This window comes from Kocuria rosea (assembly GCF_023715525.1).
In the GTDB taxonomy this organism is placed as follows: Bacteria; Actinomycetota; Actinomycetes; order Actinomycetales; family Micrococcaceae; genus Kocuria; species Kocuria rosea_A.
Window position 1 is genome coordinate 1 of record NZ_JAMBOG010000025.1, and the last position, 42,928, is coordinate 42,928.

Consider the following 42,928-nt stretch of genomic DNA (forward strand, 5'->3'; position numbering starts at 1 on the left):
CCGCCGCTGGGGCAGGTCCTGGCCCGCTCCAGCTTCCTGCTCGACGGGGTGGCCTGCCCCGACCCGGACACCCGCGTCCCGGCCGCCGCGACCCTCGACGTCCTGCCCCCCTTCTCCGGCGGCTGAGCCCGTGAGCACGCCGAGCTTCCACGCCGTGATCCTCGCGGGCGGGCGCTCCGCCCGGCTCGGCGGACACCCCAAGGCCGCGCTGCGGCACGAGGGCCGGACCCTCGTGGAGCTCACCGTGGAGGCGGTCCGGGAGGCGGCGGGCGTCGTGGTCGTGGGCCCCCCGGAGTTCGTGCTCCCGGAAGGGGTGCTGCGCACCCGGGAGGACCCGCCGTTCGCGGGTCCCGCCGCCGGCATCGCCGCGGGCCTGCGCGCCCTCGAGGCGCTCCCGGCGGCGGCCTGGACGATGACGCTGGCGTGCGACATGCCCGGGGTGCAGGCCGCCGTCGCCCGCCTGCGCGAGGCCGCGCGGGCGCAGCCGGGGGCGGCGGGGTTCCTCGCCGTCTCCCCCGACGGGCGCCGCCAGCCCTTGGCCGCACTCTACCGCAGCGAGGTGCTGCGGGGCGCCTGCGCGGGCCGGGACCTGACCGGCCGGTCGGTGTTCTCCGTGGTCGGCGACCTGCCCCTGGTCGACGTCACCGTGCCGGGGGACGCCACCGCGGACGTCGACACGTGGGACGATGTGCGGAGGCACCACCTGACCTGACCACGAACGGGCGGTCCCGACCGCCCGGGAGGAGCACGGCATGCCCAAGGACCTGAGCCCGGCCGAGAACGAGACCCTGGAGCAGTGGATTGCGGCAGTGCGCGCGGCCCTGGACGTCCCGGACGCCGAGTTCCCGATGGACCAGATGCTGGGCCTCACGGGGAGGGTCGCGCACCGCACCGTGCGCCCGGCCGTCCCGCCCACCGCCTACCTCATGGGTTTCCACGTCGGCCGCGCCGTCGCCGCCGGCGAGGACCAGCAGGGCGCCCTGCGCCGAGCCCTGCGCACCGTGGCCGGACTCGTGCCCACGGACCGCGCCACCACCGAGCGCCACGACACCGAGGAGAACTGATGCCCGGACTGCCCCCGCCCCCCGACTCCAACAGCCCGTACACCCACGCGCTGCCCGTCGTGGTGGACGACCGCGACACCCCCGCCCCCGAGCCCGAGCCGGTCGAGGCCCTGCACGACGCCGAGTGGCACCGGGCGCGGCAGTTCGCCTACGACGCCGCGGAACCGCTGCCCAGCCACTGGCTGCCGCTGCGGGAGGCCCTGGGCGAGGTCCTGGCCGAGGACGTTACCTCGCCGATCCCGGTGCCGCACTACGCCTCCTCCGCCATGGACGGCTACGCCGTGGCCGGGCCCCAGCCGTGGACCGTGGTGTTCCCCCAGCCCGTGGAGACCGACCCCCGCAAGATGCTGACCATCCCGCCCAAGGAGCTCTACCGGCCGGTGCTCAACCTGGAGCCGGGGCAGGCCACCCGCATCGTCACCGGAGGGCTGGTGCCCGCGGGCGCCCGGGCGGTGCTGCGGGACGAGTACGCGGACCTGTCCGCGGAGGGGACCGTGCTCACCATCGCCGCCCACGCCCCCTCGGCCGAGGACATCCCGTACGGCCAGAACATCCGGCGCACCGGCGAGGAGGTCGCCGCCGGGGACGTCATCCTGCACGCCCCGGCCGTGCTCAACCCCGCGCACATCGCCTTCGCGGCGGTCTGCGGCCACGACATGCTCCCGGTCCGCCGCCGGCCCCGCGTGACCCTGCTGCTCACCGGCAGCGAGGTCGTCGAGGACGGGATCCCCGAGCCCGGCCAGGTCCGTGACGCGTTCGGCCCCCAGCTGCCCACGTTCGTGGAGATGCTCGGCGGGTCCGTGGACCAGGTCCGCCGCGTCGAGGACACGGCCAAGGCCATGCTCGCGGCCCTCACCGAGGCCCCCTCGGGCATGGGATCGGTGCTCGACGCCCGCTGCGAGGTCGTGATCACCACCGGCGGCACCGGGCACTCGCACGCCGACCACGTCCGGGCCGCCCTCGTGGAGCTCGGCGCCGTGTTCCTGCTGGACGGGCTCGCCCAGCGCCCCGGCCATCCCACGTTCCTGGCGCGGCTGCCGGAGGACGGGCCGTTCGTCGTCGGGCTGCCCGGCAATCCGCTGGCCGCGATGGTCAGCACGTTCACGGTCGCCGAGCCGCTGCTCGCCCGGCTGCACGGCAACCCGGTGCCGCCCACGCACACCGTCCCCGCTGCCGAGGACCTCCCCGGGCAGAAGGTCACCGCCCTGGTGCCCGGCTACCTGCACGACGGCACGGTCTCCCCGCGGGACCGGGTGGGCTCGAACATGCTCCGCGGCCTGGCGCACGCCGACGTGATCCTCGTGGTCCCGCCCGGCGGCGCGGCGGCGGGCCAGGACGTCGAGGTGGTCCCGCTGCCCTGGCGCTGAGCCGCACCAACCACCCGCGGCGCCGAGGGGCCCGGACGCGGTGCGTCCGGGCCCCTCGGGCGCAGCGGGCGGCGGCCGGGCGGCGCCGGGCGGGGCAGGCCCCGCCGGACGCCGGGGCCGCTGCCCGGGCCGCCCGTTCAGGCCGTGCTGAACAGGACGAGGGCGCCCACGACGAAGACGGTGGAGGCGGCCAGGGCGCACGCGAACTCCACCACGATCCCCAGGCCCGCGGCTCTGAGCGCCGCCCAGCTGGAGTCGAACGCGCTGCGCAGGTCCCGCTGGCGCGCGGTCTCGCTCAGCAGCAGCCCCACGAAGAAGCCCACGAAGACGCCCACCACGGGGATCACGAACAGCCCCACCACGGCGCCGGCCGCGGCGAGGACCAGGGACCTGTTGGGGATCTGCCGCCGCTTGAGCCGGGTGCCCGTGAGCACCGCGCTCGCGGCCATGCCGGCGAGGGCCAGGGCGGAGCCGAGGCCGAGCACCACCCAGCCCTCGACCGCCCGGACGGTGAACGCCCAGACGAGCAGGCCCACGATCACGAGGACCGACCCGGGCAGCACCGGCACGATCACGCCGAAGCACCCGACGGCGAGCAGGACGGCGGCGACGACGGTCGCGAGGATCTCCTCAGTCACGTCCTCATCGTAGGGGCACCGGCCCGGACGGACGGGCCCTGGTAGAGTAGCCGGGCTTTTGCCCGGATCCCCGGCGCACGAGCGTGCCCCCGAACCACATCGCACCGTTGCAGACTCCCACCAGTTGATCCCCCACCCATGCACCCTGACGAGGTCTCCCTTTATGACCAGATCCACCGACACGAAACAACGGCTCCTCGCCTCGATGCGCGCCCAGCGCATCCGGCAGCGCCTCCGACGGCCGCAGGGCCTTGACAAGACCGTGTTCGCCGCGAGCGGGCTGATCGCCCTGGCCTTCGTGGCCTGGGGCTTCGCGAGCCCCTCCTCCCTGGGCGCCGTGGCCGCGGGCGCCCTCGAGTGGGTGATGACCAGCACCGGCTGGCTGTTCGTGGTCGCCGCCACCGTCTTCACCGTCTACATCATCTGGATCGCCCTGAGCCGGTTCGGCCGCATCCCCCTGGGCCGCGACGGCGAACGCCCTCAGTTCCGCACCACCTCCTGGGTCGCCATGATGTTCGCGACCGGCATGGGCATCGGCCTGATGTTCTACGGGGTGGGCGAGCCCCTGTTCTTCTACATGTCCCCGCCGCCGGGCACGGTCGAGGGCCGGACACCCGAGGCCATGCAGACGGCCATGGGCACCACCCTGTTTCACTGGACCCTGTACCCGTGGGCGATGTACGCGCTCGTGGGCCTGGCCATGGCCTACGGGACGTACCGGCTGGGCCGCAGCCAGCTGTTCTCCTCCATGTTCACCTCGCTGTTCGGCCCGCGCGTGGTCAACGGGATCGGGGGCAAGGTCATCAACGTGCTCGCGATCCTGGCCACCCTGTTCGGCTCGGCGGCGTCCCTGGGCCTGGGGGCGCTGCAGATCGGCGGCGGCCTCGAGTCCACCGGCCTGGTGGGGACCGCCGGCCGCTGGACGCTCGTGCTCGTCATCGCCGTCCTGACCGCCTGCTTTGTGGCCTCGGCGATCTCGGGGATCGAGCGCGGCATCCAGGCGCTGTCCAACATCAACATGGTCCTGGCCGTGGTCCTCGCCGTCGTCGTGTTCGTCGGCGGCCCCACCCTGTTCATCCTCGACGTCATCCCCTCCGCGGTCGGCAACTTCGTGGGCGAGCTGCCCGTCATGGCCTCCCGCACCGCGGCCTCCGGTGACGAGTCGGTCGCCGCGTGGATGTCCTCGTGGACCGTCTTCTACTGGGCCTGGTGGATCTCCTGGACGCCGTTCGTCGGCCTGTTCATCGCCCGCATCTCCCGCGGCCGGACCATCCGCGAGTTCGTGGGCGGGGTCCTGCTGGTCCCCTCGGTCGTCTCGCTGATCTGGTTCTCCGTCTTCGGCGGCGGCGCGATCGGTCTGCAGGAGCGCGCCGAGGCAGCCGGGGACGAGGCCGGGATGCTGACGCGCATGGTCGACGGCGCCCCGGACCTCGACTTCGACCTGGCCCTGTTCGGGCTCCTCGGCGCCCTTCCGGTGCCGGCCCTGGTCGGCGGCGCGCTGGTCGTGCTCGCGATCGTGCTCGTGGCCATCTTCTTCGTCACCGGCGCCGACTCGGCCTCGATCGTGATGGGCAGCCTCTCCGAGAACGGCGCCGAGGAGCCCTCCAAGAAGTCCGTCGTGTTCTGGGGAGTGCTCACGGGCGGCGTGGCCGCCGCGATGCTGCTGGCCGGCGGGGAGGACGGCGCCGAGGCCCTGACGGGCCTGAAGAACATCACCATCGTCTCGGCCCTGCCGTTCGTCGTGGTCATGCTCGTGCTGTGCGTGGCGCTGTACAAGGACCTCGCGGCCGACCCGCTGGTCCTGCGCGGTGAGCTCGCCGCCTCGCTGCTGGAGGACTCGGTGGAGGCGGCCGTGGAGCGGCACGAGGGCGAGGACTTCGCGCTCGTGACGACCCCCGCCGCGGTGGATCCCGGCGAGGCACCTGACGCGGGGCCGGGGCTGCGCGCGGGGAGGTCCTCGCCCGCCTGACGGCCGCCACGACCGCCCGGCGCGCCGTGCCCGTCCTCCGGGCACGGCGCGTCTGTCCCCCCAAGAGACGGCAGACCGGCAGCCCCTGTCGTCCCTAGCCTGGGCGGGATGGCCACCATCCATGTCCCCCCGGCGTGCCCGGAGGCCGAGGAGCGCCCCGCCACGGGCCCCTCGTGGCTGCTCCTGGCGTCCGTCGTGCTGCTGCTCGTGGGCACGGTCGGGCTGGTGCTCTCGAACGCGCCCCGGTGCTGCGGGAGTCCCTCCGGCGGGGAGGGGACGCCCTGGACCGCGCCCGTGCCCGAGCCGTGGGCCGACGACGTCCTGGCGGCCGCGGAGCTGTGCGGCCTGCCGCCCGCGGTCGTGGCGGCCCAGCTCGACGTCGAGAGCCGGTGGAACCCGCGGGCCGTCAGTCCGGCCGGGGCGCAGGGGCTCGCGCAGTTCATGCCGGACACGTGGCGGGAGTACGGCCGCGGCGACCCCTTCGACCCGCACGACGCCATCCGCGCCCAGGGGCTGTACCTCAAGGACCTGCGGCGGATGGTGGCCTCCCTGGATCCCGCCTCCCCCCGCGAGGAGATCGACCTCGTGCTCGCCGCCTACAACGCCGGGCCCACCGTGGTGCTGCGGCACGGCGGCATCCCTCCGATCGCCGAGACCCGCCTCTACGTGGCGCAGATCCGGGAGCTGGCCGCCACCACGTACGCCACGACGCCCGCTGGCCAGGGCGCGGGCTGAGGGTCAGCCGGCGCCGGGGCTCCGCCGCCGCCGGGCCAGGTCCCGCAGGGCGCTGCGCGCCGCGTGGCAGCCCGCCATGCCGTGCACCCCGCCCCCCGGGGGCGTCGAGGACGAGCACAGGTACACCCCCGGCGCCCCGGTGGCGTAGGGGTCCGGCTGCACGGCCGGGCGGAACACCTGCTGCAGCCCGTCCAGGGCCCCGCCGCCGATGTCCCCGCCCACGAGGTTCGCGTTCCAGGCCTCGAGCCGGCCCGGCGGGGTGTCCACCCGCGCCACGATCCGGTCGCGCACGCCCGGGGCGAAGCGCTCGAGCTGGTCGAGCACCCGCTCCCCCGCCGCCGGGTCGTCGCACCCGTGGGGCACGTGGGCGTAGGCCCACAGCACCTCCTGACCCTCCGGGGCCCGCGAGCGGTCGGCGGCCCCCTGCTGCGCGACGAGCACGAACGGGCGCTCCGGGAGGCGGCCGGCCCGCGCCTCGGTCTCCGCGGCGTCGATCTCGGCGAGCGTCCCGCCCACGTGCACCGTCCCCGCCCGAGCGATCCGGGCGTCGCGCCACGGCACGGGCCCGTCCAGCAGGAGGTCCACCTTGTAGGAGGCGGTCCCGTAGCGCCAGCGCGCCAGCGCCCGCCGGTACCGGGGCGGCAGCTCCAGGCCCCCGAGCCGCAGCACCTGGCGGGGCGTGAGGTCCAGGAGGACGACGTCGGCCGGGCGCACCTGCGCGAGGTCCGTCACCGGGGACCCGAGCAGGACCCGCCCGCCGTGCTCCTCGAGGTCGGCCACGAGGGCGTCGACGATCGCCTGCGACCCGCCGCGGGCCACCGGCCAGCCCGTGGCGTGGGCCGCGGCGCCGAACAGGGTCCCGAAGGCGGAGGTCAGCACGTGGCGCGCGGGCAGCACGGCGTGCACCGCCGAGCCCGCGAAGAGCCCGCGGGCCTGCTCCGTGCGGAACAGCGCCCGCGCCGTGGCCGCGGCCGGCCACGGCGCGCGCAGCCCGAAGGACGCCAGGGCCAGCGGGTGCGCGGGCGCGCGCACGAGCGGGCCCAGCACCGCCTCCACGGTGTCCTCCCACCGGTCCACCACGCCGCGGTGCAGCGCGGTCCACGCCGCGCCGTCCCGGCCGAGGCCCTCCGCGGTGCGCTCGAGGGAGCGGTGCAGCAGCCCGGGCGGCCCGTCGTCGAGGGGGTGCGCCGCCGCGATCGGCGGGTGCAGCCACTCGAGCCCGTGCCGGTGCAGGCCCAGGGTCGTGAACAGGGGGCTGGCGGCCCCGAACGGGTGGACGGCCGAGCCGAGGTCCGTCACCGTGCCCGGGCCCAGCACGGCCGCGGAGCGCGCCGCGCCCCCGGCCGTGGCCGCCGCCTCGTGCACCGTGACGTCCAGGCCCGCGCGCGCCAGCACCACGGCGGCGCCCAGCCCGTTGGGGCCGGAGCCGACCACCGCCGCGGTGCCCTGCACGGCCGGCGCCCTACTCCGCGAGCGCGCTGCGCATGGTGCGCAGCGCCACGGACAGGGACGCGAGCTCGGCGGCGGGCTCGCCGGTGGACGCGGCCTCGATCTCCGCAAGCACGTCCCGCAGCCGGCGCAGCCGCGCCTCGTTCGCCGCCTCCCAGGCGTCGACCTTGTCCTCGGCCGTCCCGCCCGGGGACGCGAGGGCCTGGTCGGCGAGCGCCACGAGGGTGGCGTAGACGTCCTCGCGCATCGCCATGCGGGCCAGGACCTGCCAGTGGGTCTCCTGCGGGAGCTGCGTGATCCGGTTGAGCAGGCTCTCGATGCGGTAGCGGTCGTAGAGCTGGAAGTAGACCTTCGCGATGGTCTTGATCTGCTCCTCGTCGATGTTGCCGTCCTCGCCGAGCCCGGTCCCGGAGGCGTGGGCGAGGCGGGCGACGTCGAGCAGGGCGAAGGCGTCGAGCAGCTGCGACCACACGCGGGCCAGGTCCGTGGGCACGCCCTGGCGCTCGGCCGTCTCCGCGAGGGTGTCGACGCGGTGGCGGGAGTCCATCCCGAGCAGCCGCTCCTCGATGTAGCGGACGTCCACGGTGGGCTTGAAGCGCTCCACGATCTCCTCGATGGGCCGCTGGGTCTCCCCGCGGTTGATCAGCCACCGCACCACCCGGTCCAGGACCCGGCGCATGTCGAGGAACATCCGGGTCCACAGCTCCGTGGGCACCCCCGCGGGGAGCTCGCGGTGGCGGTGGACGTAGTCCTCGAGGTCGTAGATCTGCACCGCGGCGACGAAGGCCCGGGCGATCTCCGCGGGCCCGGCCCCCGTCTCCTCGATGACCCGCTGGACGAACGGGACGCCGCCGTAGTTGATCACCTGGTTGGCCACGACGGTGCAGATGATCTCGGCCCGCAGGGGGTGGGTGTCCAGCAGGGGCCCGAACCGCTCGGTGATCTGCTCCGGGAAGTACTCCTGGAGCACCTGCCCGAACCACGGGTCGGCGGCGAGGTCGGAGTCGATGAGCGCCTGCGAGAGCTGGATCTTCGCGTAGGCCGCGAGCACCGACAGCTCCGGGGACGTGAGGCCCGTCCCGCGCTCGGCCACCCGGTCCCGCAGCTGCTCGTCCGTGGGCAGCGCCTCGATCCGCCGGTCCAGCTCCGCGTTCTCCTCGAGCCAGTGCACGAACCGGACGTAGGACTCGTTGTAGTGCGCCGTGCGCCCGCGCTCGGCGGAGAGCAGCACGTTCTGGGCGACGTTCGTCTCGAGCACGAGACCGGCCACCTCGTCGGTCATGGCCTCGATGAACCCGGCGCGCTCCTCCCGGGACAGCTCCCCGGCCACGACCATGCGGTCCACGAGGATCTTGATGTTGACCTCGCGGTCGGAGGACTCCACGCCGCCGGAGTTGTCGATCGCGTCCGTGTTGAGCAGCACCCCGTTGAGGGCCGCCTCGACGCGGCCGTGCTGGGTGCAGCCGAGGTTCCCGCCCTCGCCGACGACCTTCACGCGCAGGTCGCCGCCGTCGACGCGGATGGCGTCGTTGGCCTTGTCCCCCACGTCGGTGTTCGACTCCTGCGCGGACTTCACGTAGGTGCCGATGCCGCCGTTGTAGAGCAGGTCGGCGGGGGCCCTGAGCACCGCCTGCATCAGCTCGATCGGGGTCAGCTCCGCCACGCCGTCGGGCAGGCCCAGGGCCTCCCGGACCTGCGGGGAGATCGGCACGGACTTCGCGGTGCGGGGGTGGACGCCGCCGCCCTCCGAGATCTTTTCCGGGTCGTAGTCCTTCCAGGAGGAGCGGGGCAGGTTGAACAGCCGCTCCCGCTCGGCGTAGGAGACCGCCGGGTCGGGGTCCGGGTCCAGGAAGATGTCCCGGTGGTCGAACGCCGCGATCAGCCGGATGTGCTCGGACAGCAGCATGCCGTTGCCGAACACGTCGCCGGACATGTCGCCCACCCCGACCACGGTGAAGTCCTCGGCCTGGGTGTCCGTGCCGAGCTCGAAGAAGTGGCGCTTGACGGACTCCCACGCGCCCCGGGCGGTGATGCCCATGGCCTTGTGGTCGTAGCCGACGGACCCGCCGGAGGCGAAGGCGTCCCCGAGCCAGAACCCGTACTCGGCGGAGATCGCGTTGGCGGTGTCCGAGAAGGACGCCGTGCCCTTGTCGGCGGCCACCACGAGGTAGGAGTCCTGGCCGTCGCGGCGCACCACCCGCTCGGGGTGCACGACGACGTCGTGGCCGGCCTCGTCGCGGACCAGGTTGTCGGTGATGTCCAGCAGGGAGGCGATGAACAGCTTGTAGGCCTCCCGGCCCTCGGTCATCCACGCGTCGCGGTCCACGGCCGGGTCCGGCAGGTGCTTCGGGTAGAACCCGCCCTTCGCGCCGTTGGGGACGATCACCGCGTTCTTGACCATCTGCGCCTTGACGAGGCCCAGGACCTCGGTGCGGAAGTCCTCGCGGCGGTCCGACCAGCGCAGCCCGCCGCGGGCCACGGGCCCGAACCGCAGGTGCGTGCCCTCGACCCGCGGGGACCACACCCAGATCTCGTACAGGGGGTGCGGCAGCGGGGCGCTGCTGATCCGCCGCGGGCTGAGCTTGAACGCCATGGTGGGGCGCTCCTGGTACACGTTCGTGCGCAGCGTCGCGACCATCACCTCGACCAGGGCGCGCAGCAGCTTGTCGGCGTCCAGGGTGGGGACGGCGTCGAGCGCCCGCGTCAGCCGGTCGTGGGCGGCGTCCCGGAGGCCCTCCCGCACCGCGTCGTCGTGGGCGGGGTTGAAGCTGGTGTCGAAGAACCCGGTCAGGGCGCGGGTCACGGCGGGGAACGCCAGGAGGGTGTCGGCGATGTAGTCGAACGAGTTCGGGTGGCCCAGCTGGAGCAGGTAGCGGACGTAGGAGCGCAGCACGGCCACGGTCCGCCACGTCATCCGCTCGGCGAGGACGAGCCGGTCGAGCCCGTCGGACTCGGAGCGGTGGGACAGCGCCGCGCACAGGGCGTTCTCGATGAGGTCCTCGGTCCGGGCGTCCTGGGGGCCGATCGCGTCGACGCCCTCGGGCAGCCGCACGCCGAAGTCGTAGAGCTGGAACTTCCGCCCGTCGGCCGGCTGCACCGCGTACGGCTTCTGGTCCAGCACCGTCAGCCCCAGGTTCTGCAGCAGCGGCAGCAGCTCCGTGAGGGACAGGGACCGGGTGAGGTAGATGTTCAGCCGCACGCCCTCGGGCCCCGCGACGACGCGCACCTCCGCGGGCATGTCCGGGTCCCGGCCCCACAGCAGCTCGCAGCGCTGCAGGTCCTGGACCGCCTCCTCGATCTCGTAGTCCGCCCGGTAGGCGTCGGGGAACGCCTCCGCCCAGTTCTCGGCGTGGGTGCGGGCGAGCTCCTCGGGGAAGGAGCGGTGGATCGCGCGGACCAGCGCCTCCGGCCAGGACCGCACGGCGGCCCGCAGCCGGGCCTCGAGGGCGTCGTGGTCGAAGGTGCGGACCTCCCCGGTGTAGGGCAGGCGGATGCGGAAGAACAGGCGGGCGAGGGTCGAGGACGTGAGCCGGGCGTCGAAGTCGATGGCCTCGGCGTCGAACGTCTTGCGCAGCTCCGCCTCGATCCGCCCGCGCACCGAGGTGTTGTACCGGTCGCGGGGCAGGAAGACGACGGCGGACATGAACCGCCCGAAGTGGTCCTGGCGCAGGAACAGCCGGGTCTGGCGGCGCTCGTCCAGGCCCATGACCCCGCGCATGATGTGGTAGAGCTCGTCGGCGGTCATGTGGAACAGCTCGTCGCGCGGGTAGTCCTCGATGTTGCCCATGAGGTCGCGGGCGGAGTGGGAGTCCTCGAGGAAGCCGAACCGGGCGGCGACCTGCGTCATCTTCTCCTTGAGCAGCGGCGTCTCGCGGACCGGGGTGTTGTAGGCGCGGCGGGTGAACAGGCCGAGGACCAGGTACTCGCCCACGATCCGCCCGCTCTGGTCGTACTTCGCGACGCCGATGTAGTCGAGGTACTCGCGGCGGTGGATCGAGGACCGGCGGTTGGCCTTGGTGACGAACAGGGTCCCGGCCTCGCGGGCGTGCTCACGGCCCAGGCCGGTGAGGACCTGGCGGTGCGGGCGGTCGTCGCGCTCCTGGAGCAGCCCGAGGCCGGTGCCGGGGACGCTGACCAGGGACAGGCCCTCCCCGGACTCCTCGAGGTCGTACTCCTTGAAGCCCATGAGGATGAAGTTGCCCTGCAGCAGCCAGTTCAGGAACTCCTGGGAGGGCCGCACCAGGGGCGGGTGGCCGCCCTCCGGCAGCTCCAGGTCCTCCAGCTCCTCGAGGTCGAGGGCCAGCAGCTTCACCCGGTGCCGCAGCTTCGGCTGGTCCCGGCTGATCCGGTGGACGTCCTCCAGCAGGTCGTTGAGCCGGTCCACGAGCTGCCGGGCCCGTTCGTCGGAGAGCGGCTGCAGCAGCTCCACGGAGATCCACGACTCCACGGTGCGCGTCGTGCCGGCCTCCGCGCGCAGCCCGGCGAGGCTGGGCAGGGCGGTGGTGTCACCGCTGGAGCTCGCCGACAGGTCGGGCACCGGCTGCAGGTCGCGCAGCTCGTGGTCCTCCCGGCCGCGCCCGGCCACCAGCACGGGGTGGATGACGAGCCGGGCGCCTCCCCACTTCGCGGCGATCTCCGCGGTCACGGTGCTCACCAGGTAGGGGACGTCCTCCGTGACCACGAACACCACGGAGGCGGAGCCCTCCTGGCGCACGCCCACGGCGATCCCGCCGGGCGCCCGCACCCGGCCCACCTCCCGGTGGTGCTCGGCGCGCTCGCGCAGCTGCTCCTCGGTGCGCCGGAGCAGGTCCTCCCGGGGCACGTGGCGGTAGTACTCGTTGATCCACGACCGCTCCCCGCCCCACTGCGGGGTCTTCTCGAGCACCGGCAGGGCCGCGGTGCGGTCCTCCTCGGGAATCGCGTACAGGTCAGGGGCCACAGCCGCATCACGCCTTCGTCACCGGAGGCGGCGCACCGACGCGTTCTGTGCGCCGTCGTCGCCGCCTCAGAGGGTGGACGGTCCCTCGTGGGGCCGTCCCTGGTCGCTTCAGCTTATTGAACCAGCGCGTGGCTGTCAGGGGGCGGTGGACTCCGTGGCGTCCACGTCGACCGCGTCCAGGGTCTCGAGGCGGACGGGGACGACCTCGCAGTTGCCCACCCGCGGGTGGGCCTCCCCGTCGAGCTCGGAGACCGTGAGCCGGATGAGCGAGCCGTGCGCCACGACCAGGACGTTGCGCCCGGGGTGCTCGTCCCGGATCCGGCGCAGGGCCTCGCGCCCGCGCCGGGCCACCGCGTCGGCGGGCTCGCCCGCGGACAGGATCCGGTCCCGCTCGTCGACGGGCAGCCCCGCGAAGCTCCTCCCCTCGTGCGGGCCGAAGCTGCGCTCGATCAGCTCGGGGTAGGTCGCGGTGAGCTCCAGACCCACGGCCTCGCCGATGATCCGCGCGGTCTCCACCGCCCGCCCCAGGGGCGAGGACACCAGGACGTCCCAGATGAGGGCCTCGGCGCGCAGGTGCCGGCCGGCGGCGCGGGCCTGCTCCCGGCCGGTCTCGTTGAGGGGCACGTCCGTGGCTCCCTGGAGCCGTTCGGCGAGGTTCCAGTCGGTCTGGCCGTGGCGGATGAGCACGATGCGTCCGGAGGTCGTCACGTGCTCCACTGTGGGCGAGACCCGCCCGGAGGGCAAACGGGGCCCCGGTCCTCCTGCTCGGAGGACCGGGGCCCCGTTCCTGCGCAGCGGCCTACTGGCCGCCCTCGTCGGCGTCGTCGGGACGGGGCGCGCGCTCGCGCTCCTCGACGGCGGAGCGGACCTCGGGGCTGTCGGTGTCGTCGACCCACGGCTCGCTCTGCCGGTGCTCCTCGACGTGGTTGGGCTGCCGGGCCTGGAGCGCGTCCTCGACCTCGTGCTTCATCTGGTCGTCGAGCTCCGACCCGTGCTTGGTGTTGCCTCTCTCGGCCATCGTGGTCCTCCTCGTCCGGTTCGGTTCCTGCAGTGGTCCCGCCCGGGAGCTCCCGCGGCGGGCGGGGGCGGGTCAGTCGGTGTCGGAGGCGTCCTCGAGCAGCCCGCGCTGCGCGCGGTCGGCGGCCTCGGAGGAGCCCTCGGGCAGCGGATCGGTGGCCGGGGGCACCTGGCTGGGGGCGTAGTCGGCCAGTCCGGCGGCCACGCGCTCCTGCTCGGTGGCGGCGGCCAGGGCGTCGTCGTCGAGGTGGTCGGGCATGCCCGCGTGCCCCTTGGCGATGGGCTGGGGCAGGGCGTCCTCCTCGGGCACGATCACGTCGTCGAGACTCGGCGCATCCTCGTTGTCGGCAGTGGTCACAGCAACCTCCTTCGCTTGAACGTGCACTCCACCCTAGTGACCGGGACCACCCAGGGGAACCACCCGCGGCCGGCCGGCCGTCCGGCGGCGCCCGGGAGGGGCCCGGGGGGGGACACGGCGCGGCCCGGGGCCGGGGTCCTGGACGAAGCGGGGCAATGGGAGTTGAGTGACTGCCATGACCACCTTCACGAACACCACCCGTGTGCCCCACCCGGTCGAGGACGTCTTCGGGTGGCACGCCCGGCCCGGCGCCCTCACGCGGCTCACCCCCGCGTGGGCGGGCTCCGTGGTGGAGGAGTCCTCGCCCCCGCTGCGGGACGGCACGCGCTCGCGGCTGCGGATCGCGGTGCCCGGCTCGTACGGGCTCGCCTCGGTGCCCTGGACCGCGGAGCACCACGGCTACGTGCCGGACCGGGAGTTCCGCGACCGCATGGTCAGGGGGCCCCTCGCCTCGTGGGAGCACCGGCACCGGTTCGACGACGACGGGAACGGCGGGACCGTCGTCACCGACACGGTCCAGTACGCGGCCCTGCCCGGCCGCCGGCAGTTCGGGGACCGGTTCATGGCCTCCACCCTGGCCCGGCAGTTCGAGGCCCGCTCCCGCCGCCTGCTCACGGACCTGGAGTTCCACGCGCGCTACTCCTCCCGCCCGCTGACCGTGGCGGTGACGGGGGCCTCCGGCACGATCGGCAGCCAGCTCGCCGCGCTGCTGAGCACCGGCGGGCACACCGTACTGCGCCTCGTGCGCCGCCCAGCCCGCACACCGGGGGAGATCTCGTGGGACCCCCGGACCGGGGAGCTGGACGCGGCGGCGCTGCGGGGCGTCGACGTCGTCGTCAACCTGGCGGGGCGCAGCATCGGCGGGCGGCTCACCGACCGCGCCAAGGAGGAGATCCACGACTCGCGGGTGCGCGGCACCCGCCTGCTCGTGCGCGCGATCGCCGAACTGGGCGAGGACGCCCCGGCCGCTCTGGTCAGCGCCTCCGCGATCGGCTACTACGGTGCCGACACCCACGGGGAGACCGTCACGGAGAAGTCCTCCCCGGGGGACGACTTCCTCGCCCGGGTCTGCGTGGCCTGGGAGGAGGCCGCGCAGGAGGCGCAGGCGTCGGGCACCCGGGTGGTGGCCGTGCGCACCGGGATCGTCCAGACCCCCGCCGGCGGCGCGCTGAAGGCCCAGCTGCCCCTGTTCCTCGCGGGGCTGGGCGGCCGGCTGGGCTCCGGGACGCAGTGGCTGAGCTGGATCTCCCTGGACGACGTCGTGGGGCTGTTCGCCCACGCCGTCCTCTCCCCCGCCCTGCACGGGCCGGTCAACGCCGTGGCCCCCATGCCCGTGACGGGCGGGGACTACGCCCGGACCCTCGGCAAGGTCCTGGGCCGGCCCGCCCTGCTGCCGACCCCGGGGTTCGGCCCGAAGCTCGTGCTCGGGTCCGAGGGCGCGCAGCTCATGGCCCTGGCGGACCAGAAGGTCTCGGCGGACCGGGCCATCGACCGCGGCTACCGCTTCCGCCACCCGGACCTCGGCTCGGCGCTGCGGGAGGAGCTGGGCCGCTTCTGAGATCCGCGCCGTCCGGGCCGCGACGGCACGGACCCCCGCCGGCACGGGGCCGGCAGGGGTCCGGAGAGCGGGAGGAGAGGCTCAGACCTCCTCGACGTCGACGCGCTCCTGACGCACGGTGTCCTCGACGACCTCCGTGCGCTCGGTGCGGCGCACGACGAGGCGGACGCGCTCGTAGGGCACGCGGACGGTCTGCACCACGGGCACGTCCCGGTAGAGGATGACCTCGTCCTCGCCGAGGGGCAGTTCCTGCCCGTCGAGGAAGGCCTGGCGCTCCTCGTCGGTGATGGGGGTGCGGACCTCCTCGACGTCCTCGGACACGAGGGTCTGCTCGGCGCGGGCCGGCTCCTCGACCACGTACTTGCGCAGCCGGACCCGCCCGGACTCCACCTGCTCGGTGCCCACGCGCAGCCGCTCCTCGTGGCGCACCACGGAGGCGCCCCCGTCATCGCGTGCGAGGCCGGCTCCGGCGTCCGCCCCGCCCGGGGCGGACGGCTCGCCGACCGGTCCGTCGGCCGAGTGCCGGCCGGTGACCGGCTCCTGCTCGACGGCCCGCTCCCCGGTGCCGGTCGTGGTCGCCGCGGCGGGCCCGTCGGCCGCGTGCCGGCCCCGCTCCTCGCCGACGCTCTCGTGGCGGTCGCCGGCCGTGGCGTCGGCGCCCGTGAGCGACTCGCCGGTGGCGCGCACGCCGGGGCCGGCGTTGCGGCCGGCGTCGTCGCCGTGGCGGTCGGCGTCGTCGTCCCCGGCGTCGATGTTGTAGGCGGGAGCGCCACCGCGCGGGTCGCGGGTGTCGGTGGCGCCGGTGGTCGCAGAGCCGCCGATGTCGCCGTTCTCGCGACCGTAGGCGTTGTGGTCCCAGAGCTCGGTGGAGGAGCTGGGCGGGTGGAGCTCCACGCCGGAGTCGTCCTGAGCGGACCGGCCCGGACGCCCCGCGGGGGAATCCGGGGCGAACGTGCGCTCGTCGGAGGTGGACATCGTTGGCACTCCTCGGGTCGACGCTGGTGGTCACTACATTATCAGCAGGGTGATCGCCCCCGGCCAGCCCCTCTCCGGGGGACGGCCGTGCGCGCCCCCCGGCGGGTCCGCCCTTGTCCGGTCGCCCCCGCGGTGCCAGTATCGATGCATGAGCACGTGGACCGTCCTCGCGGCCGCCGGGACGAACCCGCTGGTTCCCCAGGCGGGGGAGAACGCGGTGACAGCAGCCGGCGCGGTCGTGGTCGCGCTGATGGCGTCCGCGACCGTCTCGCTGCTGCGCACGCCCGGCCAGGACCAGGTCCTGCGCCTGCTCTGGCTGCTCGTGATCCTCGCGTTCCCCGTGGCCGGCGCGGCCCTGTGGTTCGCCCTCGGCCGCCGCGCCCCCCGCCCCCGGGACTCGCACCCGGCGTAGCCCCACCGTCCGCCCCGGTGGAGGACCCGGCACAGAAAGGAATCCGCATGAGCCATTCCCAGGACGGGCACGGGTTCTTCACCCGGGCCCTCGACGCCGAGGACCGCGGACGGCTCGACGAGGCCGAGACCGCCTACCAGCAGGCCATCGTCCTGTTCGAGGAGGAGGGCGACGCCCTGCAGGAACAGGCCGCGTGCCACTACAACCTGGGTCACCTCTACCTGGGGATGAACCGGCCCGGCCGCGCGGTGACCGCCTACGAGAACGCCCTCGGGCTCTTCGGGAGGATCTCCGGCAGCGGACGGCACAAGGCCCGCACGCACCTGATCCTGGGGAGCCTGCTGCTGGAACTGGACCGCCCGCGCGACGCCGAGGGACACCTGCTCGACGCGCTCGGCCAGTACCTCGACACCCCGCACGAGCCGCAGGACCAGGCGCAGTGCCACGTCAACCTCGCCCGGGTCTACGAGCTCGGCGACCGCTCCTCCCAGGCGCTGGCCGCCTACAACCGGGCGCTGGACTTCTACCAGGAGACCGAGGGCACGGCCGGCGACCAGGCCGAATGCTTCACCGCCCTCGGGCGCCTGTACGAGCGGGCCGGCCGGATGAAGGAGTCCGGCTCGGCCTACACGGCCGCCGCCCGCCTGCGCTGGGCCGCCGAGCAGCAGCGCCGGGAGCAGGAGGACCCCACGCGGGACGCCGGGGTGCCGGAGGGCGAGGAGCGCCCTTGAGCTCCCGACTGATCTACGGCTGCATGACGCTCGGCGGGTCGTGGGACGACGGCCCGCTGGACGCCGCGACGGTGGACCGGGCCCGGGCGGCGGTGCGCGCGGCGAGAGCGGCCGGCATCACGGAGTTCGACCACGCGGACATCTACGCCCACGGCAAGTCGGAGGAGGTCTTCGGGCAGCTCCTCGCGGAGGATCCGGAGCTGGGCCGCGGGATCACCGTCCAGACGAAGTGCGGGGTGCGCCTGCCGGGCAACACCACCGCCCCGGGCGCCCCCGCGCACTACCGGCTGGACCGGGACACCATCCGCCGCAGCCTCGAGGGCTCGCTGCAGCGGCTCGGGCTCGACTCCGTGGAGCGGCTGATGCTCCACCGCCCGGACCCCCTGGCCGACCCGCGCGAGGTCGCGGCCGCGCTGGACGAGCTGCGCAAGGAGGGGCTGATCCACTCGGTGGGTCTGTCCAACATGTCCGTGCGCCAGGTGTCCCACTACCAGCAGCTGTTGGCCACGCCCGTCACGGCCCTGCAGCTGGAGCTCAGCCTCCGGCACCGGGGCTTCGTGGAGCACCAGATCCTCGCCAACCAGACGGAGGCCGCCACCCAGCCCTTCTCGGAGGGGACCCTGGAGTACTGCGCGGCCAACGGCGTGGAGGTGCAGGCGTGGGGCGCCCTGGCCCGGGGCCTGTACACCGGCGCCCCGATCCCGCCCGAGGACCGGCACGCCGCCGCCACCGCGCAGACCGTCCACGGGATCGCCCGCGCGCACGGGGTCTCCGGGGAGGCCGTGGTCCTCGCGTGGCTGATGAGGCACCCGGGCGGGATCCGCCCGGTCGTCGGGACGACGGAGCCCGAGCGGATCGCCGGGTGCGCCCAGGCCGAGGCCCTCTCCGCCCGGCTGGGCCACGAGGAGTGGTACGCCCTGCTCACCGCGGCCCGCGGCGAACCCATGCCCTGACCGGGACCGTCCGCCCGACCGCGCCCGGGAGCTCCCGCCCCCTCCGGGCGCGGCGCGCTCGTGCCCGCAAGCTTCATGGGTCCGCACCGGCCCGGCGGCGCGGGCGCCCCCGCGCGCCGGCGCCCTCGCCCGCCCCTGCCGTGGCGCTCGTTCCCGCGCCGCTCGGCGAGGCCGCCCCGCCCCGGCGCACCGAGCAGCGGACACGTGCCGCCGACCGGCTGACCGGAGAGCCCGGAAGCCTTCCCCGCCGGACCGCCGGGACGTCGCACCGCGCGTTCACGGGGCGGCCCACGGTTCGCGGCGCAGTTGACATGTGTGGTGCACCACAGAGACCATGATCACATAACAAAAACTGTTGCCACAATGTGGAAACCGATGCCCGCGGGCTCCCGCATGTTGTGGACCGAGAGAAGGACACCTCATGAGCGCAGCCGCGACGACCGGTGCGGCCCCGGCCGCCCGCGTCAAGACGCCGAGGAGGGCGGCCCTGGCCAGCTGGATCGGCTCGGCCCTGGAGTACTACGACTTCGCCGTCTACGGCACCGCCGCCGCGCTGGTGCTCAACCACCTGTTCTTCCCCGCCGAGACCTCCCCGGCAGTGGCGATCCTGCTGTCCATGGGCACGGTGTGGGTGGCCTACGTCGTCCGGCCCCTGGGGGCCCTGGTCATGGGCCCGCTGGGAGACCGGCTGGGGCGGAAGTTCGTGCTCATGCTCACCCTGTTCCTGATGGGAGCCGGCACCTTCGCCGTCGGCTGCCTGCCCACCTACGACCAGGCCGGGCTGCTGGCCCCGGCCCTGCTCGTGACCTGTCGAATCATCCAAGGGCTGTCGGCCTCCGGGGAGCAGGCCAGCGCGATCTCCGTCTCCCTCGAGCACGCCCCGGAGCGCCGCCGGGCCTTCATCACGAGCTGGACCCTGCAGGGCACCCAGTTCGGCACCCTGCTGGCCACGGCCGTGTTCATCCCCTTCACCCTGGTCCTCACCGAGGAGCAGCTGTTCAGCTGGGGCTGGCGGGTCCCGTTCTGGCTCTCGGCCGTCGTGGTGGTCGTGGCCTACCTGATCCGCCGCCACCTGGAGGAGCCGCCCGCCTTCGAGCTGACCAGGGCTGAGCTGCCCAGCGAGAAGCCGGCCACCCCGCTGTCGCTGATGTTCAAGTACCACAAGAGCGCCGTGGCCCGGATCGCGTGCGCGGCGATGATCAACACCGTCAACGTGGTGTTCCTGGTGTGGTCGCTGTCCTTCGCCACCTCCGTGGTGGGCCTGGAGCGCTCGAGCATGCTCTGGGTCTCCGTCATCGCCAACGCCGTGGCCCTGCTCGCGATCCCCGCGGCGGCCGTGGTCGCCGACCGGGTCGGGCGCAAGCCGGTGTTCCTCACCGGGGCGGCCGGCGCGGCAGCCATGATGTACCCCTACCTGGCCGCCGTCCACGCCGGGAACTGGACGTTGATCTTCCTCCTCGGGGCCGTCATGTCCGGGTTCTTCTACTCGATGGCCAACGGCATCTGGCCCTCCTTCTACGCCGAGATGTTCCCCACCCGGGTGCGCGTGACCGGCCTGGCCCTGGGCAGCCAGATCGGCTTCGCGGTCTCCGGCGGCTTCGCCCCCGTGCTGGCCAGCTCCCTCGCCGGAGCCGAGGGGGACAACTGGCTGGGCGTCGCGGGCTTCGTCACCGGCGCCTGCCTGATCGCTGTGGTCGCCGCCCTGACGGCCAAGGAGACCAGGGACAAGACCCTGGAGCAGATCGACGCCCTGCACACCTCCCGCACCGAGGCCGGCGAGCTGCCCGCGCCCGTCGTCCGGGGCGAGGCGCAGGCCGAGGCTGCGACGCCGGCGGGAGCCGTCCGCTGATGCGCACCTCGATCGCGACCGTCTGCCTCTCGGGCACCCTCGAGGAGAAGATGCACGCCGCCGCGGCGGCCGGCTTCGACGGGATCGAGGTCTTCGAGCAGGACCTCGTCGTCTCCCCCTCCTCGCCCGAGCAGATCCGCTCCCTGGCGGAGCGGCTGGGCCTGACCCTGGACCTCTACCAGCCGTTCCGCGACGCCGACGCCGTGGGTCCCGAGCAGTTCGCCGCGAACCTGCGGCGCGCCGAGGCCAAGTTCCGGCTGATGAACCGGCTGGGCACGGACACGATGCTCGTGTGCTCCAACGTGGCCACCGCCGAGTTCGACGACGACGCGCTCATGGCGTCCCAGCTGCGCGAGCTCGGGGAGCTCGCAGCCCGCTACGACGTGCGGCTCGCCTACGAGGCGCTCGCGTGGGGGAGGTTCGTCAACGACTTCGAGCACGCCCAGCGGATCGTGGACCTCGCCGACCACCCCAGCGTGGGCACCTGCCTGGACAGCTTCCACATCCTCTCCCGCGGCTGGGACCCCGCGCCGATCGAGGGCATCGCGGCGGAGAAGATCTTCTTCGTCCAGCTCGCCGACGCGCCGCTGCTGAGCATGGACGTGCTGTCGTGGTCCCGCCACCACCGCGTGTTCCCGGGCGAGGGCGACTTCGACATGGTCGGCTTCATGACCCACCTCGTGCGCGCCGGCTACGACGGGCCCGTGTCCCTGGAGATCTTCAACGACGCCTTCCGCCAGGCGGACGTCAACCGCACCGCCGTGGACGGGCTGCGCTCGCTGCGCTGGCTCGAGGACCAGACGCGGCGCGCCCTCGAGGGGGAACCCGTCCGGGACCCCCTCGCCCTCCAGGCGCTGCCCGCGGTCGAGGAGCCCAGCGGCTACGACTTCGTGGAGATCCGCACGGGCCGCCTCGGGGAGACCACCCGCCTGCTGCACCAGCTGGGCTTCGCCCTGGGCGGGCACCACCAGTCCAAGGAGAACGTGCAGCTGTGGGTCCAGGGCCCGGTGCGGATCGTCGTCAACGACGCCGTGCCCGAGGGGTCGCCCACCGGGATCGCGGCGCTCGGCTTCGACGTCGCGGACCCGGACGCCGCCCTCGAGCGGGCCACGCGCCTGAAGGCCCTGCCCGTGCCGCGCTCCCAGCGCGCCGACGAGCAGGTGCTGCGGGGGGTCTTCGCCCCGGACGGCACGGAGGTCTTCTTCTGCGCGGGCGGGGGCAGCGGCGTCCCGGCGTGGCTGGGCGAGTTCGGCGCGGACGAGGAGCCCGACGCCGGGGGCGTCGTCACCGGGGTGGACCACATCAACATGGCCCAGCCGTGGCAGCACTACGACGAGGCCGTGCTGTTCTACACCTCGGTGCTCGCCCTGGAGGCGCAGCCCGCCCAGGACGTCCCCGGCCCGTCGGGGCTGGTGCGCAGCCAGGTGATGCGCTCGGCCAGCGGCGCCGTGCGGATGCCGCTCAACGTCGCCCCGGCCGCCGCGGAGCAGGGCTCCTTCGTGGGCGCTGCCTATCCGGAGCACGTGGCCGTGGCCTGCACGGACGTCTTCGCGGTGGCCCGGCGGGCCCGCCGCCGGGGGCTCGAGTTCCTGCCGGTGCCGCAGAACTACTACGAGGACCTCGACGCCCGCTTCGACCTGGACGACGCGTTCCTGGCGTCCCTGCAGGAGCTGAACCTGCTCTACGACCGGGACGCCGACGGCGAGTTCCTGCACTTCTACACGGGCACCCTCGGCACGGTGTTCTTCGAGGTGGTCGAGCGCCGGGGCGGCTACGCCGGCTACGGGGCGCCCAACGCCCCGGTCCGCCTGGCCGCGCAGTACCGGCGCTCGCAGGCCGCGCAGCGCCCGCGGTCGCAGTCCTGAGCCGGTCCCGCCCCCCGGTCGCCGAGTTCCCATCCCGGTCGCCGAGTCCCCGAGGTGCTCGCATTCCCCCACGAACGATCATGGGGAAATGCCAGTGCCTCGGGGACTCGGCGCATCGCACAGGACCGGGTCGGGAGGGGCGGCGCAACGTCCGGCGGATCGAGCCGGCGGGGTCAGCGGAAGACGGGCGCTCCGGCGTAGGGCGCCAGGATCTCCTGCTGCCCGGGCGTGATCCGCAGGACCGTGCCGGTGGCGGGGACGAAGAACGCGAGCTGCGTCTCGGCGCGCACGCAGGTGCGGCGCGTGACGACGTCGATGATCTCGAAGCCCAGCACGAGGGCCCCGCCGCGGGCCGAGACCACCCACACCCGGACCTCGACCGGCGCGTTGCGGTACTCGAGGGCCCGCAGGTACTTGATCCGGTGCTCGCTGATCAGCGCCTGGGTGCCCTCCGGCAGCTCCGAGAAGAACGGGATGAGCGGGGGCTCCACCTGGTCACCAGTGCCCACGGGGACGCCGAGCGCGGCGATCCGGGCCTCCTCCAGGAGCCGGACGACCTCGACGTTGTTGACGTGACCGTACGGGTCCATGTCGCCCCAGCGCATCGGGATCCGGCACAGCACGCCCTGCTCGGTGCCCGTCGTCGTCATGCGATTCCCTCCTGCGCGTCCCGTGCTGTCCCGGCGTCCCGGTGCCCCGGCCGCCCCTCAGCCTAGTCGGCGCGCCGTCACGAAGTGACCGCACCGGGCGGGCGGTGCGAGGATCGGGGCAGCCGCCGCCCGCCCGGGCCGGCCACGGAAGGACCACCATGAGCACTGCCACGACCCACCGGCCACGGCACCGCACCGCCCGCCGGGCCCGCCGCGTCGCCGCGGTCGTCCTCGGCGCCGCCCTCGTGTGGCTGCTGGCGTGCTGGGCCGTGCTCCAGCACCCCCGGGTGGACCCTCCCGTGCCGTCGGACGCCCTGGTGGTGCTGGGTCCCCACGACCCGATCCGCATGGCGGAGGCGTTCCGGCTCATGGAGGCGGGGACGGCGCCGGTCCTGGTGGTGGCCACGCCCGATCCCCGCTCGGTACGGCCCCCGGAGCACCGGCGCTTCATGGAGCAGAAGCGGTTCTGCGCCGAGGACCGCGGCTACGAGGTGATCTGCTTCCCGCCGGACCCGTCCACGACCCAGGGCGAGGCCCTCGAGCTGCGGGAGCTCGCCGCGGCGCGCGGGTGGGACCACGTCAGCGCGCTGACGTTCCGCCAGCACGTGCCCCGGGCTCGCCTGCTCCTGGAGCGCTGCTATCCCGGGCGCCTGGACGTGCTCTCCTTCGACTACCCGCTCGGGCCCCTCGGCGTCCTGCACCAGTTCCTCTACCAGCCCGGCGGGTTCGTGAAGGCCTGGCTCACGCCCGGCTGCGACCAGCAGCTGCCCGGGGAGCCCAAGTCCCTGGACTGAGCACCGGCCGGCCTCAGCCGCCGCGGTCGGCGAGGTCCCGAACCCAGTCGACGGCACGCCGGTCGCTCTCGGTGGAGGTCGCGTGCGCGTCGTCGCGCCCGGAGAGGACGTCCGCGGCGGAGGGCCGGGGCGAGCCAGGGCGATGGGCCCGCGGCGTCTGCGCGAGCTCGGTGATCCACGTCTCGGTCTCCACGCCGCGGTGGGCGTCGGCCGCCAGGCGCGCCCGGGCGGCTGCGGCGGTGAGCGGGTCCACGGGGTCGGTCATACTCCCAGTCTTCCCCCGGCGGCCCGCCGGGGGAAGACTGGGGCGGTGAGCGATCTCCAGTGCCCGGCTACGGCCGTCCTGCTCAACGACGCCGCCCCCTCCCCCGCGTGGCTCGCCCGGCTGCCCGTGGCGGAGCGTCTCACGGCCCGCGGGGCGCGGGAGGTGGTCCGGCTCGTCGAGGACACGGCCGACCTGTTCCGCGGCGAGACGTTCGTGGTGGCCGCCCCCGCCGAGGACGTCGCGGCGGCGCTGCGGGATCGGGGCGTGGGCGGGAGGGCCCCCGTCGTCGTCGAGGTGGACTCCGCGGGCTGGCGGCGGGTCCCCGCGCCCTGACCCCACCCCGGGCGGCGCCGGGCGGGACGACGGCGCTCAGTCCCGGGCGTCGCGCTCGATCTCGTCGGCGATCCAGCCGTGGACGATCCCGGCGAAGGTGTGCGGGTCGGTGAGCACCCCCATGTGGGCGGTGTCGGTGACGATCCGGGTGACGTGCCGCTCCTGCGGGTCGAGGGCGTCGACGGCGGGGTCGTCGTCCCCCTGGACGAGCAGCACCGGCAGCTCGGTGTGCTCCAGGAGCAGCCGGGTGCGGTCGGGGCGGTCCCGCATGGCCGCGAGCGTGCGGACCACGGCGGCGGCCGGCCAGTCGCCGGCCTGCCGGAGCGCCGCCCCGACGTCCTGCGCCCGGGCGTCCCCGCGGAACGTCTTCGGCATCTGCCGGCGGGCGTACTCGGCCACGCCGTCCTGCCCGACCATGGCGATGCCCTTCTCGCGGCCGGCCCGGGCCTTGTCGTCGTCGGCCGCCGGGGTGCTGTAGGCGAGCACGGCGTGGCTGATCCGCCCGGCGTGCTCCTCGAGGGCGGCGGCCAGCACGTAGCCGCCCAGGGAGTGCCCCACCCACGCGCACCGCTCGACGCCCTCCGCGTCGAGCACCTCGCAGACGAGGTCGGCGTAGTCCGTCAGGCCGACGGCCCCGTCCGGCAGGTCGCCACCGGCCACGCCCGGCAGGTCCACGGTGATGACGTCGTGGAAACGCTCGAGCAGCGGGCGCGCCCGGTCCCACAGCCGCTGGGTGCACAGCAGGCCGGGGATCAGCAGGAGCGTCGGGGCCCCGGAGCCGGAGCGGGAGTAGCGGAGCACGGCGGCGTCCTTCCTCGGGAAGATGCGTGGTGCCCAGCCTACGGCGCGCCGATCCCCCGTTTTGGTGCCGTCCCGGCCGCCCCCTAGTGTTTCCGCTGGTGAGGACCGCCCGGACCCCACCGCATCCGGAGATCCGAGGAGGACATCACTTCCATGATGGGACCGAGCCACGCGGCCTGCGGGGCGGCCGCGTGGGTGGCGCTGACGGCCGACTACCAGTTGCACCTGCAGGACGTGGTGCTGCCGATCGGGTGGGGGCTCGTCGACGTCGGCGACGCCGGGGTCCTCACCGGTGCGCTCGTGACCGCCGGCGCGGCGCTGCTGCCCGACCTCGACCACCCGGGCGGGACCGTGGCCCGGTCCCTGCCGCCGCTGTCCACGGGCCTGGCCCGGCTGGTCTGCCGGATCTCCGGCGGTCACCGGCGCGGCACCCACTCCCTGCTCGGCGTGGCCGCCTTCACCGGCCTCGCGGCGCTCGCACAGAGGGCCGGGGTGCCGGTCCAGGGCTTCGGGGAGGTGTGGCCGCTCGCGGCGATCATGTCCGTGCTGCTCATCGCCTTCGCCGTGAAGGTGCTCGCGTTCGTGCCGGACCGGGTCGCGAAGCTCAACTGGGCGGTGGGCATCGGGCTGGGCGTCGCCGTGGGCGTGTACCCGCCGGCGCACGAGTGGTGGTTCCCGCTGGCGGTGGGCACCGGCGTGGTGGCCCACCTGGTCGGGGATCTGCTGACGACGCGCGGCATCCACCTGTTCTACCCCCTGCGGATGCCGCTGCCCCTGCCCCGGGCGCTCTACAGGAACCGGTCGTTCCTGGCGGTGCCGGTGCTGGGCAACGCCGGGTCGGCCATGGAGCTCGCGCTGCTCGCGCCCGTCACCCTCTTCGTCCTGTGCGGGCTGTGGACCGCGTTCACGCTGTCGACGGGGCTGACGGTCACCTGAGACCTCAGATCGGCCGGCCCTGCTCGGCGCGCTTGCGGTCCTGCTCGGCGCGCTCCTCCTGAACCAGCTCGAGCGTGCGGAGCAGGCGGGGCAGGGTGATGACCACGAGCCCGCCGACCATGTTCAGCGGGATGACCCACAGCGCCCAGAGGGCCCACTCCCCGTAGGAGATCGGCGCGCCCGTGTGCATGGCCGCGAAGAGGACGATGGAGTTGAGCGCGCCGTGCAGCATCCCGGTGCCCACCACCAGGAAGCCGCTCATCACGGCGATGAACCCGGTCACCACGTCGTTCTGGGTGCCCTGGGCCATCCGGGTGGTCAGGGTGATGGTGCTGCCCGCCAGCACCGCCAGGGCGGCGGTCTCGAGGGTCAGCCCGCCCTCGAGGTAGCCATGGGCCGTCTCCAGCAGGGTGGCCGCGAGGTCCGGGAACGCCAGGGCGATCAGCCAGGTGAACAGCCACCCGCCCACGAGGTTGGTCACGAGGGTGACCGCCCACAGCCGCAGGAGCTGCAGCCAGGTGCCGTGCCGGGCGACGACCGCCTGGATGGGCACGAGGAAGTCCTCGGTGAACAGCTCCGAGTGTGCCAGGCGCAGGGCGAACAGCCCGATCCCGAAGGCCGCCCCGGCCAGCAGGGGGGATCCCGTGGCCTCCTTGACCGCGAGCATGGCCATGATCCCCAGACCCACGTCGACGCCGCCGAACAAGCCCGTGATCACCAGGGCCCGCCACGTCCGGCTGAGACGTTCCGCCCCCTCGGTGACGGTGCTGTGGAACGCCTCGGCGAGCTCGTCCTCCACCGGGTCCTCGGTCTCACCGAGCTCCCGGCGCTTGTCCTCGAGATCCTGCTGGTCGGGTTCCATGTCCGCTCCCCTGCTCGACGCCGCATCCCCGGGCCGGGGATGCGGCAAGCTTACTGATGGTCGGTGCCGGCGGCGATTGGCCAACGGGGAGAACTCCGGGTAGGATAGTCGTCGTTGCTCACAGCGGGTCACTGCTGGGAGTCGATGAGCGCGAGTGGCGGAATAGGCAGACGCGCACGGTTCAGGTCCGTGTGCCCGAAAGGGCGTGGGGGTTCAACTCCCCCCTCGCGCACCACGGGGTTCCACGCAACCCACGAGGTGTCGTCGAAGGCCGGCCGTCCGGAGAGATCCGGACGGCCGGCCTTCGCATTTAACGACTGGCCGGGCCGCGGTCAACACCCACGCCTGCCCCTGGGCCGCGGCGCACTCCGAGCTCCTCCAGGTCGTGGGCCGCACCGTGGGCGCGCACGGGCTGATCCGCAGGGCCGACCCCGGCGCGGGGCCGGTCGCGCCGGGGACGGTATCGACGGGGCCACGGCGGGGCCGTACCCTGCTCAATATGGGGGATCAGGTCCGGCGGTCCGTGTTCACCACCCGCGACTCGACCGAGGGCCTCGCCGTGCTGGAGAAGACCCTCGCGCTGCGGGCAGTGCCCGCGGACGCGGACGGGGCGTTCTACCTGGCCCTGTCCTGGGCCGGCACGGGACCGGTGACGTACGGACGACTGCGCCTGGGCGGCTCCTCGGTCGTCGGGTCGTGGGAGGACGCCGGGGTGGTGCGGGTCGGGCAGGTGCTCGAGGGCGTGCTCAACGCCACCGGCGGCCGGGACCGCTTCCCGCACCGGGGCCCGTTCCTGTTCCCCCAGCACGCGCACACCAGCCGCGGGGAGGACTTGGACCTGCTCACCGTCTCCCTGGACGCCGCGGCGGTCGAGGACCATGCCCGGGGACTGCTGGGGGCCGACTCGTTCCGCCTGCAGTTCACCGGCACCCGCCCGGTGTCCGCGCCCATGGCCCGGTACTGGCTGGGGGCAGTGGCCCACCTGCACCGCAATCTGCTGCCCAACGAGCAGGTGATGAGCAGCCCGCTGCTCCGGGCCGAGATGGTCCACTCCCTGACCACCGCGCTGCTGCACACCTTCCCCAGCACGTTCCTGACCCAGCCGCCGGCCGTCGAGGGCCGCGGCCCCGCCCCGACCGCGATCCGGCGGGCCGTGTCGTTCATCGACGCCCACCTGAGCGAGCCCATCGGGGTGGCCGAGATCGCCGAGGCCGCGAGGATGAGTCCGCGCGGCCTGCAGGCGGCCTTCCGCCGCGAACTGGGCACCACCCCGATGGCCCATCTGCGCACGGCGCGCCTGGAGTCCGCCCACCGGGACCTGGTCGCCGCCGACCCCACCACGGGGGTGACGGTGGCGGCCATCGCCGCCCGGTGGGGCTTCACCCACCAGGGACGGTTCGCCGCGGCCTACCGGCAGCGCTACGGGCAGGCCCCCACCACCACCCTGCGCGGCTGACCCGATGCGCCGGCCCCGCCCCGACCTCCAAAGATCCCAGGGAGTGCCAGTGCCCTCGACCCGGCTCCACCTGCACGTGTCGACCACCGACCCCGAGGCCGCCAACGAGGCCCTGCGGCAGGTCTACTCCCGGGCGCGCATGGGGACGATCGACGACCCGTCCTCGTTCCTCTACCGCCAGGAGGTGCACGGGGACTCCGAGCTCACCCTGGGCCGGCTGACCTTCCGCGGGAGCATCGCCGGGCACATGGTGCTGGAGGAGAATTTCTCGGTCGTCCTTCCCCGCAGCGGGTCGCTCGACTGGGAGATCGCGGGCCGGAAGGGCAGCGGCCTGAGCCTGTTCATGGTCCAGCCCGCCCAGGACTACTTCGGTGCGGTGGACCGGCTCGCCGTGGACTCGGTCAATCTCAGCCGCCCCGCGCTGCAGGACACCGCCCGGACCGTCTTCGGTGACGAGCGGCTCGAGGTCGCCTTCGAGCACCCCCGCCCGGTCTCCCCGGCGCGGGAGAAGTACTGGCGGACCACCTACGACTTCGTCCAGCAGGCCCTGGCCGATCCCGCCGTCGCCGACGTGCCGCTGCTGCGGGCCGATCTGCTGCGCCAGATCTCGGTGGCCACCCTGGAGACCTTCGCCCTCTGCGGCGACGTGCAGGCGCGGCGGGCCTCGACGGCCGCCCGCCAGGCCGCCTACCGGCGCGCCGTGGAGTTCGTGGACGCCGCCGTGTCGCTGCCGATCACGGTCGAGGACATCGCCCGCCACGTGGGCCTGAGCACCCTCGAGCTCACCCGGGCGTTCCGCTCCCACGCCGGCACGACCCCGGCCGCGCACCTGCGTGGGCTGCGACTGGCAGCCGCGCACGAGGACCTGGTGCACGGGGATCCCGCCGAGGGACACACCGTGGCCGAGATCGCCGCGCGCTGGGGGTTCGCCCACCCCGGCGACTTCGCCCGCCGCCACCGTCAGGCCTACGGGGAGAACCCGGGACGCACGCTGCGCCACTAGGTCCCCTCCGCGCCTCGTCGCCGCGTCCATGGACCTGCGGAGCCGCCGGGCCCCGTCGCCCGGCGGGTCTGCAGGTCGTCAGCTGCCGTCCCGGCGCCCGAGCGCGGCCGCCACGGCGGCCAGCGCGCCCCCGGCCAGCAGGGGCTTGACCCGCGGATGGGTCTGCACCCACGTGTAGGCGCTGAACCGCCGGGCGCGGGAGCCGAAGTCCCCCTCGGCGCGGTCCTCCTGCTCCCGGGGGGAGTACAGGGTTCCCGGCGCCCCGCCCGGCGCCGGCTCGGTGCTGCGCTCCAGGGGGACGATCCGGGCCAGGAGGGCGTCCATCAGCCGGGGGGCCAGCATCTGGCCGGCCGTCATCAGCCGGGCGGCCCCGCCAGCGTAGAGGTCGCGCACCGGGTGCTCGGCGGCGTGGAGGACGCAGTCGGCCACCACGGCCGGCTGGTAGATCGGCGGGGCCCCGGTGGGCTCGACGTCCATCGTGTGGGCCGCGTTGGTGAAGAACGGCGTGTTGATGGTGCCCGGCTTGATGCTGGTGACCGAGATCGGGACCCCGTCGGCCAGGAGGTCCCGCCGCAACCCGTCGATGACGCCCTCCACCGCGTGCTTGGAGGCGCTGTAGGCGCTGTGCCGGGGCAGGGAGACCATGCTCTCCACGGAGGAGACGGCGATCAGCGCCCCGCCCCCGGCCTCGCGCAGGCGCGGCAGGGCGGCGAGCGCCCCGTGGACCTGGCCGAGGTAGTTGATCTCCATCAGCCGCCGGAACTCCTCGGGCAGGGTCTCCTCGAAGGACGCGTGGACGAGCACGGCTGCGACGTTGACCCAGGTGTCGATGCGCCCGAACGTGCGCACGGCGGTCTCGGCCACCGCCTCGACCTGCGCGTGGTCGACGACGTCGCACACGACGTAGGCGCCCTCTGCCCCGAGGGCGGTGATCTCGGCCACCAGTGACTGCAGCGCCGGCTCGCTGCGGGCGGCGACGACCAGCTTCGCGCCCCGCCCGGCCAGCCGCAGCGTGCTCTCCCGCCCGATGCCGCTGGAGGCGCCCAGCACGACGACGACCTGCTCCGAGATGGGCCTCAGCTGCATGGTCTGCTTCATGGCCTGCTTCATGGTCTGCGCTCCTGTCCGTGGCGGTCAGCCCTCCCCCGGGGGCGCCCCAGGGGCGGCCCGGGGAGGAGGTCTTCCTCCACCGTAGGCAGTGGCCGACCCGACAGCAAGGTTGCTGACGGGTTTCCCGGGGGCGGCGGAGCTCCCGGCTCGATCGCCGCGGGCCGGGCCCGGGTGACACACTCGGTGCCATGCGTGAGCTCGTCGTCCTCGGCACCGCCTCCCAGGTCCCGACCCGGACCCGCAACCACAACGGATACCTGCTGCGCTGGGACGGCGAGGGCCTGCTCTTCGACCCCGGCGAGGGCACGCAGCGGCAGATGATCCACGCGGGCGTCCCGGCCGGGCGGATCACGCGCATCTGCCTCACCCACGTCCACGGCGACCACTGCTTCGGACTGCCCGGCGTGCTCTCGCGCATGGTCCTGGACGGCGTGGCCCACCCCGTGCACCTGCACTACCCCGCCTCCGGCGAGGACGTGGTCCGGGCGCTGGTGTCCGTGGCCACCCCGGGCCTGGACCTGCGGCTGCACCCGCACGCCGGTCCCGGGCCGGTCGCACCGGGCCTGGAGGTCCGGGCCCTGCACCACCGCGTCGAGACCTACGGCTACCGTCTCGTCGAGCCCGACGGCCGCACGCTGCTGCCGGAGAAGCTCGCGGCGGCCGGGATCGCGGGCCCGGACGTCGGCCGCCTGCAGCGCGAGGGAAGCCTGCGCGGGGTGCGCCTGGCGGACGTGAGCGTGCCGCGGCGCGGCCGGCGCTTCGCCTTCGTCATGGACACGGCGCCGTGCCCGGGCGCCGAGGAGCTGGCCGAGGGCGCCGACCTGCTGGTGGCCGAGTGCACCTTCGCCGACGACGAGGCCGGGCTCGCGGCGCAGTACCGCCATCTCACCGCCGGGCAGGCCGGCGCGCTGGCCGCCGGGGGCGTCGGCACGCTGGTCCTCACCCACTTCTCGTCGCGCTACGCCGACGTCGCCCCGCTCGCCGGGCAGGCCCGGGCCCGCGCCGGCGGGGCCACCGTCGTGGCGGCCCAGGACCTCGACCGGATCCCGCTCCCCCGGCGCCGGCAGCTCCCGTCCTGAATCCGAGGACCGGCGGACGGAGCGGCCCAGCGCAGCGGGAGCCATGGAACCGGCCACCGTGGACGCCGCCGGCGCCGCGCGGGGCTCAGCCCACCGGGATCGTGCCGGCGTAGTCCGTGCTGTAGCCGGTGACCGGCTGGTGCGGGATCTCCTCCCAGCGCTCCGGGTCCTCCTCCTGGACCTCACCGGTGGCCACGCCGAGCAGCAGCTCCTTCACGGCCAGCACGTTCTGCCGGATGCTCTTGCCGCGGGCCCTCTGGCCCAGGCTGCCGTCCGAGGTGTTGCCGGAGGTCTCGAAGAAGACCACGGGGTTCGAGTGGCCCTCGGGGTTCATCCCGCCGTGGTCCAGGCCCGTCATCATGGCCGAGACCACGCCGCCCTTGATGTCGATCTCGTAGCTGCCGCCCACCTGGTACCGGTCCATGGTGATGGATCCGTACTTCGCGAGCTCGTCGTACACGTGCACGTGCATCTGCCGGGTGAGCACATCGTAGGCGCCGCCCCGGATCCCCGGCAGCGTGGGTCCCCCGGGGGCGAGCGAGATGCCGAGGGACAGGGTGACGTCGTCGCCCGTGCCCGCCTGCTGCTTCAGGCCCTGGTGGTGGATGTCGATGCCCCAGGCCGGGTCCACCGTCGTCCAGTACTCGTAGAAGGCCAGCGACTCGTCGGCTGCGAAGCCGGTGGGCGTCCAGTCACGGTTGAGGTCGACGCGCTGCGGCGTCCCGTCCTGCGGGGCATCCGCCACCTGGTCCCACAGCACGGTGTGACGGATGTTCGCCTCGGCGCCGTCCGGGTTGTACATCGGGATGACGTGGAAGGTGAACTTCTCGCGCAGCAGCTCGTACTCGGGGGACCCGTTGGTACCCAGGTCCCTGAGCAGGGCCAGCAGCGCGTCGGTGCCGTAGGGCTCGTTGCCGTGGATCCGGCCCTGGAGCCACACGTGCTCCTCGCCGCTGCCGACCGTCGCGACCCACAGGTCACGGCCCTGCTCGGACGTGCTCACCGTCATGCCGGCCTCGGCCAGGGTGAAGGCGTCCACGCCGTAGCGGCCGGTCCGTTCGAGCTGCTGCAGCTCCTGCACCACGTCGTCGTAGGTGAGGATGCTGGAGATGCTGGTCCTTCCCTCGGCGGAGGGGAAGTTGGCGTCGGCGGCGGGAGCCGCGGCGCCGAGGGGAAGGGCGACGGCGAGCGCCGCTTCCGCCGCAAGCAGGCGTGAGGAGCGGGACGGAGCGGGTGCGAGGTGCTGAGGGGTCACGGACTGGTCCTTCGGGGGGAGGAACGGGGCTGCGGCGCGGGGCCCGCCGGTGCGGGCCCGGCGCCGGAGCGGGGGTGCTCGTGATGCTGGTCACAGACGCACATGCGCGTCACGCTCCCGGGGGCACGTCCCGGAAGTCCTGTCCGGCGGCACCCCGCCGGGGCGTGAGCGCTCCCGCCGCCACGGCACGTCGTGAGGTGACCCGCCCGGGCAGGGAAGCGGCGGGCGGCTTCGTCGTCCGGCGCGTCGGAGCCATAGACTGGGGGACTGTGAAAGCACTGCTGCTGGAGAACATCCATCCCGAGGCCGAACGCATCCTGACCGAGAAGGGGATCGAGGTCGAGACGCGCAAGGGGGCCCTGGACACCGGGGAGCTCGTCGAGGCCCTCGACGGGGTCGAACTGCTGGGCATCCGGTCCAAGACGCAGGTGACGCGTGAGGTCTTCGAGGCCCACCCGAACCTGCTGTCCGTGGGCGCCTTCTGCATCGGCACGAACCAGATCGACCTGGCGGCCGCCACCGAGCACGCCGTCACGTGCTTCAACGCCCCCTACTCCAACACCCGCAGCGTGGTCGAGCTCGCGGTCGCCGAGATCATCTCCATGGCCCGGCACCTGACGGACAAGAACAAGGCCATGCACGAGGGCGTGTGGGACAAGTCCGCCAAGGGCGCCCACGAGGTCCGCGGCCGCACCCTCGGCATCGTGGGCTACGGCAACATCGGCTCGCAGCTGTCGGTGCTCGCCGAGACGCTGGGCATGCGCGTCTACTACTACGACATCGTGGACCGCCTGCCGCTCGGCAACGCCCAGCGCTGCGAGACCCTCGACGAGCTGCTGGAGAAGGTCGAGACCGTCTCCCTGCACGTGGACGGCCGCACCGGCAACGACAACATGTTCGGCCGGGAGCAGTTCGAGCGGATGCGCCCCCGGTCCCTGTTCCTCAACCTGTGCCGCGGCATGGTCGTGGACTACAACGCCCTGCGCGACGCCCTCGTCAGCGGGCACATCGCGGGGGCGTCCGTGGACGTGTTCCCCAACGAGCCGAAGTCCACCGGGGACCCGTTCAGCTCGGTGCTGCAGGGGCTGCCCAACGTCATCCTCACCCCGCACATCGGCGGCTCCACCGAGGAGGCCCAGGTGGACATCGGCCGGTTCGTGGCCGGCAAGCTCGCCTCCTTCGTGTCCTCCGGCTCCACGACCCTGTCGGTGAACATGCCGCAGGTCCAGCTCGACAGCGCCGTCAACGGCACCCGCCTGCTGCACCTGCACCGCAACGTGCCCGGCGTGCTCGCCACCGTCAACAGCGTCCTCGGCGACCACGGCATCAACATCGACCGCCAACAGCTGTCCACCCGTGGGGACACCGGCTACCTCGTCACCGACGCCGCCAACAGCGGCAGCCCGGACATCATCCAGGAGGTCATCCGGGAGATCCTGGAGCTGCCCGAGACGATCCGGCTCAGCACCATCAACTGACCGGCGCGCCCGTCGCCACCAGCCCCCCGTCGGCCTGCCGGCGGGGGCTGGTGGCACAATGAGCGCATGAGCGGCGTCCTGGAGCAGCCGGTGGCCCACGGGGAGAGCACCTACGGGGCGGTCGTCCTGGCGCTCGATCCCACGGTCGAGGACAAGCACTCCCTCCTTGCGGACGCGGACGGCCGGCGCCGCCCCCGCGCCGACGTCACGGCCCTCTTCGAGCGGCTGCGCGCCGACGGCATCCTCACGGCCGTCGTCACCTCGCGCACGGACCTGCCCGCCGAGTTCGTCGCCGACGTCGTCGTCGCCGCCGACCCGCCCGAGGACGGGCCGGACGAGGCCTCCACCGGCCGCCCCCACCGGCACCCACCCTCGGCGTCCCTGGTGCTCGCGGCCCGGGAGCTGGACGTGGAGCCCGAGCACGCCGTGGTCGTGAGCGACAGCCACCGCCTGGTGCGCACCGCGGTGGACGACGGCTTCGGGCTGGTCGTCGGTCTCGGCGACGCCGACCGCCGCGGGCCGCTGCTCGCCGCGGGCGCCCACTTCGTCGTCGACGACCTCACGGCCCTCGACCTGCCCCTCGCCTCCGTCTCCGGCACCGCGGCGTGGGCCGGCGGGTCGGGCGGGGACAGCCCGTGGAACCTCGTGCACACGTCGTTCGAGCCGCGGCACGAGGGCCTGCGCGAGTCCCTGTGCACCCTCGGCAACGGGTACATGGCGACCCGGGGCGCGGCGTGCGAGTCCCGGGCCGATCAGACGCACTACCCCGGGACCTACCTGGCGGGGGTCTACAACCGGCTGCGCACCGACGTCGACGGGTTCACCGTCGAGGACGAGCACATGGTCAACGCCCCGAACTGGACGCTGCTGCAGTACCGCGTGGGCGACGGCTACTGGTTCCGGCCCACCCGCGAGAACACCCTGGACTACCGCCAGGACCTCGACGTGCGCACCGGCGTGCTGACCCGCACCTTCCGCTTCCGGGACGACACCGGGCGCACCACCCGGGTGAGCACCCGCCGGTTCGTCTCGCAGGAGCAGCGCCACCTGGCGGGCCAGGAGACGGTCTTCGTGGCCGAGGACTGGTCCGGGACGCTCACCGTCCGCAGCCTGGTCGACACGGACGTCGCCAACCGCAACGTCCGGGAGTACGCGGCGCTCGCCGACCGGCACCTGGGCGCCCCCACCGTGGAGGAGCTCGGCCCCGGGACGGTGCTGGTGGACACCGTCACGAGCCAGTCGCAGGTCCACGTCGCGGTGGCGATGCGCACCCGGGTGCTGGACGACGACCTCACCCACCGGTCCGGCACGATGACCCCGGTCGTGCCGGCCCCCGGCGTGACCGGCCACGAGCTGCGCATCAGCATGGAGGCGGGCGCGCCCGTGCGGGTAGAGAAGGTTGTCGCCCTCGCCACCTCCCGGGACCGGGCGATCTCCACCCCCGGGCTCGCCGCGGCCGGCGTCCTCGCCCGCGCCGGGACCTTCGAGGAGCTGCTCGCCGAGCACGTGGCGGCGTGGCAGGCGCTGTGGGCCGCGTTCACCGTCGCGACGAGCACGGGGGGACCCGAGGGCCTCGCCGTGAACCTCAACACCTTCCACGTCCTGCAGTCGGTGGCCGCCGCGGGACCGGACCTGGACGCGGGCGTGCCCGCCCGGGGACTGCACGGCGAGGGCTACCGCGGGCACATCTTCTGGGACGAGATGTTCGTCTACCCCATGCTCACCCTGCGCCGGCCGGAGTGGACGCGGTCCCTGCTCGCCTACCGGTACCGGCGCCTCGGGCAGGCCCGGGCCGCCGCGCGGGCAGTGGGCCGGCCGGGTGCCATGTTCCCGTGGCAGAGCGGCAGCGACGGCCGCGAGGAGACGCCCTCGGTCCTGTTCAATCCCCGCACGGGGCGGTGGATGCCGGACAACTCCCGGCTGCAGCACCACGTGGGCCTGGCGGTCGCGCACGCCGTGTGGCAGTACTACCAGGCCACGGAGGACACCCGCTTCCTCGTGGAGCAGGGGGCGGAGCTCATGGTGGAGATCGCCCGCTTCTTCGCCGACCTCGCCGTCCACGACCCCGAGGACGACCGCTACGACATCGTCGGGGTCATGGGCCCGGACGAGTTCCACGACGGCTACCCCGGCGCGCCCGGCAGCGGGCTGCGCAACAACGCCTACACCAACATCATGACCGCGTGGCTGCTCACCCGCGCCCTGGAGACGGTCGACCGCCTCGGGAAGGACTACGGCGGGCCCCTCTGGCAGCGCCTGGACCTGCGCGAGGACGAGCTGCTGGCCTGGAAGCGGATCCGCACCCGGCTGCGCGTGCCCTTCCTCGCCGACGGCGTCATCGCACAGTTCGAGGGCTACGACCAGCTTCCGGAGTTCTCCTGGGAGGACTACCGCGCCCGGTACGGCAACATCGGCCGGCTGGACCTGATCCTCAACGCCGAGGGGCACTCCACCAACGACTACCGGCTCTCCAAGCAGGCCGACGTCCTGATGCTCCTGTACCTGTTCTCCGACGGGGAGCTGCGCGAGCTGCTCGGGCAGCTGGGCTACGTGTTCCCCGACGACGCCGTGCGCAGCACCGTGGCCTTCTACCGCACCCGGTCGGCCCACGGCTCCACGCTGTCGAACGTGGTGCACTCCTGGGTCGAGGCCCGCCTCGACCGCCGCGGCTCCTGGTCGTTCCTCACCCGCGCCCTCAGCAGCGACCTCGTCGACGCCCAGGGGGACACCACCCGCGAGGGGATCCACCTCGCGGCGATGGCCGGGTCCGTGGACATCCTGACCCGCTGCTACACGGGCCTGGAAATCCGCGAGGACATGCTCTGGTTCCACCCGGCCATCCCCCCGGAGGTGCCCGAGGTGACCTTCTCGATCCACTACCGGGACCAGCCCGTCCAGATCGAGCTCACCCCGGCCGCGCTGCGCCTGTACCTCGGTCCCGGCCCCGCCCGGCCCCTGCGGGTGTGGGTCAACGGCGAGGTCCACGAGCTCGCCGCCGGCCAGCTGCGCGTCTTCCCCCTGGAGGACGCGGATGCCTGAGCCCACGACGCCCCTCATCGGGCCCGCGGCCGGTGCGGCCCTGCACGTGATGAGCTACAACATCCGCTTCGACCACGGCACCGCCGGGCCCGGGCACCCCGACCACTGGCCGGCCCGCGCGCCCCTCCTGGGCCGGCTGCTGCGTCTCGAGCAGCCCACCCTGCTCGGCGTCCAGGAGGCCCTGCACCACCAGCTGCCGGTCCTGCTGCGGGCGCTGCCGGCCGGGTACGCCATGGTGGGCTACGGCCGCACCGGCGGCAGCACGGGCGAGCACTCCCCGATCGTCTACGACGCCCGGCGCCTGGAGCTGCTGGAGTGGAACCAGTTCTGGCTCTCCGGCACCCCCGAGCTCATCGGCTCGGTCACGTGGGGCAACGACGTGCCCCGGATCGTCACGTGGGGCCGGTTCCGCGACCGCTCCGCCGGGGCCGAGCTGGTGCTCGTCAACACCCACTTCGACCACGACTCCCAGCTCGCCCGGGACCGCAGCGCCACCGCCGTCGTCGAGCTGGTGCGCAGCTTCCGCCCGCGCACCCCCACCGTGGTCACGGGGGACTTCAACGCCGACGCCGGGGGCTCCGGGGCCTACGCGACGCTCGTGGGCTCCGGGGTCCTGGCGGACACCTGGGAGACGACCGAGCGCCGGCTCACCCCGCCGTGGGGCACGTTCCCGGACTATGCGCCCCCCGTCCTGGACGGGAGGCGCATCGACTGGGTGCTGGCCGGCCCGGGGGTCCGGGTGCTCCGGGCCGGGATCAACCCGGCGTGCTTCGACGGGCGCTGGCCCAGCGACCACGCCCCCGTGCAGGCCCTGGTCGCCCTCGGCTGAGGCCTAGCTGTACTGACCCACCAGGTTGTTGATGACAGGAGAGACCTCCGGGTCGAGTGTGGAGTTGTCTAGATTCCGGCCCGACCACGGAGGTCTCCCATGTCCCACGCTAACGCCCGACTCACCCCGGCGGGACGGCGCATCCTGATCGATCGCATCACGACCGGGCGCCCGGTGGCGCACGTAGCCGCCGAGATGGGGATCTCGGCCACCACGGCCTGGCGGTGGTGGCGCCGATGGCAGCAGGAGGGCCCGGCCGGGCTGCTCGACCGGTCCTCCCGCCCGCGCACGTGCCCACACCGCACCCACCCGTGTGTCGAGACGAGGATCCGCATCACCCGCTTCCTCACCCACCGTGGCCCGCTGGTCATCGCCCGGGCCACCGGGGTGCCGGCGGCCACGGTGGGCCGGGTCCTGGCCCGCTACGCCACCGCGCCGCTGTCGGCGGTGGATCCGCTCACCGGCACGGTGATCCGCACCAGCCGGGCCACGTCCCGGCGTTATGAGCACCCTCACCCGGGGTCATTGGTGCATCTGGATGTGAAGAAGCTCGGCCGGATCCCCGACGGCGGTGGCTGGCGATCCGATCCGGCCCAGAGCCGCCCCCTGCACCGCACCAGCCACGACAGGCTCGGCTACGACTTCGTGCACACCGCCATCGACGACCACTCCCGCCTGGCCTACGCCGAGATCCATGCCGACGAGAAGGGCGCGACCTGCGCGGGATTCCTCACCCGGGCCGCGGCTTACTTCGCCGACCACGGCATTCCCAGAATCGAGCGGGTGCTCACCGACAACGCGTTCGGTTACCGCAAGTCCACGGCATTCCGCACCGCGGTGGCGGCCTTGGGCGCGCGACAAAAGTTCATCAAACCGCACTGCCCGTGGACCAACGGCAAGGCCGAACGCCTCAACCGCACCTTGACTACCGAATGGGCCTACGCCCGCCCCTACACCAGCAACGACGAACGCTCCCGGGCCTTGCCGCAATGGCTGAAGTACTACAACCTGGACAGACCCCACACCGGCATCGGCGGCCTGTACCCGATCCAGCGCATCACCAACGCTGCGAGTCAGGACACCTAGCCCCCGGACGGGCCCGCCGGGAGGGGCCGCCACGGACGGGCCCCGGCGGCGGCGGCCCCCATCGCGTCGACGGTCGCCGCCGTGCGGGCCAGGGACGCCGCGTCCTCCTCCGGCGACCGGCATCCGGCGTCCGCGGGCAGGGCGCACCACCGGACCGGGTCGACGGTGAGGACGTGCGGGATCCACACGGGGGCCTCCGCCGTCCAGCGGCCGCCCTCGCGGGTGAAGGTGGCGCTGACGGTCAGGCCCTCGTTGTTGACCGGCACCCGGGTGGCGTGCTCGGAGAGGCTGTTGCCCAGGCCGTGCACGATCCAGGTGTCCCCGTGCTTCTCGATCGGCAGCACCGAGTGCGTGTGGTGGCCGTAGACGAGGTCGAACTGCCCGCTGTCGGCCAGCGCGTGGCCGACCTCGAGCTGCCGGGCGCTGGGCACGGAGGCGTACTCGTCCCCAGCGTGCACCGCGGCCAGCACGATCTCCGCCCCCTGTTCCCGGGCCGCGCGCGCCCGGCGCACCATCGCCGGCACGTCCAGCAGGTCCACCCGCCAGGCGGCGTCCGGGACGTTGCCGTTGAGCCCGTACGTGCCGGTGACCACCCCGACCCCCACCCCGTTCGCGTCGAGGACCAGGGGGCGGGCGGCGTCGGCGGCCGTGCGGTAGGAGCCGGTGTGCGCGATCCCGCCGTCGTCGAGGGTCTCCAGGGTGCGCTCCAGCCCCGCGGCGCCGGCGTCGAGGGAGTGGTTCGTGGCGGTCGTGCAGGCGTCGTAGCCGATCCCCGCGAGCGCGGGCACGATCTGCGGCGGCACGCTGAACGCGGGGTAGCCGGTGAACGGGCCGCCGGGCCCGGCCAGCGGCGTCTCCATGTCGCAGATCGCGAGGTCGGCGTCCTGCGTGAACGGGCGCAGTCCGGCCACGAGGGGGCCGAAGTCCAGGCGCCCGGCGCCGTCGGCCTCGGCCTGCGCCCACAGGCCCGGGTGCAGCAGGACGTCCCCGGTGACCACGACCTCCACCTCGTCCGGACCCGCCGGAGCGCTCGCAGCTGACGGCGGCGCCGTGCTCCCGCCACCCGGGGCGGGCCCGGCCGTGCCGCAGCCGCCGAGCACGGGGAGCACGCCGAGCAGCGGGACCGCCACGAGGGCGCGGCGGGAACGGGGCGGGCGCGAGGTCATGGGACGAGGGTAGGCCACGGCACCCGCGGGGATCAGGAGAGGACGGTGGTCCAGGCCTCGCGGTCCTCCGGGCGGGGCGGGACGTAGTCGCTGGGGATGACCTCCGCGGGCGCCGGGTGGGCGCGGGCCTTGAGCTCGAGCATCCGCTGCACGTCGTCCAGGGGCGTGGGCGAGTTGTCGGCGCGCAGGTCGACGTCGAGCAGCACGGGGTACTGGAAGCCCGCGAGGGTGTCGGCCACGAGGACGGCGGCGCTCTGCTGGCCGCGCCGGTCCCCGCCCGCGTCGAGGCCGGCCTGCAGGACCTGGATCAGCACGTCGGCCATCTCCAGGCTGGTCAGCCCGGGAACGGCCAGGCCCTGTTCGGCGGCGTCGCGCATGTCGTCGATCACCTCGGGCCCGGCCAGGAGGTTGCCGACGACCACGAAGTCCTGGCCCACCGCCCCGCCGGCCCAGGACTCGCACCGGTCACCGGTGTACTGCGCCCCGGGGCCGTGCACGGGCAGGGCCGCGACCTGCCGCATGGGCAGGTCCGGGTCCACGGCGGGCAGCGCCCGCACGGCCTCCTCGGCGGTGCGCCCGTGGTGCAGGGAGCGGAGCATCTCGTAGCGCAGCCGCCGGTTCGTCCACGCCTGCGAGGCCACGACCCCGGCGGTGGGCACGAGCGCCGGCACGGCGTTGCCCACCGCCAGGGAGTAGCTCGCCGTGGCGGCTCCCAGCAGCCGGGAGTCGGCGGTGCGGGCGATCACGGTGTAGGTCAACGGGTACCTCCTGGGCCACGGCTGCGGCGTCGGCTCGTCCTGGGCGGGTTCTCGGCGGGCCGGCGGGAACCCTGCTTCGCTCTTCTCGCTGGGCCCGGTCGGCCACGCCGCCCGCCGGGCAGCGCCGCGCCGGGTCCGGGCCGAACGGCTCCTTCCTATCACCGGGAGGCGGCGGATGGCACGCGGAGCCCGGGGCTGCGCCCGGACGACCGGGACCGCTACCAGGCCGGGCTGCCGGGCTCGGCCTCCGGCCCGGCCTCGAGCTCGGCCACGACGGGGAAGTGGTCGGAGGCCCAGGTGCCGCGGGGACGCTCGGCCACCACGCGGGCGCCGAGCACCTGCACCGGGCCCCGGTGCAGGATCCAGTCCAGGCGCGGGGTGCGGGGCCCCGGCTCGCGGTAGCGGTGGAAGGTCCCGGGGGCGTCCGCGGGCAGGACGTCGCGCAGGCCCCCGGCCAGCGCCGCGTCCCAGGTGCGGGAGCGGCCGGCGGGGGCGTTCATGTCCCCCAGCAGCAGCAGCGGCCCGTCCCACCCGAGCTGGGCCGGCTGGAGGGCGGCCAGCGCCCGCAGCCGCGAGCGCTCCGACCAGGGGTCCAGGTGGGTCGCCAGGACCCGCCACCGCACCCGGGTCCGCCGGTCCAGGAGGTCCGCCCTGACGGCGGTGCGGGGACACGGCTGGCCGGGCCACTTGGAGCCGGGCACGTCGGGGGTGGGCGAGAGCCACTGCTGGTGCCAGTCGAGGATCTCGAAGCGGCCGGTGTCCACGGCCAGCAGGCACCGCTCGCCCCGCTGGGCCGCGTCGCGGCCGCGGCCCAGCAACGCGTGGCCCGGGCCGAAGGCCTCCCGCAGCGGGTGCAGCTGCTCGGGGACGACCTCCTGCAGGGCGGCGAGACCGGGACGGTGCGCGCGGAGCACCGCCTGGACGGCGGGCAGGCGGGTGAACCAGGCGTCGGGGGCGCCCCGGCGGTACCGGGGCAGCGGGCGACGGACGTTGAAGGTCATGGCCGTGAACGCGCCGCGGCCCCGCGGACCGGGTCGGTCGGCGGGGCCGGGGCGGGCGGTGGCGCTCACGGTCGGGGGCGGTGCACTACTGGGCCGCGGACTCCGCGGCGCCCCGCTCGGTGCTCTCCCCGCCGTGCTGGAGGACGCCGCCGCTGTTCTCGAGGTGGGCGCGCATGAACCACTGGAACAGCTCGAGCTCCTTGACCTGGCCGATGAGGATGTCCTCGGTGATCGGGTCGAGCTCGCCGACCTTCTCGATGGCCCCGCGGTGGTCCTCGATCACGCCGTTGTACACGACGTCCAGGGCGGCGAAGTGCTCCACGCCGGTGGCCCGGTTGACGGAGTAGTCGTCCCAGGTGCGGGCCTGCACGAGGTCCCCGGGCAGGCCGCTGGGGCCCACGCCCATGGTCGCCATGCGCTCGGCGAGCTCGTCGACGAAGCCGCGGACGAGCTCGATCTGCGGGTCCAGCATCTCGTGGACGGAGATGAAGTTGGGGCCCACCACGTTCCAGTGGGCGTGCTTGAGGGTCAGCTGCAGGTCGTTGAGGGCGTGCAGGCGCTGCTGGAGGGTCTGCGCGACCTCGTGGCCGTCCTCGGTGGAGAGGCCGGGCACGGTGTAGGGGGCAGAGCGCGGGTTCTGGGCGGCCATGGGTTCGTCTCCTTCTTCCGGCCCGCCGGCGTCCGGCAGGCCTCGATCGACACCTGTGAGTTGCTCGCGACAGCGAGCCGTCCGCCCCCCACTATGGCACGCCGCCCCCGGACTGTCAGCACCCTGTCATTCGCTGTCCGCGATATCGAAGGCCTTGTCACCACCTCGGAGCGCTGGTTGTCTGGACCCATGAACACGACACCCGCCTCCGGCGACCGGATCCCCGACGACCCCCACCTGGCCGACGACGTCGGCGTGCCCGACACCCCCGCGCGGGATCTCGAGACCGCCCCGGAGCCCAGCGGCCTGACCAACGCCGGCCAGCGCATCCCCGGCGTGAGCGACGCCGGGGAGCCCGCCCACGAGGTCACGGGCGACGACCAGGACCCGGCCGCGGGCGCCTACCAGCCCCCGACCTCGGACTGAGCGCGGAAGTTCCCGCGCCCCGCCCCTCAGCGGCGGCACCCAGGGGGGTGCCGCCGCGACGCTGTGCCCCATG

Annotated in this window: 39 protein-coding genes and 1 tRNA gene; 23 read left to right on the forward strand and 17 right to left on the reverse strand. The window is 74.1% G+C overall.

Annotated elements, in window-relative coordinates:
- Nucleotides 1–130: 130 nt before the first annotated feature.
- From mobA to M3185_RS14535, 3 genes are read left to right on the forward strand one after another with little or no spacing between them, the layout of a single operon-like run.
- A complete protein-coding gene (gene mobA / locus M3185_RS14525; RefSeq protein ID WP_251334396.1) occupies nucleotides 131–712 on the forward strand; it encodes a molybdenum cofactor guanylyltransferase in 582 nt (193 codons plus the stop codon).
- A 40-nt stretch (nucleotides 713–752) separates the two neighbouring features.
- A complete protein-coding gene (locus tag M3185_RS14530) occupies nucleotides 753–1,064 on the forward strand; it encodes a DUF6457 domain-containing protein (protein WP_251334397.1) in 312 nt (103 codons plus the stop codon).
- Nucleotides 1,064–2,431 carry a molybdopterin molybdotransferase MoeA gene (locus tag M3185_RS14535; RefSeq protein ID WP_251334398.1) on the forward strand — a complete coding sequence of 456 codons (1,368 nt, stop codon included), beginning with the start codon at nucleotides 1,064–1,066 and terminating at the stop codon, nucleotides 2,429–2,431. The genes M3185_RS14530 and M3185_RS14535 overlap by 1 nt, the downstream gene beginning before the upstream one ends.
- 137 nt (nucleotides 2,432–2,568) lie before the next feature.
- Here the strand turns inward: M3185_RS14535 and M3185_RS14540 are convergent, their stop codons facing one another.
- Nucleotides 2,569–3,069, reverse strand: a complete 501-nt coding sequence (locus tag M3185_RS14540; protein WP_251334399.1) for a DUF456 domain-containing protein — start codon at nucleotides 3,067–3,069, stop codon at nucleotides 2,569–2,571.
- Nucleotides 3,070–3,232: 163 nt separating this feature from the next.
- Between M3185_RS14540 and M3185_RS14545 the strand changes: the two genes are divergently transcribed.
- Both M3185_RS14545 and M3185_RS14550 read left to right on the forward strand, forming a co-directional pair.
- The gene (locus tag M3185_RS14545; protein WP_374238526.1) at nucleotides 3,233–5,038 is read left to right on the forward strand and encodes a BCCT family transporter; all 1,806 of its coding nucleotides are present in this window, start codon (nucleotides 3,233–3,235) and stop codon (nucleotides 5,036–5,038) included.
- A gap of 108 nt (nucleotides 5,039–5,146) precedes the next feature.
- The gene (locus M3185_RS14550) at nucleotides 5,147–5,773 is read left to right on the forward strand and encodes a lytic transglycosylase domain-containing protein (protein WP_251334400.1); all 627 of its coding nucleotides are present in this window, start codon (nucleotides 5,147–5,149) and stop codon (nucleotides 5,771–5,773) included.
- Between the two features lie 3 nt (nucleotides 5,774–5,776).
- Here M3185_RS14550 and M3185_RS14555 read toward each other — a convergent pair whose 3' ends face one another.
- The 5 genes from M3185_RS14555 to M3185_RS14575 form a co-directional block, all read right to left on the reverse strand.
- A complete protein-coding gene (locus M3185_RS14555) occupies nucleotides 5,777–7,225 on the reverse strand; it encodes a phytoene desaturase family protein (protein ID WP_251334401.1) in 1,449 nt (482 codons plus the stop codon).
- A 10-nt stretch (nucleotides 7,226–7,235) separates the two neighbouring features.
- Nucleotides 7,236–12,161, reverse strand: coding sequence for an NAD-glutamate dehydrogenase (locus M3185_RS14560; RefSeq protein ID WP_251334402.1), 4,926 nt, complete (start codon nucleotides 12,159–12,161; stop codon nucleotides 7,236–7,238).
- A 135-nt stretch (nucleotides 12,162–12,296) separates the two neighbouring features.
- Nucleotides 12,297–12,869, reverse strand: coding sequence for a histidine phosphatase family protein (locus M3185_RS14565; RefSeq protein ID WP_251334403.1), 573 nt, complete (start codon nucleotides 12,867–12,869; stop codon nucleotides 12,297–12,299).
- A gap of 91 nt (nucleotides 12,870–12,960) precedes the next feature.
- Nucleotides 12,961–13,179: a hypothetical protein gene (locus M3185_RS14570; RefSeq protein WP_251334404.1), complete on the reverse strand. Its 219-nt coding sequence runs from the start codon at nucleotides 13,177–13,179 to the stop codon at nucleotides 12,961–12,963.
- Nucleotides 13,180–13,251: 72 nt separating this feature from the next.
- Entirely contained in the window at nucleotides 13,252–13,536 is a 285-nt protein-coding gene (locus tag M3185_RS14575) for a hypothetical protein (protein ID WP_251334405.1), read from the reverse strand.
- 175 nt (nucleotides 13,537–13,711) lie between these two features.
- On the opposite strand from M3185_RS14575, the gene M3185_RS14580 reads away from it, so the two are divergent.
- Entirely contained in the window at nucleotides 13,712–15,094 is a 1,383-nt protein-coding gene (locus tag M3185_RS14580) for a TIGR01777 family oxidoreductase (RefSeq protein WP_251334406.1), read from the forward strand.
- 81 nt (nucleotides 15,095–15,175) lie between these two features.
- Here the strand turns inward: M3185_RS14580 and M3185_RS14585 are convergent, their stop codons facing one another.
- Complete coding sequence (locus M3185_RS14585; protein ID WP_251334407.1) at nucleotides 15,176–16,069, reverse strand: YsnF/AvaK domain-containing protein; 894 nt, start codon at nucleotides 16,067–16,069, stop codon at nucleotides 15,176–15,178.
- Nucleotides 16,070–16,217: 148 nt separating this feature from the next.
- Between M3185_RS14585 and M3185_RS14590 the strand changes: the two genes are divergently transcribed.
- From M3185_RS14590 to M3185_RS14610, 5 genes are all read left to right on the forward strand, one after another.
- Nucleotides 16,218–16,481 carry a PLDc N-terminal domain-containing protein gene (locus M3185_RS14590; protein ID WP_251334408.1) on the forward strand — a complete coding sequence of 88 codons (264 nt, stop codon included), beginning with the start codon at nucleotides 16,218–16,220 and terminating at the stop codon, nucleotides 16,479–16,481.
- 47 nt (nucleotides 16,482–16,528) lie between these two features.
- Nucleotides 16,529–17,212, forward strand: coding sequence for a tetratricopeptide repeat protein (locus tag M3185_RS14595; RefSeq protein WP_251334409.1), 684 nt, complete (start codon nucleotides 16,529–16,531; stop codon nucleotides 17,210–17,212).
- Complete coding sequence (locus M3185_RS14600) at nucleotides 17,209–18,165, forward strand: aldo/keto reductase (protein ID WP_251334410.1); 957 nt, start codon at nucleotides 17,209–17,211, stop codon at nucleotides 18,163–18,165. The genes M3185_RS14595 and M3185_RS14600 overlap by 4 nt, the downstream gene beginning before the upstream one ends.
- 421 nt (nucleotides 18,166–18,586) lie before the next feature.
- A complete protein-coding gene (locus tag M3185_RS14605) occupies nucleotides 18,587–20,014 on the forward strand; it encodes an MFS transporter (protein ID WP_251334411.1) in 1,428 nt (475 codons plus the stop codon).
- On the forward strand, nucleotides 20,014–21,879 hold the full coding sequence (locus M3185_RS14610) for a bifunctional sugar phosphate isomerase/epimerase/4-hydroxyphenylpyruvate dioxygenase family protein (RefSeq protein ID WP_251334412.1): 1,866 nt from the start codon (nucleotides 20,014–20,016) through the stop codon (nucleotides 21,877–21,879). Before M3185_RS14605 ends, M3185_RS14610 begins: the two co-directional genes overlap by 1 nt.
- 173 nt (nucleotides 21,880–22,052) lie before the next feature.
- Here M3185_RS14610 and M3185_RS14615 read toward each other — a convergent pair whose 3' ends face one another.
- Nucleotides 22,053–22,529: an acyl-CoA thioesterase gene (locus M3185_RS14615; protein ID WP_251334413.1), complete on the reverse strand. Its 477-nt coding sequence runs from the start codon at nucleotides 22,527–22,529 to the stop codon at nucleotides 22,053–22,055.
- Nucleotides 22,530–22,687: 158 nt separating this feature from the next.
- Between M3185_RS14615 and M3185_RS14620 the strand changes: the two genes are divergently transcribed.
- On the forward strand, nucleotides 22,688–23,323 hold the full coding sequence (locus M3185_RS14620) for a YdcF family protein (protein WP_251334414.1): 636 nt from the start codon (nucleotides 22,688–22,690) through the stop codon (nucleotides 23,321–23,323).
- A 13-nt stretch (nucleotides 23,324–23,336) separates the two neighbouring features.
- Here the strand turns inward: M3185_RS14620 and M3185_RS14625 are convergent, their stop codons facing one another.
- On the reverse strand, nucleotides 23,337–23,588 hold the full coding sequence (locus M3185_RS14625) for a hypothetical protein (RefSeq protein WP_251334415.1): 252 nt from the start codon (nucleotides 23,586–23,588) through the stop codon (nucleotides 23,337–23,339).
- Nucleotides 23,589–23,633: 45 nt separating this feature from the next.
- On the opposite strand from M3185_RS14625, the gene M3185_RS14630 reads away from it, so the two are divergent.
- Nucleotides 23,634–23,921 (forward strand): hypothetical protein, encoded by a 288-nt coding sequence (locus M3185_RS14630; RefSeq protein WP_251334416.1) that lies wholly within the window; start codon nucleotides 23,634–23,636, stop codon nucleotides 23,919–23,921.
- A gap of 36 nt (nucleotides 23,922–23,957) precedes the next feature.
- Here the strand turns inward: M3185_RS14630 and M3185_RS14635 are convergent, their stop codons facing one another.
- On the reverse strand, nucleotides 23,958–24,722 hold the full coding sequence (locus tag M3185_RS14635; RefSeq protein WP_251334417.1) for an alpha/beta fold hydrolase: 765 nt from the start codon (nucleotides 24,720–24,722) through the stop codon (nucleotides 23,958–23,960).
- 153 nt (nucleotides 24,723–24,875) lie between these two features.
- Here M3185_RS14635 and M3185_RS14640 point away from each other — a divergent pair, with 153 nt between their 5' ends.
- The gene (locus M3185_RS14640; RefSeq protein WP_251334418.1) at nucleotides 24,876–25,658 is read left to right on the forward strand and encodes a metal-dependent hydrolase; all 783 of its coding nucleotides are present in this window, start codon (nucleotides 24,876–24,878) and stop codon (nucleotides 25,656–25,658) included.
- Between the two features lie 4 nt (nucleotides 25,659–25,662).
- Here the strand turns inward: M3185_RS14640 and M3185_RS14645 are convergent, their stop codons facing one another.
- On the reverse strand, nucleotides 25,663–26,520 hold the full coding sequence (locus M3185_RS14645; protein ID WP_251334419.1) for a formate/nitrite transporter family protein: 858 nt from the start codon (nucleotides 26,518–26,520) through the stop codon (nucleotides 25,663–25,665).
- A gap of 148 nt (nucleotides 26,521–26,668) precedes the next feature.
- Here M3185_RS14645 and M3185_RS14650 point away from each other — a divergent pair.
- The 3 genes from M3185_RS14650 (at nucleotide 26,669) to M3185_RS14660 (ending at nucleotide 28,979) form a co-directional block, all read left to right on the forward strand.
- Nucleotides 26,669–26,755: transfer RNA gene (locus tag M3185_RS14650), tRNA-Leu, on the forward strand.
- Between the two features lie 264 nt (nucleotides 26,756–27,019).
- Nucleotides 27,020–27,976 (forward strand): helix-turn-helix transcriptional regulator, encoded by a 957-nt coding sequence (locus M3185_RS14655; RefSeq protein ID WP_251334420.1) that lies wholly within the window; start codon nucleotides 27,020–27,022, stop codon nucleotides 27,974–27,976.
- Between the two features lie 49 nt (nucleotides 27,977–28,025).
- Nucleotides 28,026–28,979, forward strand: coding sequence for a helix-turn-helix transcriptional regulator (locus tag M3185_RS14660; protein ID WP_251334421.1), 954 nt, complete (start codon nucleotides 28,026–28,028; stop codon nucleotides 28,977–28,979).
- A 78-nt stretch (nucleotides 28,980–29,057) separates the two neighbouring features.
- On the opposite strand, the gene M3185_RS14665 is transcribed toward M3185_RS14660, so the two are convergent.
- A complete protein-coding gene (locus M3185_RS14665; protein WP_251334422.1) occupies nucleotides 29,058–30,089 on the reverse strand; it encodes an SDR family oxidoreductase in 1,032 nt (343 codons plus the stop codon).
- 188 nt (nucleotides 30,090–30,277) lie between these two features.
- Between M3185_RS14665 and M3185_RS14670 the strand changes: the two genes are divergently transcribed.
- Complete coding sequence (locus M3185_RS14670; RefSeq protein WP_251334423.1) at nucleotides 30,278–31,168, forward strand: ribonuclease Z; 891 nt, start codon at nucleotides 30,278–30,280, stop codon at nucleotides 31,166–31,168.
- Nucleotides 31,169–31,253: 85 nt separating this feature from the next.
- On the opposite strand, the gene M3185_RS14675 is transcribed toward M3185_RS14670, so the two are convergent.
- Complete coding sequence (locus tag M3185_RS14675) at nucleotides 31,254–32,423, reverse strand: M14 family zinc carboxypeptidase (RefSeq protein WP_251334424.1); 1,170 nt, start codon at nucleotides 32,421–32,423, stop codon at nucleotides 31,254–31,256.
- 269 nt (nucleotides 32,424–32,692) lie between these two features.
- Here M3185_RS14675 and serA point away from each other — a divergent pair, with 269 nt between their 5' ends.
- The 4 genes from serA (at nucleotide 32,693) to M3185_RS14695 (ending at nucleotide 38,855) form a co-directional block, all read left to right on the forward strand.
- Nucleotides 32,693–33,901 (forward strand): phosphoglycerate dehydrogenase, encoded by a 1,209-nt coding sequence (gene serA / locus M3185_RS14680; RefSeq protein WP_251334425.1) that lies wholly within the window; start codon nucleotides 32,693–32,695, stop codon nucleotides 33,899–33,901.
- A gap of 66 nt (nucleotides 33,902–33,967) precedes the next feature.
- Complete coding sequence (locus tag M3185_RS14685) at nucleotides 33,968–36,940, forward strand: glycosyl hydrolase family 65 protein (RefSeq protein WP_251334426.1); 2,973 nt, start codon at nucleotides 33,968–33,970, stop codon at nucleotides 36,938–36,940.
- The gene (locus M3185_RS14690; RefSeq protein ID WP_251334427.1) at nucleotides 36,933–37,769 is read left to right on the forward strand and encodes an endonuclease/exonuclease/phosphatase family protein; all 837 of its coding nucleotides are present in this window, start codon (nucleotides 36,933–36,935) and stop codon (nucleotides 37,767–37,769) included. The genes M3185_RS14685 and M3185_RS14690 overlap by 8 nt, the downstream gene beginning before the upstream one ends.
- A 99-nt stretch (nucleotides 37,770–37,868) precedes the next feature.
- Nucleotides 37,869–38,855, forward strand: coding sequence for an IS481 family transposase (locus M3185_RS14695; protein WP_251334428.1), 987 nt, complete (start codon nucleotides 37,869–37,871; stop codon nucleotides 38,853–38,855).
- On the opposite strand, the gene M3185_RS14700 is transcribed toward M3185_RS14695, so the two are convergent.
- The 4 genes from M3185_RS14700 to M3185_RS14715 all read right to left on the reverse strand — a co-directional run bounded on the left by M3185_RS14700 (nucleotide 38,852) and on the right by M3185_RS14715 (nucleotide 42,429).
- Nucleotides 38,852–40,021: a CapA family protein gene (locus tag M3185_RS14700; RefSeq protein WP_251334429.1), complete on the reverse strand. Its 1,170-nt coding sequence runs from the start codon at nucleotides 40,019–40,021 to the stop codon at nucleotides 38,852–38,854. The two genes, M3185_RS14695 and M3185_RS14700, sit on opposite strands and share 4 nt — an antisense overlap.
- A gap of 32 nt (nucleotides 40,022–40,053) precedes the next feature.
- Nucleotides 40,054–40,779 (reverse strand): DUF1028 domain-containing protein, encoded by a 726-nt coding sequence (locus M3185_RS14705; protein ID WP_251334430.1) that lies wholly within the window; start codon nucleotides 40,777–40,779, stop codon nucleotides 40,054–40,056.
- 218 nt (nucleotides 40,780–40,997) lie between these two features.
- Entirely contained in the window at nucleotides 40,998–41,849 is an 852-nt protein-coding gene (locus tag M3185_RS14710; protein ID WP_251334431.1) for an endonuclease/exonuclease/phosphatase family protein, read from the reverse strand.
- A 16-nt stretch (nucleotides 41,850–41,865) separates the two neighbouring features.
- Complete coding sequence (locus M3185_RS14715) at nucleotides 41,866–42,429, reverse strand: Dps family protein (RefSeq protein WP_251334432.1); 564 nt, start codon at nucleotides 42,427–42,429, stop codon at nucleotides 41,866–41,868.
- Between the two features lie 189 nt (nucleotides 42,430–42,618).
- On the opposite strand from M3185_RS14715, the gene M3185_RS14720 reads away from it, so the two are divergent.
- Nucleotides 42,619–42,855: a hypothetical protein gene (locus M3185_RS14720; RefSeq protein ID WP_251334433.1), complete on the forward strand. Its 237-nt coding sequence runs from the start codon at nucleotides 42,619–42,621 to the stop codon at nucleotides 42,853–42,855.
- Nucleotides 42,856–42,928 lie beyond the last annotated feature (73 nt).

Excerpts from the sequence above, each read along its gene's own strand:
- M3185_RS14530 (WP_251334397.1), top strand. The coding sequence starts at position 753 with ATGCCCAAGGACCTGAGCCCGGCCGAGAACGAGACCCTGGAGCAGTGG.
- M3185_RS14535 (WP_251334398.1), top strand. The coding sequence starts at position 1,064 with ATGCCCGGACTGCCCCCGCCCCCCGACTCCAACAGCCCGTACACCCAC.
- M3185_RS14545 (WP_374238526.1), top strand. The coding sequence starts at position 3,233 with ATGACCAGATCCACCGACACGAAACAACGGCTCCTCGCCTCGATGCGC.
- M3185_RS14550 (WP_251334400.1), top strand. The coding sequence starts at position 5,147 with ATGGCCACCATCCATGTCCCCCCGGCGTGCCCGGAGGCCGAGGAGCGC.
- M3185_RS14570 (WP_251334404.1), bottom strand. The coding sequence starts at position 13,179 with ATGGCCGAGAGAGGCAACACCAAGCACGGGTCGGAGCTCGACGACCAG.
- M3185_RS14580 (WP_251334406.1), top strand. The coding sequence starts at position 13,712 with ATGACCACCTTCACGAACACCACCCGTGTGCCCCACCCGGTCGAGGAC.
- M3185_RS14585 (WP_251334407.1), bottom strand. The coding sequence starts at position 16,069 with ATGTCCACCTCCGACGAGCGCACGTTCGCCCCGGATTCCCCCGCGGGG.
- M3185_RS14590 (WP_251334408.1), top strand. The coding sequence starts at position 16,218 with ATGAGCACGTGGACCGTCCTCGCGGCCGCCGGGACGAACCCGCTGGTT.
- M3185_RS14595 (WP_251334409.1), top strand. The coding sequence starts at position 16,529 with ATGAGCCATTCCCAGGACGGGCACGGGTTCTTCACCCGGGCCCTCGAC.
- M3185_RS14605 (WP_251334411.1), top strand. The coding sequence starts at position 18,587 with ATGAGCGCAGCCGCGACGACCGGTGCGGCCCCGGCCGCCCGCGTCAAG.
- M3185_RS14610 (WP_251334412.1), top strand. The coding sequence starts at position 20,014 with ATGCGCACCTCGATCGCGACCGTCTGCCTCTCGGGCACCCTCGAGGAG.
- M3185_RS14615 (WP_251334413.1), bottom strand. The coding sequence starts at position 22,529 with ATGACGACGACGGGCACCGAGCAGGGCGTGCTGTGCCGGATCCCGATG.
- M3185_RS14620 (WP_251334414.1), top strand. The coding sequence starts at position 22,688 with ATGAGCACTGCCACGACCCACCGGCCACGGCACCGCACCGCCCGCCGG.
- M3185_RS14625 (WP_251334415.1), bottom strand. The coding sequence starts at position 23,588 with ATGACCGACCCCGTGGACCCGCTCACCGCCGCAGCCGCCCGGGCGCGC.
- M3185_RS14640 (WP_251334418.1), top strand. The coding sequence starts at position 24,876 with ATGATGGGACCGAGCCACGCGGCCTGCGGGGCGGCCGCGTGGGTGGCG.
- M3185_RS14645 (WP_251334419.1), bottom strand. The coding sequence starts at position 26,520 with ATGGAACCCGACCAGCAGGATCTCGAGGACAAGCGCCGGGAGCTCGGT.
- M3185_RS14655 (WP_251334420.1), top strand. The coding sequence starts at position 27,020 with ATGGGGGATCAGGTCCGGCGGTCCGTGTTCACCACCCGCGACTCGACC.
- M3185_RS14665 (WP_251334422.1), bottom strand. The coding sequence starts at position 30,089 with ATGAAGCAGGCCATGAAGCAGACCATGCAGCTGAGGCCCATCTCGGAG.
- M3185_RS14670 (WP_251334423.1), top strand. The coding sequence starts at position 30,278 with ATGCGTGAGCTCGTCGTCCTCGGCACCGCCTCCCAGGTCCCGACCCGG.
- M3185_RS14685 (WP_251334426.1), top strand. The coding sequence starts at position 33,968 with ATGAGCGGCGTCCTGGAGCAGCCGGTGGCCCACGGGGAGAGCACCTAC.
- M3185_RS14690 (WP_251334427.1), top strand. The coding sequence starts at position 36,933 with ATGCCTGAGCCCACGACGCCCCTCATCGGGCCCGCGGCCGGTGCGGCC.
- M3185_RS14695 (WP_251334428.1), top strand. The coding sequence starts at position 37,869 with ATGTCCCACGCTAACGCCCGACTCACCCCGGCGGGACGGCGCATCCTG.
- M3185_RS14700 (WP_251334429.1), bottom strand. The coding sequence starts at position 40,021 with ATGACCTCGCGCCCGCCCCGTTCCCGCCGCGCCCTCGTGGCGGTCCCG.
- M3185_RS14715 (WP_251334432.1), bottom strand. The coding sequence starts at position 42,429 with ATGGCCGCCCAGAACCCGCGCTCTGCCCCCTACACCGTGCCCGGCCTC.
- M3185_RS14720 (WP_251334433.1), top strand. The coding sequence starts at position 42,619 with ATGAACACGACACCCGCCTCCGGCGACCGGATCCCCGACGACCCCCAC.